Below are 56,744 nucleotides of genomic sequence, written 5' to 3' on the forward strand. Positions count from 1 at the left end.
CTCGTCCAGATGCGGCAGGATCGCCTCAAACTTCGCGACGAGCATCTCGTGGGTCTGCAGCATGACGCCTATAACACATCAACGGACCACATTCACGGAAGCTACGGGTTATTTCCCTGCGATCCCTAAGCGCCCGGCCGCGGCTCGCGGAGCCCGCGGCGCCGGAGCCACCGGACCCGGCCGGCTGCGCTATGGTGAGGGAGGCGAGCAGGGCGCCACCGGGTCCGCGGGAATGGGCGCAGTCCACCTGAAGCAACGCGACCGGCGGTCACCGACCTCCTTTCGGCCTGACGAAGCGGACCTCAGGCGGACGAGAGGAGGCCCACGTGCCGACCCTGCCCGAGCGCCCCGATCTCCAGCGCCTGCGCCGCCAGGCCCGAGACCTGCAGCGCGCCGTCCGCGCCGGCGACCCCGACGCCCTCGCGCGCGTCGCCGCGCACCATCCCGGCGCAACCGACCCCGAAACCGCGCCGCTCCCGCACGCCGAAACCGCGCCGGTCCGACCGGCCGCTGGGAATGCCGCATTCCCGCTCGCCGCAGCGCAGCTCGTCGTTGCGCGCGAGTACGGGTTCGCCAGCTGGCCGCGGCTGCGGCGCTACCTCGGCACCGTCGCGGAGCACGGCTGGGACAGCGCGAGCGCCGGCGTCGCCGACCCCGATCCGGCGGGTGAGTTCTGCCGGCTGGCCTGCCTGACGTACACCCGCGACGACGGACCCGAACGATGGGCCGCCGCACGCCGGCTCCTGGCCGAGCACCCAGGCCTCACCCGGGAGCACATCTGGGCCGCGGCCGCCGCCGCCCGGCCCGGCGACGTGCTGCGGCTGCTCGGCGAAGAACCGGCCCGGGCGTCGGCCCGCGGCGGGCCCCTGCGCTGGCGGCCGCTGTACTACCTGGCGTACTCGCGAGCCGGCGGCACCGAGGAAGACGTCCTCGCCGTCGCCGATGCGCTGCTCGCGGCCGGGGCGGCGGCGGACGACGGGTACTTGTTCGACGGGCTGCCGTATCCGTTCACGGCGCTGACCGGCGTCCTCGGCGAGGGCGAGCTCGGGCCGGCCCGCCAGCCGCGCCACCCGCACTGGCGGGCGCTCGCCGGGCGGCTCCTGGCCGCGGGCGCGGACCCGAACGATGCGCAAGGGCTGTACAACACCATGTTCTCCGGCAGTGTCGAGCACCTCGAGGTGCTCTTCGCGCACGGGCTCGGCCGGCCGCGCCGCGACGCGTGGCAGGCGCGCGTCGGCGACCTGATCCCCTCCCCCGCCGGGCTGCTGCGCATCCAGCTGCGCTGGGCCGTCGAGCACGACCAGCGGGAGCGGGTGCGGCTCCTCGCCGGGCACGGCGTCGACGTCCGGTCACCGTTCACCGGCGACGGGCCCGCGTGGGCCCCCGGCGACGGGCGGACGCCGGTCGAGCTCGCCCGGCTGTACGGCCACACGCAGATCGAGGCGGAGCTGCTCGCGCACGGCGCCCCGCCGCCACCGCCCGACCCGGTCGCCGAGCTCATCGCGGCCGCGTTCCGCGCCGACCGGCCCGCCGTCGAGGCGCTCGCCGCACGGCACCCGGGCGTCGTGGATCAGGCCCGCGCGCAGCGGCCCGGGCTCATCGTGTGGGCGGCCGCGCGGGCGCCGGCGCAGACCGTCGAGCTGCTTGCCGGGCTCGGCTTCGACGTCAATGCGCTCGGCCGCGCGGACGCGCCGGTCGAGCAGGAGTGGGAGACGGCGCTACACCACAGCGCGGGCGCCGGCGACGTCGAGCTGACCCGCCGGCTGCTCGCGCTCGGCGCCGACCCGGCGGCGCGCGACCGGCGCTTCGGTGCCACGCCCCTGGACTGGGCGCGGCATCTGGGCCAGCCGGCGACCGCCGAGCTGCTCGCGGAGCCGTAGCCGCTCAGCCGACGGCGTTGCGCGGCAGGTGGATCTTGTCGTCGGAGTTGATTTTGTGGTCGAAGGGCATGGCGGGGTCGTTGACCTCGCCGCCGAGGCCGTACGGGGTGTAGATGCCCCGGGCGGAGCCGTTGGGGCGATCCTCCTCGTCGATGATCGACGCCCCGTCGCCCCCGGGCGTGCCGGTCGTACCCATGGTGGCGTTCTCGTCCTTCATGACCTACCGGTTACCCAGCCGGCGGCCGGTTTCACCCCTTGCGCGCGACCGCGCCCCACACGGCGACCTCGTCGAACGTCGGGCGCGGGTCGGGCTCGCCCTCGGCACGCCACTCGGCGACGGAGACGATGCCCGGCTCCAGGATCTCCAGGCCGTCGAGGAACTGGGTGAACTCGGCCCGGTTGCGCAGCTTGCCCGGCCCGTGCCGGCCCGACTGGATCTGCGCGGCGAGTTCGGGGGCGAGGCCGTCGGTGGTGGCGTGCGACATGACCAGGAAGCTGCCGGGGGCGAGGGCGTCGAGGAGGGTCCGGACGATCTCGTAGGGCTCGTCGGAGTCGGGCAGGAAGTGCACGACGGCGACGAGGATCAGCGCGGTGGGCCGGCTCAGGTCGAGCGTGGCGCGCAGCGAGGGGTCGGCGAGGATCTCGGCGGGCCGGCGCAGGTCGGCGTCGACGTAGGCGGTGGCGCCCTGCGGGTCGCTGGTCAGCAGCGCGCGGGCGTGCGCGAGCACGATCGGGTCGTTGTCGACGTAGACGATCCGCGACTCCGGCGACACGCCCTGGACGATCTCGTGGACGTTGGGGCTGGTGGGGATGCCGGTGCCGATGTCGAGGTACTGCCGGATCCCGTGCTGCTCGGCGAGGACCCGCACGGCCCGGCGCATGAACGCCCGGTTCTCCACCACGGCGGTGCGGATCGCCGGGAACGCCGCGGCGATCGCGTCGCCGGACTCGCGGTCGGCGGCGAAGTTGTCCTTGCCGCCCAGCCAGTAGTCGTATCGCCGGGCGGGGTGCGCCACGGTCGTGTCGACCCGCTCCGTCCAGTCCGATGTACCGGTCACCGCAGTCTCCGTCCGTGTCGACCCGCAGGCACCGAATGATAGGCGATCACGGCAGCCGCGCGGCCATTCCGGTCAGCAACATGCGCAGGCCGTCGTCGAAGTCGGCGTCGGGGTCCGATCTGAAGAAGACCTCGGTCGCCGCGCGCGCCGCCAGGGGGTGGCGGGCCGCGTCGAACGACTCGGCGAGGCCCTCGGGCCGGTAAGGGTTGGTGTCGTACGCCTCGCCGCGGCGGGCCTGCTCCTCGATCGTGTACCCGACGGTGAAGTGCAGCAGCGTCGCGAAGCCGCGGGCCGCGTCGGGCAGGGTGAAGCCGGCGTCGACCAGGGTCCGCAGCGTCAGCTCCATCGCGCGGGGCAGGTCGGGCCCCGACAGGTTGGTGCCGGCGAAGACGCGGGCGCCGTCGCGGTAGCGCAGCAGGACCCGGCGCAGGTTCCGGGCGCGCCCGGCCACCCAGTCCTGCCACGGCTCGGCCCGCCGCGGCGCCTCGAGCCCGTCGACCGCCTCGGCGAACATCACCTCGGCCATCGCGTCGAGCAGGTGCTGTTTGTTCTTGACGTGCCAGTACAGCGTCGGGGCGCGCACCCCGAGCCGGTCGGCGACCAGGCGCATGGTGAGCCCGTCGAGCCCGGTCTCGGCGAGCAGCTCGAGCCCTGTGCGCGCGATCACGTCCGGATTGATCCCCACGGGTTGACACTCTAACAGAGTTAGAGACATCCTGAACCGCGTTAGAGTTCTCTAACAGCGTTAGAGACGCGAGGGATGGGGGACGACATGGAGCGCACCGAGGTGGTCATCGCCGGCGGCGGCCCGACCGGCCTAATGCTGGCCTGCGAGCTGCGCCTGGCCGGCATCGACGTGGTCGTGCTGGACCGGGCGCCCGGCCGCAGCGGCGAGTCGCGCGCCGGGGGCCTGCACGCGCGCAGCCTGGAGATCCTCGAGCACCGGGGCATCGTCGAGCGGTTCCTGGACGCCGGCCGCCGCGTGCCGGCCGCGCACTTCTCCGGGTTGTGGCTGGAGCTGTCGGGGCTCGACACGCGGTACCCCTTCGTGCTGGGACTCGTGCAGGCCCGCATCGAGGCGCTGCTGGAGCGGCGCGCGGCCGAGCTCGGCGCGCACGTGCGCTGGTCGTCCGGCGTGGCCGCCCTGACCCAGGCGGAGACTCAGGTCGAGGTCACCACCGAGGCGGGCGGGACGATCCGGGCGGACTACGTCGTCGGCTGCGACGGCGGCCGGAGCACGGTGCGCCGCCTGGCCGGCATCGGCTTCGAGGGCACCGACCCGACCGTGACGTCGATGCTCGCCGACGTCGAGCTGCGCGACCCGCCGTCCGGCCAGATCTTCCAGCACCGCACGCCGCTCGGCGACTACAGCGTGCTGCAGCTCGAGCCCGGCTGGCACCGACTGATGACCAACCAGTACGACCGTGTGGTTCCCCGCGACGCACCGTGTGACTTCGACGCGTTCCGGGCCGGGTTCGTCGCGATGAGCGGCGCCGACTTCGGCATGCACAGCCCGCGCTGGGTGTCGCGCTACAACGACGCCGCCCGCCTCGCCACGGCGTACCGGTCCGGCCGCGTCCTGCTGGCCGGCGACGCCGCGCACATCCACTGGCCGGCCGGCGGCCAGGGCCTCAACACCGGCCTGCAGGACGCGGCCAACCTGGGCTGGAAGCTCGCGCTGGCGGTGCGCGGCCAGGCCGGTGACGCGCTGCTGGACACCTACGAGGCCGAGCGACGCCCGGTCGCCGAGCGCGTCCTGGCCAACACGCGCGCGCAGACCGCCCTGTCCCGCCCCGGCGCACACGTCGACGCCCTGCGCGCCACCATGACCTCCCTGCTGGGCATCGACGACGCCAACCGCCGCCTGGCGACCATGGTCACCGGCCTGGACCAGGGCGAGCGAGCCACCGATGTCCCGCTTCCCGCCGCTCGCGCAGTCCTCTTCGGTACCGCGGAATCGCTGGCCTGCGCCGCACCCTGGTCCGACCGCGTCGACCTGGTGGAGTCCGACGACGCCGAGCGCCTCGTGCGCCCCGACGGTTATGTCGCCTGGTCCGGCGGCGCGGCGCTGCAGGAATCGCTGTCGACCTGGTTCGGCCCCGCCTCGAGCCGTGCGTAGCTGCCTGCACTGCGAGCGATTCCTCCCACGGCTGGCCGTCAGTCGGGGTGTCCCGTAGTACCACGGTGCCGTACCGGGCCACCAGGATCCTCCCGCGGTACCGCCTCTAACAAGATCAACATACGTAGCGTGGAGAGGTACACAACATCAACCTGTCCGCGAGGGGCGACCATGATCGAGGCACGACAGCTCACCAAACGCTACGGCGAGAAGACCGCGGTCGACGGGCTCGACTTCACCGTCCGGCCCGGAGCGGTCACCGGATTCCTCGGCCCCAACGGTGCCGGGAAGTCCACGACCATGCGGATGATCGTCGGCCTCGACGCGCCGACCAGCGGCACGGTCACCGTCGGCGGGCGCCGCTACGCCGAGCACACCTCGCCGCTGCAGGAAGTCGGCGCGCTGCTGGAGGCCAAGTCGATCCACCCCGGTCGGACCGCCTTCGACCACCTGATGGCCCTGGCCTACACCCACGGCATTCCCAAGCGACGCGTCCACGAGGTGATCGAGCAGACCGGACTGCAGTCAGTGGCCCGCAAGCGGTCCGGGGCATTCTCCCTCGGCATGGGGCAGCGCCTCGGCATCGCGGCCGCGCTGCTCGGCGATCCGGCCACCGTCATGCTCGACGAGCCGGTCAACGGGCTGGATCCCGAAGGCGTGCTGTGGATCCGCAACCTGCTCACCCAACTGGCGGCCGAAGGCCGCACGGTGTTCGTCTCCTCGCACCTGATGAGCGAGATGGCCCTGGTCGCGGAGCACCTGATCATCGTCGGGAGAGGGCGGCTGCTGGCCGACACCACCGTCGAAACGCTCGTACGCGACGCCGGCGGTGACACCGTCACGGTCGCCAGCGCCGACTCCGCCCGCCTGCGCGACCTGCTCAACGGGCCCGGCATCCTGATCACCGGCCAGCCGGGCAGCGAGCACCTGTCGGTCACCGGCCTGTCGGGCCGCCAGATCGGCACGGTCGCCGCCGAACACGGCATCGCCCTGTACGAGCTCACCCAGCACCGCGTGTCGCTGGAAGAGGCGTTCATGAGCCTCACCCGTGAATCCGTGGAGTACCACGCGTCCATCCAACCTGCCAGGAGCGCGGCATGACCACCATCTCCGACACCCGTCCGAGCGCGGCCGTCCCGACCGTTCCCCGTCCCGCCTACAAGGTCACCCACCGCCGGGTGCTGCGCTCGGAGTGGGCGAAGTTCTGGTCGGTCCGCTCGACCTGGATCACGGTGGCCCTGGCGCTGATCGCGTTGGTCGGCTTCGGCACCATCGCCGCGTTGCGCTACAAGTCGATGATCGGCGGCGATCGGCACATCGACCGTGACTTCCTGGATGCGACATCGGTCAGCCTGACGCAGTTCGGCGTCAACTTCGGCCAACTCGCCCTCGGCGTGCTCGGGGTCTTGTTCGCCGCCGGCGAATACACCACCGGCAGCATCCGCTCGACGCTGACCGCCGTCCCGAAACGGCTGCCTGTCCTGTGGTCCAAGGTGGCCGTCTACGGGGTCGTCGCGTTTGTCATCGGGACCGTGGGCGCGTTCGCCGGATTCCTGCTCACCAACGCGATCGTGTCCGGCACCGCCGCGCACCTGTCCCTGACCGATAACGGGGTGCTGCGGTCGCTGGTCGGAGCCGGCCTGTATCTCGGCCTGGTCGGCGTGATCGCGGCCGCGCTCGGCGCGATCCTGCGCTCAGTCGCCGGCGGCATCTCCGCGTTCATCGCCGTGATCATGCTCATCCCCGGCCTGCTGTCACTGCTGCCCACCTCATGGCAGAGCCACGTCGGCCCGTACCTGCCCAGCAACGCCGGCGACGCGATCTACACTCTGCACCAGCAATCCGACCTGCTCACACCAGGTCGGGGAGCGCTCGTTCTGCTCGGCTGGACCGTCCTGGCCGTCGCCGGGGCCGCCTGGCGCCTGGTCAGCCGCGACGCCTGAGCCCCACAGCCGATGGGGGGTGCGGCCACCTCCGCACTCCCCATCGGAACCCAGATGAGGAGGCCGGTCGTGACCTTCGAAGACGAGTTCGCGAGCCACCCGGTCGTCTCCCGTGTGGTACGTATCGGTCAGCGTCTACGCGGCCTCGACGCCGAGTATCCGTGGCTGCTCGACGTCTGCGTGGTCGTGTTCGTCATTCTCGCGTTCTGCGTACCGGAGCTGTTCGGTCACCGACGCCGCGAAGAACACCCCGACCTGTTCTGGACCGCTCCGGTAGCGCTGCGGATCGTCCTGCAGGCCGGGCTGGTGCTGCCGCTGTTGTGGCGGCGTCGCTCCCCGACCATCACGTTCTACCTCATCGCCGCGGTGTTCATCGTGCAATGGTCGCTCGGGATCTTCCTGCGGGCCGACGTCGCGCTGCTGATCGCCGGCTACAACATGGTTCTGCACGCCCATCCGAACAGGATCGCGTGGGCCGGGTTGACCGCGATCGGCGCCATGACCCTGGTGGCCGTCCGGGTATCCAGTGCCTTCGCTCTCGGCGATGCGATGTTTCTCGCGTTGAGCACCATTACCGCCGCCGCCGCCCTGGGCATCGCCGTGCGGTTGCGCCGCGCCCAGTTGCATACTCTGCGCGAACGAGCCGCTCAACTCGAACTCGAGCGCGACCAACGCAGCCGGCTGGCCGCCGCCACCGAACGCAACCGCATCGCCCGCGAGATGCACGACGTCGTCGGCCACAATCTCTCGGTGATCATCTCACTGGCCGACGGCGGCGCCGCCGCCTCCGCCGTCCAAGCCCAGCGCGGCATCCAGGCCCTCACCCTCATCGGCGAGGTCGGCCGGCGAGCGCTCGGCGACCTGCGACGGGTCCTGGGCATGCTGCGCGACGACGGCGAGGCCGCAGAACGCGCACCCCAACCCGACATCGCCGCCCTCGCCACACTGTGCGACCAGACCCGCGCTGCCGGCCCCCAGATCCGCTACAGCACCGAAGGCGTCCTCGACACGATCGACCCGGGAGTGCAGCTCGCCGCCTACCGCATCGTGCAGGAAGCCTTCACCAACAGCCTGCGCTACGCCGGCCCGCACACCGTCATCCACCTCGCCCTGACGGCGGACGAGCGCACCATGACCATCAATGTCCACGACACCGGCGCACCCGACCGTCCATATCCGCCATCGGCCGCCCCGCACGACGGGCAGGGCCTGATCGGCATGCGCGAACGTGCCGCCATCTACAACGGGACCGTCGACGCGCGACCCGACCCGCACGGTGGCTGGACCGTCACTGCCGTCCTGCACCATCCCGACCACGAGAAGACCGAACCCAGCCGATCATGATCACTGTTCTCATCGTCGACGACCAGCCGCTGCAACGACTCGGCTTCCGGATGCTGCTCGAAGCCAACCCCGACACCGAGGTCATCGGCGAGGCCGCCAACGGCGCCGAAGCCATCCGCCAAGCCGAAGTGCTACGCCCCGACGTCATCCTCATGGACATCCGGATGCCCGGCGTCGACGGCATCGAAGCCACCCGCCGCCTCACCGCCGCCACCGGCCGATCGCGCATCCTCATCCTCACGACGTTCGACCTCGACGAGTACGTGCACGCCGCACTGCGCGCCGGCGCCAGCGGCTTCCTGCTCAAGGACGCTCGCCCCGACGAACTCCTGGCCGGCATCCGGTCCGTCGCCGGCGGCGACGCAATCATCGCCCCAGCCCTGACCCGACGGCTGCTGGACGCGTTCGCCCCACATCTGAGCAGCCCCACCGACCGACCCGACGCCCGCCTGGCAGCGCTCACCGAACGCGAGCGGGAGATCCTGATCGCCATCGGCCAGGGCTGGACCAACGGGGAGATCGCCGAACGGCTCGTCCTGTCCGAGTCGACCGTGAAAACGCACGTCGGACGGGTCCTCGCCAAGATCGGTGCCCGTGACCGGGTACAGGCGGTCATCTTCGCCTACGACCACGGCCTGACCACGCCGAAAACGCGCTGAAGACCTCGGTACACAGCTGACGCTCAGAGGACTTCAGGCGTACCGCAGGTGCTGTACGGCGGCGGGTTGTGCAGCAGTTGCGGCAGGTGCGATGACCGCGTTGGGCCGACGACGGGCACGGGCCGCGGCGCGACAGTGGAGTCGTTCTTCTGCCACGGTCGCGACGAAAGGACCTCTCCCATGTCTGCTCTGGCCCGCTGGTGCGTCAAGCACCGCAGGACAGTTTTTGCCAGCTGGATCCTGATGGCTGTGGGTCTGATCGCCGCAGTCGTGCTGGGCGGCTCGGCGTTCAAGACGTCGGCCGACATGCCCGACAGCGAGTCGTCGAAGGCGTACGCGCTGCTGGCGCAGGTGCGGGGCAACGCCGAGGCGAACACCGTCGGCAAGGTCGTCTGGCATGCGACCTCGGGACTGGTCACCTCGGCAACGGTGAAGACCGAGGTCACAACCATGCTCGACCAGATCGCCGGGCAGCCGGGCGTCGTGTCGGTGGTGAGCCCCTACACCGATGCTGGGGCACAGCAGGTCGCCGCTCAGGCCAACACCGCCTACGCACAGGTGGTGCTGCAGAAGGGCGCCGACGTCGGCCCGGTCGAGAAGGTCGTCACCGACGCCCACATCGGCGGCGTCGAGTTCACCTACGGCGGCACGGCCTTCGACACACAACCGCAGTCCTCCCACGGTCCGGAGGTCATCGGCCTGATCGCCGCCCTGGCGCTGCTGATGCTGATGTTTCGGTCGTGGCGGGCGTCGTTGCTGCCACTGGTCACCGGCGTCGCCGGCGTGGTCGTGTCGCTGCTGCTGGTCGTGGTCGGCTCGCATCTGTTCTCACTGGACTCGACCTCCATCACGATGGCCTCGATGATGGGCCTGGCGGTCGGCATCGACTACGCCCTGTTCGTCGTCAACCGCACCCGCAAGGGCCTGCTCGCCGGTCAGACCGTGCCGGACGCGGTCGCCCGGGCGATCGACACGTCCGGCCGGGCGGTCATCTTCGCCGGTCTCACCGTCATCGTCGCCCTGCTCGGCATCCGCGTGGTCGGCATGGGCGTACTCACCGGCATGGGCGAAGCCGCTGCGGTCACTGTCGCGGTCACCGTCATCGCGGCCCTGACCCTGCTGCCGGCCCTGCTGGGCAGTTTCGGCCACAAAGTCCTGTCCAAGCGCCAACGCGCCCAGCTGGCGCGGGGCGTCGTCGAAAGCTCGACGGGCAAGCCGCGGGATCGCCGGCTCGCCGGCACATGGGCGCGGATCGTGCAGAGGGCGCCCTGGCTGATGGCTCCCCTCGCCCTGGTCGTGGTCGTTGTGCTGGCCGCTCCGGCCCTGAAGATGAGCGTCGGTGAGGCCGATGCCAGCAGCGACCCCGCGGCCTCCCAGACCCACCAGTACTACGCCATGACCTCGGCCGCGTTCGGCGACGGCTTCGACAACCCGCTGATGATCGCGGCGAACACCCCCGACCAGCAGTCCCAGCAGGCGTTCACCACGCTGGCCGGCAAGCTGGCATCTGTGCCCGACGTCGCTTCGGTCGCCCCGACCGCGGCCTCGGCCGACGGCACCATCCACTCACTGGTCATCATCCCGCGCAGCAGTGCACAGGCCCAGGACACCGCAGATCTGATCGAACGGCTGCGCAACGACGTCATTCCCGCCGCCCAAGCCGGCACGAACCTGCACGCCTACGTCGGCGGCGGCGCGGCCACCAGTCAGGACATGTCCGATGCGCTGCTCGGCAAGCTGCCGCTGTACCTCGGCATCATCGCCGTGCTCGGCTTCCTGCTCCTGGTTATCGCCTTCCGCAGCCTGCTCGTGCCGCTGGTCGGAGCGCTCAGTAACGTCACCAGCATTCTCGTCGGTCTCGGCGCAATCACCGCGGTGTTCCAGTTCGGGTGGGGCAGCCAGCTGATGGGGGTCGGCAGCGGCGCACCGATCACATACATCGTCCCGGTCATGATCGTCGGAATCGTGTTCGGTCTGTCGATGGACTACCAGGTCTTCCTCGTCAGCCGGATCCACGAGGAATGGGCCGCAGGCAAGGACAATCGGCGCGCAGTCCGCGTCGGGGTCACCGAAACCGGCCGGGTCATCGCCACCGCCGCCCTGATCATGCTCGGGGTGTTCGCCTCCTTTGCATTCGACGGAGAACGCATCGTCTCAGCCATCGGCCTCGGACTGGGCCTTGCGGTCCTCATCGACGCGTTCGTCGTACGTCTGACACTCATCCCCGCACTGATGACCATGATCGGCAAAGCCAACTGGTACTACCCCGGCTGGGCCGAGAAGATCACTCCGCATCTGGCCGTCGAGGGAACCGCCGAAGCGGCGCCGGCGGACGCCACGACTGCCGCAGACATCCCTGAGCCCGTCGGTGCACCTGTCGGCTGATCCCGGCGACACCGGAAGGAGATCCGCAGCGCCTGGGCATGCCCCGCCCCGGCGCTGCGGAAACGACGGAGAATGAGACCGAACCGGCAGGATCACAGAAGGCAGACCTCGTGACGATTCGCGTTTTGCTCGCCGACGACCAGGCGCTCCTTCGGGCCACCTTCCGGCTGCTGTTCGACGCCGAGCCGGACCTCGACGTGGTGGCAGAGGCATCGACCGGGGACGAGGCCGTCACCAAAGCTCTGCAGACCCACCCGGATGTGGTCGTGATGGACATCCGGATGCCGGGCAGCGACGGGATCGACGCCACCCGCCGCATCGCGGCAACACCGCGCCTGGCAGGCACCCGAGTGCTCATCCTGACCACCTTCGAGACCGACGAGCACGTCCTGGCCGCTCTGCGCGCCGGCGCCAGCGGTTTCCTCGGCAAGGGCGTCGATCCCGCCGACCTGCTCGACGCGGTCCGCACCGTCGCCGCCGGCGAGGCCCTCCTTTCGCCCGCCGCGACCACATCGCTCATCGAACGGTTCCTCCAAGTTCCTGCCTCGGTCGTCACCGCCATCGACGACAGGCTGAGCGAACTCACCCCCCGCGAGCAGGAAATCACCGCGCTGGCCGGCACCGGACTATCCAACGAGGAGATCGGGCGCCGGCTGACCATCAGCGCTGCCACCGCCAAGACCCACGTCAACCGCGCCATGGCCAAGATCGGCGCCCGAGACCGCGCCCAGCTCGTCGTGTTCGCCTACGAGACCGGCCTCGTCACACCCGGGCAGCGCTAGACATGCGCCAGATCCGCGCGGCCGGCCTGTCGCTGCTCGTCATCCTGATCGGCATGGCCGAGCTCGCGTTCAGCCATGGCCCCGACGAGGCCGCGGTCGAGAACCCGGCCCTTCACCCGCAGAACCCCCCGATCCCACAGGTCGCGCTCCTCCTGATCGGTGCGCTCGCGCTGCTGCTACGTCACCGCCATCCCCGGACCGTCGCGGTCGTGACCACGCTGTGCGGCGCCGCCCTGCCGTTCATTGCCCCGCATACGGTCGTGATCGACGTCGCCACCATCGTCGCGCTCTACACCGTCGCCGCAATCACCGACCGGCGAACCGCCGCGATCCTCGGCATCCTGGCCGCCGTCCTGCTCACCGCCAGTTCGATCCGCTGGCTGCCCAACCACTTCTCCGACCTCGGCAACCTCCTGCCGATCAACTACATCGCCGTCGCTGTCGCCGTCGGCGACGCGGTCCGCAACCAACACGCACTCCTGCTCCAGGAACGACGCCGCACCATCGAAGCCGAGCACAGCCGCGAGTCAGAAGCGCGCCGGCAAGTCCGCGAGGAACGCGTTCGCATCGCGCGGGAACTGCACGACGTGGTCGCCCACCACATCACCCTCGTCAACGCCCAAGCCGGCGTCGCCCACCACCTGCTACGCACCGATCCCGAACGGGCCTACCAAGCCCTCGCCGGCATCAAGGAAACCAGCCGGGCTGCCCTCGACGAACTACGCGCCACCGTCGGGCTGTTACGCGCCGACGACGAACCGGAATCCCTCCAGCCCGTACCGACCTTCGCCGAAATCGGCGGCCTGATCGAGTCGTTCCGCACCGCAGGTCTCCACATCCAGCTCACCCAGCACGGCACCCCACGGCCGATGACCGGCTCAGCAGACCTCGCCGCCTACCGCATCGTGCAAGAAGCTCTCACCAACGCCAGCAAACACAGCATCCGAGCGCACACGGACGTGGACCTCAAATACACCCAACACACCCTCACCATTACCGTCACCAACCCCGCCACGCACGGTCGCAGTGGCCCAGGAACCGGCCATGGCCTCATCGGCATGCGCGAGCGAGCCGAATCCGCCGGCGGCCACCTCACCGCAACCCTGCAAGCCAACACGAGCTTCGTCGTCACGGCCATCCTGCCCCTGACGGCCAACGATGGACCCGCCCTGTAACGCCGTCGTGGCGATCGCGACCACTGCGGGTGCGCCCCGCCGGGCACCCACTACTCAGACGCACCCAAGACGTCCCGGATCTCCATCTCCGCCACGAGATCGCCCTCGAAGCGGTAGAGATGCATGACCGTGTGATCCGAGATCACACCGCCCGACCTGTCGCGTACGACCTGATGCACGGTGACGGCGGTACGCCCGTCCGCCTCGGCCTCGTAGGCGGTCGGCACGACGGTGGGATCGATCTCGCCCCACTGCCGCCGCCAGTAGTCGGTCACCGCGTCCCGCCCGCGGATCGTGCCGCCCTCCCAGCCGTTGGGCCACAGCACGTCCGCGGTCATCGCCGCCATCAGCGCCGCAATGTCCCGCCGGTTGAAGGCCGCATAGACCTCGGCAAGCCTCTCGGATGTCCCCGTCCCCATATCGCCAGCCTCCGCGAAACCGTCGGGTGTGGCAAGGTGACGGCATGATCGGCACCGCCGCCGCCCTGGACGCCGTGGTCCGCCACGCCACGGACCTCGAGGACGACTACGACGACATCGCGCCCACCCTTACGGCCCTCGCGGAGTCCGGCGATGCCGCGCTGGTGCCGCGGCTGGAGGCGGCCATGTCGCAGTTCCTCGACGAGCAGAACTTCTACGGCCGCGACCTGATCGCCGCCGTCCTCGCCGGCATCCAGGGCACCGCGGCCCTGCCCACCCTGCTGCACGCCGCGGCCCGCGACCTCAACGACGACCAGGACTCCCTGTCGGTCGAGATCATCGAGCTGCTGGAGGCCGACCCCGAGGCCGCCCGCCCGATCGCCCAGTCCTTCGCCACCGCCGACGCCCCGGCACTGCGCCGCGTTGGCGTGTGGGCCTTGGGCTTCGTCCCCGGCACCGACGAGGTCGCCCTCCTGACGACGGCGGCGGCCGACCCCGACGTGGAGATCCGCTCCATGGCGATCGCCTCGCTGCCGGACCCCGCCGGCGACGACGACACCTTCGCCGTCATCGTGGCGGCGCTGCACGACTTCCAGGAGCAGGTCCGCGTCTCGGCGGTGAGTCGCCTCGGCTTCACCGCCCGCCCCGACGCCGTCGCGCCGGTGGCGTCCGTGACCACCGACCTGTCCCCGCGCGTGCGCTCGATGGCCGCGTACGCGCTCGGCCGCCTCCGCAGCCCCGAGGCCACCCCCGCGCTCCTGCGCCTGCTCGACGACCCCGACTCGAGCGTTCGCTCCCACGCCCGCCACGCCCTGGGCGAGATCGGCGACCGGCCGGCGGTCGACGCGTTGCTGTGCCTGGCCACTTCGCCGGACCCGGAGCTGCGCATCGACGCCGCCAAGGCCCTGGCACAGGCGGCCGAGGCCGATCCACGGGTACCACCGAAGCTCACCCAGCTGGCGACCGACCCCGAGCCGGAGGTCCGCGCCGCCACGCTAAGCGGCGTCGCCAGCACCTCCGGCGACAGGTCCCGCTGGTCGCCTCTCCTGCTGGCCCTGGCCGACGACCCGGACGCCTCGGTCCGCCAGCGCGTCGCGGTGCTGGCCCGCCACCTGTCCCCCGCCGCCGCCCGCGACCTGCTGCACCGTTACACCGCCGACCCCGACGCCAGGGTCCGCGACCTGGCCGCGACGGAGCTCACCCGACTACCCGACCCCGCCGGCTGACGAGTCACGAGTACGGATGCGTTCAGAGGTGGTAGGAGTGCGGGCCGCGCAGCCAATGGCTCAGGTACTCGGACTCGATCTCGCCCGCCAGCAGGCCGGCCAGTGTCGCGGCGAAGGGGGCGTCGAAACGCTCCCAGTACGTGCCCTCCTCCTTGAGGACCACGGGCCAGTCGTTCGGGGCGACGCCCGGCCGCACGTGCCAGAACAGCAGGTCGCCGTTGCCGGTGCTGCCCCACGAGAACAGGTCGTCGCCCGGCGTGAACCACGACGGGACGTCCTCGCGGTCCGCGGTCCAGTGTGACGCGTCGCCGACCGGCCAGTCGCCCTCGTAGTTGCCGGGGCCGGCGAAGTCCAGGCGGACGCACTCCTGCGCCCAGGCGTTGTGCGGCGCCAGGTCGGCCCAGTCGCGCGGTGCGCCCGGGGCGCACACGGTGAGATGGTCGTCGACCAGGCCGGCGCCGTAGGCGTCGACGAAGGCCCGGTAGTCGTCGGGCACGGGGCCGATCGAGGACCAGTCGGCGGCGGGGACGGTCGCGGTCGCCGGCAGGCCCAGCAGGGCGATCAAACGCTCGAGGTGCATCGCCGGATCAGTCCCAGAAGCATTCGAGGCGGCCGTCGAACGTGGTCTCGTCCGCGTCCGCGCAGAAGGGCTCGGCGTCCTTGCGCAGCGCCACGTCGATCGACGGCGATGAGATGTCCTCGAGCGAGGTGCGGTAGTCCGGGCGGTCGATGCTCACCACATACCCGGCCGCCCGGACGCCGGTGTGCCCGCACAGGAACTGGAAGATCTCCCAGGCGGACGGCGCGGCGTTCTGGGTCTCGTAGGGGTCGATGAAACGCTCGTCGATCAGCCAGGCGAGCTCGGCGGCCGAGAGGTCCTCGAAGGTCGCGATGCCGCCGGTGTACCCCGGGATGCCGCCGCCCCGTCCCGCGCCGATCGTCTGGTCGCGCAGTTTCGCGTCCTTGTTGAAGGGGAAGGGCTGCAGCCGCGCGGGCTGCGCCGTGTCGCACAGCGCCGGGCGGGTGCCCGCCGCCGTCGGCGCGGCGTTCGCGGCGTCACCCGGTTGCGCCGCACATCCGGCGAGCAGGACTGCCGCGGCCGCAACGTTGATCATCCTCAACACGCGACGGATCTTAGCGAACGGTCAGGCCGCTGCACGTGCATGATCTGAGCCCGCCGGCGGCGCCCGTCAGGCGCGGGTGAACAGGCGGCCGGCCAGGTCGACGCCGGTGACCGCGCCCGAGGCGTCGCGGGTGAAGAAGCCGCGCTGGCCCTTCAGCCCGCCGGCCGTGATGACGTAGTCGTCGCCGGACAGCAGCCCGATCGGGGCCGGCTCGTGGTCGGCCGGCAGCTCCGTCTTCGCTGCGGCGCGAATCTGCGGGCGGATGCGGACGTCGAGGGTGAGGCCGGCGCCGTCGGTGGCGATGGTGAGGGTCATGGCGTCGTTGCCGTACCCGCCGGAGACCTCCAGGGCCCGCGCCGGGTCGTAGGGCTCGGGCTGCGGGTCCCGCTCGACAACGCCCAGGTAGTGCTCCAGCGCCCACCGGATGGCGGCCTGGTTGCACGGGGTGCCGGTCGGGTTGGCGTTGGACACGGCGATGACGGCGAAGCCGCGCTCCGGCACGAGCAGCAGGTCGGCGAACTGGCCCATCGCCGAGCCGCCGTGGCCGATCGTGGCCACGCCGTCGATCTCGCGCAGGAACCAGCAGAGGCCCAGCGCGTCGCCGAGCGACGTGCCGCGCAGCGGTACCGTCGGGCGCCGCATGCCGTGCAGAGCCTCGCCCGGCAGCAGCCCGGCGCCGTCGCCGAGGTGGAAGGCGGCCCACCGCAGCTGGTCGGCGACCGACGACGCGAGGCCGCCGCCGGGGTTGTTGCCACGCCCGGCCGGGCGCCACGGGCGGGTCACCGAGGCGGTGCCGTCCTCGGCGAGGTTGTGCCCGACGGTGAAGCGGCGGGTCATCACGTCGTCCGGGGCGAAGAACGTGGAGCGCAGGCCGATCGGGTCGAGCAGCAGGTCGGCGACCGCCCGTTCGAAGGGCAGGCCGGTGACCTTCTCGATCACGCGGCCGGCGAGGTTGTAGCCGGCCTGGCTGTAGGAGGCGCGGGCGCCGGGCTCGGCGACGAGGTTGACGCCGGCGAGCCCGGCCACGAAGCGGGCCAGGGCGTCGTCGCCGTCGCCGTTGTCGGCGATGACGTTCCAGTCCAGGCCGGCAGTGTGGTTGAGCAGCTGCGCGACGGTGATGGCGGCGGCCGCCCGCTCGTCGGGCAGGGTCAGCTCGGGCACGTAGGCGCGCACCGGGGCCGCCAGGTCGACGCGGCCCTGCCCGGCCAGGCGCACCAGCGCGGTGGCGGTGAACGTCTTGGTCACCGAGCCGAGCTGGAACAGCGTGTCGCGGTCGACCGGCAGCGGGTTGTCGACGCTGGTGACGCCGTGCACCGCGTACTCCTCGGCGCCGCCGGCCAGCACGCCCACGGCCATGCCCGGCACGCCGTGCTCCCGCGCGTTCTGCGAAACGAACTCCTGCAGCCCCATGACCCGCTCCTCCGTTGACTTGCACTTTGTTCAAGTCCGACCGTACGCCGACACTTGAACAAAGTGCAAGTAGGATTCGGGGATGCCGCGGGACACGCTCAGCCGGGACCAGATCGTCCGCACCGCCGTCGAGCTGCTCGACGAGGAGGGCCTCGACGGGCTCAACATGCGGGCGCTGGGCAAGCGGCTCAACTCGGCGGCCACGGCCGTCTACTGGCACGTCGGCAGCAAGGAGAACCTCATCGCGCTGGCCGCCGACCGGCTCTGGAGCGACCTGCCGCTGCCCGACCCCGACGAGGTCGGCTGGCGGCCGGCGGCCACGGCGACGGCCACGGCCGTGCACGCGATGCTCACCGGGCACCCGTGGCTGGTGCAGGCGTTCGGCTCCTACGTGCTGTTCGGCGCCGGCAAGGCCCGCCACGACGATCACAGCCTGGCCGTGTTCGAGGCGGCCGGGTTCGTCGGCGCCGCTCCCGACCGGGCCTCGGCCGCGGTGTTCACATTCGTGCTGGGCAACGCCCTCGGCGTTGCCGCGGCGGCGTCGATGGCCAACAAGATGCGCCGCGAGGGCGGCGACGCGGCGGCGCAGATGGCCGAGGCGATGGCCCAGGCCCGCGCGGTGGCCGCGCAGTTCCCGCGCCTGCGCGCCCGGCTGGAGACTGCGTCGGCCGATTACGCCGCCGCACCGGACGACACCTTCGCGACGGGCCTCACCGCGCTGCTGGACGGCCTGGAGCAGAGTCGCACATGACGCCGATGAATCATGAAATATCCGACAAATTCGGCCACGGAGTGAAGGTCGTAGCTCAGGAAACGGCGTAGCCGGCCACCACGCCCTCCGACAAATTCGGCCACGGAGTGGAGGTCGTAGCTCAGGAAACGGCGTAGCGGGCCACCACGCCCGGCGGCAGGGCCCGGGCCAGCGCGGCCAGCGCGAGCACGACCTCGACGACCCGGTCCGGCGGCAGCGGGCCGTCGGCGGGGCGGGACACCCACAGCAGGTCCCGGCCGGCGATGCGCCAGCCGGTGAGCGCGTGCCGCCGGGTCAAGTCCAGGACCTCGCCGGTGACGATCTCCTCGGCGAAGCCGGGGTGCTCGGCCGGCGGCGCGCCGTCGAGCTCGGCGGGGCGCTGGAAGCCCAGCGGCGCCCACGGCGGCACCGGGCCGACGCGCCCCTCGGCCTCGGGCTCGCCGTTGTCGGGGTCGGGCACGACGGCGACCGGCGGCAGCGCGACCGGCAGGTGCACGACGCAGACCGTGCGCCGCGACGGCTCGCCCAGCACGGCGGCGTCGAAGACGGTGAAGGCCGGGCCGTCGTCGAGGGCGCCGGTCAATTCGTCGGCCGGGTCGAGGTCGTCGACGTCGTGCACGTGCGCGGCCCGCCAGCGCCGCTCGAGGGCGCCGAAGCCGTCGGCGCTGAAGGAGCGGGCGTAGTGCCAGCCGCGCTCGGCGGCCAGCACCGCCCTGGGCGGCAGGGCTCGGGGCGGGCGCATGAGGGCGGCAAGCAGCGCGGTCACGATCTCCCGCGCGCTCATCGATGCGTCCCCCGTGATCGATCCGCCTGCCACCAGCCTAATCGCCGGAGGGCGCGGGCGACACCCGCGGGATTTCGAACCAGACCTCCTTGCCGCCGCCGGCGACGGGGACGGTGCCCCACGCGGCGGCGAGCGACGCCACGATGAGCAGGCCGCGGCCGTTCTCGGCCTCGGCGCCGGCCCGGCGGGGGCTCGGCGGGCGCTCGCTGCGATCGGCAACGGAGACCCGCACCCGGGCCGGGCCGAGCTCGAGGCGCACGTGCACGGCGCCGACGGTGTGCTGGATGGCGTTGGTGACGACCTCGTCGAGCAGCAGCAGGACGTCGTCGGCGAGGCGGCGCTCGCCCCAGGCGGTGAGCACGTCGGCGGCGAAGCGGCGGGCGGCGGACGCGCTGACCGCGTCGCCGCGGAAGCGCCGCTGCGCGCTGGGCCGCTCGGTGCCAGCGGGCACCGGACGGGGCTCGACGGCGAGGCACACCAGGGCCACGTCGTCGGTGCGCGGGCGCGGGCCGACGCCGGCTTCGAGGATGTGGTCGAGCATGTCGTCGGGGTCGGACGAGGGTGCGGCGCGCACGGCGTCGCACAGGTCGGCGAGGCCGTCGTCGAAGTGGTAGCGGCGGTCCTCGACGAGGCCGTCGGTGTACAGCAGCAGGTTGGCGCCGCCGGGCACGAGGAAGGTGGACTCGGCGAAGCCGGCACTGGCGCTGACGCCGAGCGGCGGCCCGGTGCGCAGCTGCATGGTGCCGGCCCGGCCGGCGGCGCGCAGGACCGGCGGCGGGTGCCCGGCCAGGACCGCGGTCGCGGTGCCCTCGGCGAGGTGCAGCTCCAGGTAGCAGCAGGTGGCGACGGCGTCGGGGTGCAGGTCCAGCAGCAGCTGGTTGACCCGGTGCATGACCACGGACGGGCTGTGCCGCTCGGCGGCGTAGGCGCGCAGGGCGTTGCGGACCTGGCCCATCACCGCCGCGGCGGTGGCGTTGTGGCCGACGACGTCGCCGATGACGACCGCGACGACGTCGGCGCCGAGCGGGATGACGTCGTACCAGTCCCCGCCGACCTCGGCGCCGTGCGTCCACGGCAGGTATCGCGCGGCGTGGCGCAGCCCGGGCACCTCCGGCAGCTCGGCGGGCAGCAGGGCCCGCTGCAGCTCGCCGGCGATGGACAGCTGCGCCTCGAACAGCAGCGCCCGCTGCATCGCCTGCGCGCACAGTCCGGCGAAGGCGGCGAGGTTGGCCCGCTCGTGGTCGTCGAAGTCGCGCGGCGCGCCGTAGCCGACGACGAGCGTGCCGAGCACGTCGCCGCCGACGGCGAGGGGCAGGAACGCCCACGCCTGCCGCCCGCCGCTCGGTATCGGCTCGCCCGGCCCGGCCGCCTGCGCGTGCACGAACTCGGCGAGGCTGGTCAGGTAGCGGGCCCGGCCGGTGCGGGCCACGTCCGTCGCCGGATATGGATGCTCCAGGGGTACCTCCCGGAGCCGCTCGACGACCGGGGGCTCGTAGCCGGCGTGGTAGGCCAGCACCAGGTTCCCGCCGCGGCGCAGCAGCAGCGCGAGGCCCTGCCCGCCGGCCGAAGGGCGCAGCACCGACCCGATCGCGGCGTAGACGTCGGCGGAGGTGCTGGCCGCGACCAGCGCCGAGGTGACCGCCTGCAGCGCGGCGGTGCGGGCCGCCGACCGGCGCGCGGCGCCCATGCTGAGCTCGACCCGCTCCTGCTGGCGCACCTGCCGCGTGACGTCGCGGAACGACACGGCGACGGAGTCGTCGCCGGCCCGCGCGGCGCTGACCTCCCACACCCGCGCGGCCTCGGGGTAGCGCAGCTGCGAGCGCCACGGCCGGCCGGTCTGCACGACGCCGCGCCACCGCTCGGCCAGGTCGTGCCGGTCGACGGTCCCGGCCAGCTCGCTCCAGCGCCGGCCGATGCAGTCCTCCACCGAGCGGCCGGTCAGGGCGGCGCCGAGCCGGTTGACGTAGTCGCAGGCGAAGTCCAGCACTGCCCCGTCCGGCCCGCGGAGCGCGCGCAGCAGCGTGAAGCCGTCGAAGGCGGCGTCGAGCACCTCGTAGAGGCGGGTGCCGCCCTGCGACTGCGGCCCCAGCGTGACGGCGCGCAGGTCGACGAAGCGGACCGCGAAGCCGTCGCCGCTGGGGCCGATCCACAGCTCGAAATGCCCCGACACGCTCGGCCGGTCGTAGTAGACGGTGCGCGTGACCGCCTCGCGGGCCTCGACGACCTTGCGGTACAGCGGCATCGTCGCCCCGTTGACAGTGTCCGGCCACAGCTGCCGGTACCGCCCGCCGATCAGCTCGGCGCGGGGCCGGTCGAGGTAGCGGGCGCCGGCGTCGTTGAGGTACAGCAGCTCGAAGTCCTCGATCTCGCCGGTGCCCGCGGAGCGCACCGCCCTGGCGAACGCCCACCCCTGCGGGTCGGCGTCGAGGACGGCGAGCACGTCGGCGGACGGCAGTACGTCCATGCCGACATCATCTCGTCACGGGTACACCGGAGCCAAACACCTCGTAGTGGATGCGCTCGGCGGGCAGCCCGCGCTCGCGCAGTGCCGCCCGCACGGTGCGCATGAACGGGATGGGCCCACACAGATAGGCCTCGCTGTCCGGGCTGAGCGGGATGAGCTCCGGCTCGACCATGCCCGGCCGGACGTGCGCGCTCGCGGCGTGCTCGCCCGGCTCCTCGTACCAGACCAGGTGCCGGAACGAGCGCAGCCGCGCGCCGCTGCCGGCGACGTCGGCGCGCAGCGGGTGCCGGCCCGGTCCCCGCTCGGCGTGCACCGCGACGACCTCACGGTTGGGCTGGGTGCGGGCGACGTGGTCGAGGATCGCGGCCATCGGCGTGATGCCGACGCCGGCGCTGACGAGCACCAGCGGCGAGGCGCCCGGGCGCAGCGTGAGGTCGCCGTAGGGCGCGCTCAGCGTGAGCCGATCGCCCTCGCCGATGTTGTCGTGCAGAAAGCCCGACACCAGGCCGCCGGGCACCCGGCGCACGGTGACGCGCAGCGCGGCGCCGCCGGGCGCCTGGGACAGCGAGTACTGCCGCAGCTGCCGGCCGCCGTCGGGGAGCCGGACGGCGACGGTGACGTACTGCCCGGCGTCGAAGTGCGGCGCCGAGCCGCCGTCGGCGGGCACGAGGATGAGCGACACGGTGTCGTCGGCGTCGGCGTGGCGGCGGGCGACGGTGTACTCGCGCCAGGGCTCGTCCGCCTCGACGCCGGCGCGGGTGTACAGCCGCGACTCGAGCCCGATGAGCCGCACCGCGAAGAGCCAGTAGACCTCGTCCCAGGCCGCCGCCACGGCCGGGGTGACCGCCTCGCCGAGCACGGCGCCGACCGCGCCGAGCAGGTAGCGCCCGACCATGGTGTACTGCTGCGGCGTGATCCCGAGCGAGGCGTGCCGGTGCGCGATCCGCCCCACGAGAACGTCCACGTCGGCCTCGGCGGAGACGAGCGCGGTGGCGAACCCGGCGACCGCGGCGGCCAGGGCGCGGCGCTGCTCGCCGCTGGCCTGCGCGCTGCGGCTGAACAGGTCGCGCAGCTCCGGCCGCTCGGCCAGCATGGTGTCGTAGAACGTCGCGGTGATCGCGTCGAGGTGCTCCCCGACGACGGGCAGGGTGGCGCGGACGATCTCGGCGTTGGCTGCGGTGAGCACGGGTTCTCCTATCGGGTGGCGCTGAGCCGGGCCAGGCAGACGCCCGGCCGGGCGAACGGGGTGAGCGTCGCGTCGGCCGCGCCCTCGACGGTCGCGCGCAGCAGCCCGAGGTGGACGTTGCACACGACGCCGGGGTGGCGGCGGGCGACCGCGAGGAACGGGCAGGCGTGCAGCTCGATGCCGCCGTCGCCGGCGCGGCGCGGGTCGAAGCCGAGCTCGGTGAACAGCGCCATGGTGCGCGCCTCGGCGTCGTCGAACCCCTGCGCCGGCGCGCCCTCGGCCCAGGCCCGCCCGGCCGGCTCGGCACCGCCGCCGGCCTCGATGCCGGCCGCGAGGATCTCGGCCAGCAGCTCGTAGCCGCCGCCGGCGGCCGGGGTGGCGCTGGAGTAGGTGATCCGGGGCCGGCCGCGCCCGCCCACCGGCGCGGCCGACTCGGTGACGAACCCCGCCCGGGCCAGCACGTCGAGGTGGAACCGGACCGTGTTGGCGTGCAGCCCGGTCGCGGCGGCCAGCTCCCGGGCGTCGAGCGGCCCGGCGGCGGCGCGCAGTGCGTCCAGCACCCGCCGCCGGCTGGCCGAGGCCAGCGCCCCGTGGCTCGTCTCGTCCGTCACGCCCTCGAATTTACACGAGAATCTTCGTGAAAAACCGTGATCGCGCCCACGGTGCGGAAGCCGGCGTTGCCCATCGACGAGTCGGGGGTGTTCGAGGAGCGGGCGCTGTTGCGGTACCGGTTGCAGTACGAGTCGTGGCACAGGTAGGACCCGCCGCGCAGCACCCGGGCGTGACCCTCCGCCGGCCCGCGCGGGTCGTCCAGGGGCGATCGGGCGTAGTAGCCGGGGTCGAACCAGTCGGCGCACCACTCCCACACGTTGCCGACCGACTGCCACAGGCCGTAGGCGTTCGGGCGGTACGAGCGGACGGGCGCGGTCGCCGCAAAGCCGTCGGCCGCCGTGTTGCGGGCCGGGAACTCGCCCTGCCAGATGTTGCACGGCCACTCGCCGTCCGGCAGGTCGTCGCCCCACGGGTAGCGGGCGCCGGGCAGGCCGCCGCGGGCCGCGCACTCCCACTCGGCCTCGGTCGGCAGGCGGCGCCCGGCCCACGCACAGTAGGCGGCCGCGTCGTTCCACGAGACGTGCACGACCGGGTGGTCCTCGGCACCGTCCACGGTGGACAGCGGGCCGGACGGGTGCGCCCAGTCGGCGCCGCGCACCCCGAGCCACCACGGCGTCTGCGGCGACCGGCCCAGGACGTCACCGTCCTCCGCCGCGAGGAACAGGTGGAACACGGCGGAGTAGCCGAACGTCTCCGCCTCCGTGCGGTAGCCGGTCTCGGCGACGAACCGGGCGAAGTCGCGCACCGTCACCGCGGTCGCATCGATGGCGAACGCCTCGAGGCGCACGTCGTGCACCGGGCCCTCGCCGTCGGGGCGGGCGCCGTCGCCGTGTGCGTCGCCCATCGCGAACGTCTGCGCCGGCACCACGACCTGCTCGGCGTCGTGGCGCCCGCCGCCGGCCGGTGGCGGCGGCGGTGCGGGGCCGCGGGGCGGCTCCTGCGGGTGGCAGCACGACATCAGGCACCCGCCGGCCGCGGCTGGGCCGGGTGCGGCGCGTCGCCGAGGCGGGCCTGCTCGCGCCACATGGCCAGGGTCAGCTCGTCGCGCACGGCGGCGTACGCCGGGTCGTGGTACACGTTGCGGGTCTCGGCCGGGTCGGCGACGAGGTCGTAGAGCTCCCACTCCGGCGGGTAGGTGAACGCGCCGGTGCCGGGCAGGCCGAGCCCGTCGTTGTAGAAGTAGATGAGCTTGTGGGTCGCGGTGCGGTACCCGTAATGTGCCGGCGCCTTGTGGAAGACGTCGTCGTGCTCCCAGTAGCGGTAGTACATCCCTTCCGCGGCCGGCGCCTCGGGCGCGCCGAGCAGGTCCGGCCAGAAGCTGCGGCCCTGCATCCGCGGGTGGTGCCCGACGCCGGCCGCGTCGAGGATCGTCTGCGCCCAGTCGACGTTGGTGACGATGTCGGCGAAGACCCGCCCGGCCGGCAGCCGCGCCGGGTAGGAGAGCACGAGCGGCATGCGCAGCGACTCCTCGTACATGAACCGCTTGTCGAACCAGCCGTGCTCGCCGAGGAAGAACCCCTGGTCGGAGGCGTACATCAGCAGCGTGTCGGCGAACCGGCCGCGCTCGCGCAGCCAGTCGGTGACGCGGCCGACGTTGTCGTCGACGGAGGCGACGCACGCGAGGTAGTCGGTCATGAACCGCCGGTACTTCCACAGCGCCTCGTCCTCGTAGGACAGCCCCGGCGGCGGGTCGGCCTTGAGGTCCTCCCGGCCGAGGTGCTCGGCGATGCGCATCGCCGCCCGCCGCGCCGAGGAGCTGCGGGTGGCGTAGTCGTCGAAGAACGTGCCCGGCACCGGCACCGGCTCGTCCCGCACCGGCACGGGCGGCTCCCAGGGCCGGTGCGGGGCCTTGTGGTAGATGAGCGCGCAGAACGGCTCCGGCGCCGAGGCCATCCACGACAGCGCCAGGTCGGTGACGACGTCGGTGGCGTAGCCGGGCACCGTGCGCAGCCCGTCGCGGGACAGCAGCCGCGGGTCGCGGTACTCCCCCTGCTCGATGAACACGTCCCAGTAGTCGAAGTGCTGCGGGTCGTGGCCCGGCCCGTCGCCCATGTGCCACTTGCCGATCATCGCGGTGGCGTACCCGGCCCCCTTGAGCCGCGACACGAACGTCGGCTGGCTCGCGTCGATCGGCGTGACCAGGGTGGTGACGCCGTTGACGTGGCTGTAGGTGCCGGTGAGGATCGACGCCCGGCTCGGCGAGCACAGCGCGTTGGTGGCGAAGCAGTTGTCGAAGCGCCAGCCGAGCCGTGCAATCTCGTCGATGCGCGGCGTGCGGTTGACGACCGAGCCGTAGGCCGAGATGGCGTGCGCCCCGTGGTCGTCGGTGAGGATCATGACCACGTTCGGCCGGACCTTATCGGACATTTCCGCTATAGCTTGACTCGTCGAGGCCGCTCAGCGTCGGGTCGTGGTCGAGGTCGCCGACGTCGTACATGGAGGCCATCCAGTGATGGAAGTTGTCGCCCCGCTCGCGCAGCAGGGTGTACAGCCGCCCCATCAGCGTCGAACGCACGGGCGCCATCTCCGGCAGCTCGTAGAGGTTCAGCAGCTCGTCCGGGTCGAGCGCCAGGTCGTACAGCTCGTTGGTCGAGTCCGGGTTCACAACCAGCTTGTACCGCTCGGTGCGCAGCATCCGCTGCGGGTACGGGAAGTGGTGGCCGTGGAACTCGGCGACGACGTCCGGCTGCCACGCCGGCGCCTCGCCGCGCACCAGCGGCAGCAGGCTGCGCGAGTCGACCGGCTCGTCGGCGGCGACCCCCGCCAGCTGCAGGATCGTCGCGGTGCAGTCGGTGAGGCTCACGAACTCGTCGCGGACCTGCCCGGCCGGCGCGCCCGGCACCCGGATCAGCCCGGGCGTGCGGTAGATGTCCTCGTACATCGCCGGGCCCTTGTCGTGCAGCCGGTGCGCGCCGGTGAACTCGCCGTGGTCGCACGTGAAGAACACCGAGGTGTCGTCGGTGAGCCCCAGCTCGGCCAGGGCCGCCAGAACCCGGCCGAGCTGGGAGTCGATGAGCGCCACGTAGCCCCAGTACACGGCGATGAGCTTTCGCGACTGCTCGATCGGCATCGTGTCGAACGTCCAGTGCGCGCTGTAGTTGCGCTGCACCGGCGGCTTGCCGTGGAACGTCTCGGCGATCGAGCGCGGCAGCGGCACGCTCCCGGGGTCGACGAGGTCGAAGTACTCGTCGGGCACGATGTAGGGCAGGTGCGGGCCGAAGAAGTGCAGCGCCAGGAAGAACGGACGGCCCTCGTCGGCGTAGCGGTGCAGCATCTCGATCGTGCGGGTGGCGAGGTAGTACTCGAACGTGGCCTCGAGGGGCTGGTGCAGCCGGGCCGCGAGCAGGTTGCCGGGCCCGCCGTTGGGCAGGGTGCCGCGGATGCGGTCGCTGATCCGGTACGGCGGGAGCCCCCGCTCGGCGAGGTAGCGCAGGTAGTCGGGGTGATCGACCGGGTTGTGCCAGCCCGGCAGGTGCACCCCGTCGAGGCCGTAGTCGGCGGGCGTCTTGGCGGTGCCGGCGTGCCATTTGCCGATCAGGCCGCAGTTGTACCCCCGGTCGCGCAACGCCTGCGGGAACGTCCACGCCCCGTCGGGCAGGTCCTCGCTGTAGCCGACGTTGCGCTCCTGGTTGGCCAGCAGCTTGTGGCGGAACGGGGCCTGGCCGGTGAGCAGGCTCGCGCGGGCGGGGGTGCAGATGGCGGTCGGGGTGTACCAGCGGTCGAAGCGGGTGCCGGTGCGGGCGAGCTCGTCCAGCACCGGGGTCCGCGCGAGCGCGTTGCCGTACGCGCCGAGCGTGTCCACCCGGTGCTGGTCGGTCATGAGGAACAGGATGTTGCGGGGGGAACTCACTTGGCGGCCGCCCCGGTCCACAGGTCGCCGAGGTAGTACGACCCGGGGTCGGCCTTCTCCTTGAGCTTGCCGGCGCTGACGAAGAAGTCGCCCATCGCGGCGAGCCACTTCTCGACGGTGCCGTCCTTCGTGGCCTGGTCGAGCTCCTGGGTGGTCATCGCCTTGTTGAGGCCGGCGTCGGCCTTGACCGCGTCGAGGGGCTGCTTGGTGAGCTCGGCGACGGCGGCGATGGCCTCGTCGCCGTGCGCGGCGCGGTAGTCGGTGGCCTCGCGCAGCACCTGGATCACCTTCTTCGTCACGTCCGGCCGGTCGTTGACGGCCTTGTTGGCGGCCACGTAGGCGTTGGGGAACTGCACCTTGTCCTGGAACGTCTCGTCGGCGGCGATCTCGACGAGGTCGGGCACCGACTTCTTGATGCTGGCGATCGCCGGGTACCAGAACCCGGCGCCGTCGATCTGCTTGGCGCCGAACGCGGACGCGAGCGTGGCCGCGTCCATCGGCACCCGCTGGATGTCCTTGTTCGTCATGCCGGCCGCCTGCAGGGCGAGGGTCAGGATCATGTCGCCGGAGGTGCCCTCGGGCACGCCGACCTTCTTGCCGCGCAGCTGCTGCATCGAGGTAATGCCGGGCTGGGCGATGACCCGGTCGGCGCCGCCGAGGGTGTTGATGGCGACGATCTTCGCCTGGCCCGACGCCGGCAGCCAGAACGCGCCGGGGCCGATGTAGCCGAAGTCCAGGTCGCCGGTCTGCATCGCCTGGATCTGCACCGGGCCGGTGGTGAAGACCTTCAGGGTGGCGTCCAGGCCGTACTTCTGCCAGAGCTTCTGCTGCTGGGCGATCGCCGGCAGGCTGCTGCCGTTGTAGTCGCCGATGTACCCGAAGGTGATCTTCTGGGTACCGGATGATCCGCTCTTGTCTTTGTCATCGCTGCAGCCCGCGACCGCGGCGACGGCCGAGGCGGCGAACAGGCCCATGAATGCACGGCGGGTAGTCACGAGGGGTTCCCTTTCTGGTGGTGGACCGCGCTCCACACGCGGTTGCGCAGCGCGGCGAACTCCGGCCCGAGCCGGCCCTCCTCGGTGCGCGGATACGGCAGGCCGACGTCGACGACCTCGACGATGCGGCCCGGGTTCGCGGCCATGACGACGACGCGTCCGGCGAGGTAGACCGCCTCGTCGACGTCGTGGGTGACGAACACGACGGTGCGCTGGTCGCTGCTCCACGTCCGCAGCAGCTGCTCCTGCAGCCGCACCCGGGTGAGGGAGTCCAGCGCCCCGAAGGGCTCGTCCATGAGCAGGATCTTGGGGTCGACGGCGTACGCGCGGGCGATCGCGCAGCGCTGCTTCATGCCGCCGGACAGCGTCTTGGGCAGCGCGTCGGCGAACTGGCTCAGCCCGACGAGCTCGATGAAGTGCTCGGCGCGCCGTTTGCGCTCCGCCCGCGGCACCCCGGCGGTGCGCAGGCCGAACTCGACGTTCTTGCGCACGCTGAGCCACGGGAAGAGCGCGAACTGCTGGAAGATGACGCCCCGGTCGGGGCCCGGCCCGGTCACCGGCGCGCCGCCGACGAGGGCCTCGCCACTGGTCGGGAACTCCAGCCCGGCCACGATGTTCAGCAGCGTGCTCTTCCCGCAGCCGGAGGGCCCGACGATCGCCACGAACTCGCTGTCGGCGACGTCGAGGCTGACGTTGTCGAGCGCGGTGAACTCGCGATCCTTGAGCGGGAAGACCTTGCCGACGTTCCTGATCGCGATCCCGCTCACCGGCGCTCCTGCCAGGCCGTGGCGCGCCGCTCGACGAGCAGCAGCAGCCGGTCCATGATCAGCCCGAGCACGCCGATGCAGATGAGCGCGGCGAAGATGGTGGGCCGGTCGACGTAGATCTGGGCGTTCTGCATGCGGTACCCCAGCCCCTGCTGCGCCGCGACGAGCTCGGCGGCGACGAGGGTCCCCCACGCCGAGCCGAGCCCGACGCGCATGCCGACGAGGATGTACGGCGTGGACGCCGGCACGACCACGCGGGCGAAGATGACGCGGGTCGGCGCGCCGAGCACCCGGGCGGCGTTGAGCAGCGTCCGGTCGACGTCGACAACGCCCTGGAACGTGGCGATCACGCACGACAGGAACGCCGCGACGAAGATGACGAAGATCTTCGGGGTCTCGCCGATGCCCATCAGGACCACCACGAGCGGGATGAGCGCCAGCGGCGGCACGGTGCGGAAGAACTGCACCCACGGCTCGAAGACGGCCCGGGCCACGGCGTACCAGCCCATCAGGAACCCGACCGGGATCGCGACGGCGGTACCGAGGGCGAAGCCGGCCAGCACCCGCTGGAGGCTGGCCAGGATGTCGTCGGTCAGGGTGCCGTCGCCGAACAGCTCGCCCATCCGGCGGGCCACCTCCACCGGCGTTGGCACGTTGTCCGCGGTGGCCGACCACAGCCACCACAGGCCCAGGCCGGCCAGCGCGGAGGCCACGTTCAGCGTGACCAGCAGGCCGCGCCGGCGTGGCGGTGCGCCGCCGCGCTGCGGGCGCGGCGCGGCATCGACTGCGACTGCGCTCATCGAGCTCCTTGCAGGGTTGATCGCCGCCCCGGCGGGGCGGTTCGGGGGTACCGGGCTCAGCGGACCGGCTCGGGGTAGCCGTCCAGCAGCGGCGTCTGGCGGAACAGCGCGGCGATGGCGCCGAGGGCGCCGTCGTCGTCGCCGAGGCGGGCGGCCCGGATGGCCGGCCGGGCACCGCCGATGGGACACAGCTCGCCGGCGAGGATCTCGTCGACGCGCCGCACGAGCTCGGGCGCGCTGCGCGGCAGCCGCCCGCCGATCACGATCTGTGCGGGGTTGAGCACCAGCGCCGCCGCCCCGACGACCCGGCCGACGGCGGCGGCCGCCTCGTCGAGCACCGCGGCGGCGATCGGGTTGTGGTGCCGCAGCGCCGCCTCGAGCTCCTCGATGCTCGCCAGGGCCAGCCCCCGCCGGGCGCAGCCGGCCAGCACCGCCGGCACGGACGCCACCGTCTCCAGGCACCCGCGCTTGCCGCAGCGGCAGGGGTCCCCGTCCGGCTGCGCGGTCACGTGCCCGAACTCCCCCGCCATGCCGTCGGCGCCGGCGACGAGCCGCCCGCCGACCACCAGCCCGCCGCCGATGCCGTCGGACAGCCGCACGTACAGCACGTCGTGCACGTCCGGCCCGTCGGTGATCGCCTCGGCCAGCCCCGCGAACCGGGTGTTGTTGTCGACGATGACCGGCGCGCCGAACCGCGCCCCGAACGGCACGGCGATCTCCGGCGGCGCCGGCCGCGGCCCCGCCACGCCCACCCCGACCCCCTGCAGGGCCCGGAAGCTCACCCCGGTGCGGGCGGCGACGCGGTCGATGAGCGCGAACGCCACCTCGAGCTGCCGCGCCCGCTCGGTGTCGGCGTCATACGCGGCATGCCCCGCGGCGATGATGTCGTGCGCCGCGTCGGCGACGGCGATGCGCACGCGGGTGTGCCCGAGGTCGACCCCGAGGAACTGCCCCGACGAGGGATCGAGCGTGAGCAGCTCGGCGGGCCGCCCGCTCCCCAGGCGCCGTGCGGCGTCGGTGTCGACGACCACCACCGCCCCGCGCGAGAGCAGGTCGCCGGTGATCTCCGACAGGGTCGTGCGGGACAGCCCGACCTTGGTCGCGATCTGCCCGCGGCTCAGCGCGCCGTGCTCACGCAGGACGCGCAGGACGCGCGCCTCGTGCGTGCGCCTGACCAGCGCATGAACCCCCTGAACGGACACACCGACACGTTAGGCACCGCAGAATTTTTCCGTCAACGGTCCGACAGAATTATTGTCTACTGATGTGATCGGTTATACATGATTTACGCCCACGGCACCCGGCAGGGCCGCCTACAGGGCGCACTTCAGGCCGTCGGCAGCGTTTTCTCTCCACGGTGATGCGTTTCCGCCCCTCCTGCGGGCCGGTTTCGCACGATCATGGAGGGAAAATGTACCCATGTGTACGTTATGTCTCCACATTGCTGCAGAACCGGCCTCCAGTAGCCCGAAAGCGCATCACCGTGGAGAGAAGACGCCGCGCCGCGCGATCGACCAACAGCCGGGTACGTCCGTTTCGCCGCCCGTCGGGGTATAAATCCGACAAGTCGTGGCGCGCCAGCGCCCGACTTGTCGCAAAAGCCACGCCGCGCGAACGCAGGCGCGGGTGGGATTGACCGCTAATCCGATATGAATAGCATTGATGCGTGGTCGTGGCCGGGGTGCTGTTCGCCGGGGCGCTCGTCGCGCTCGCGTTCCGGTGGGAAGAGGCGTTCTGGGTGTTGTTCGGGCTCACCATCGTGTGGCAGCTGGTGAGCCTCGAGCGGCGCTCAGACGCGGAATGACAGGCGGGTCGTGCCGATCACGATCTCGTCGCCGGGGTTGAGGGTCACCGAGTCCACGCGGCGGCCGTTCACCGTCGAGCCGTTCGCCGAGCCGAGGTCGGTGAGGACGGCTCGGCTGCCGTCGTACTCGATCCGGGCGTGCTGGCGTGAGGCGCCCACGTCGGCCAGGCGGAACGACGCCTGCTCGCCGCGGCCGATGATCGTGGCGCCGCGGGCCAGGGGGAAGTTCTGGCCGTCCTCCGTGACCAGGCGGACGCCGGTGCCCTCCCCCGGCGCGATCTGGCCGCCCGTGTAGACCTGGGCGGAGACGCGGAACAGGCCGGTGTCGAGGTCGTCGCCGCGCGTGATCTCGACCACGATGTCGCCGTAGACGGCCCAGCCCTGCTCGCCGACGTACTCGGCCTGGGACTGGGCCAGCTCCTGCGCCAGGGCGGCGGCGAACGGGGCCAGGCGGGAGTGGTCGGCGGGCGCCAGGGCGATCATGTACCGGTTGGGCACCAGGATGCGGCCACCCGTCATCTGGGACTGGTTGGCGTTCGCCTCGCCCTGCATGGCGTTGAGGATCTCGACGGGGTGCACGACGCCCTTGAACACCTTCGCGAAGGTGCCCTCGACCATGCCTTCCAGCCGCTTCTCGAACCGCTGCAGAGCGCCCAACCCGTCCCCCTCAAGAACAACGCGACATACCGCACGGATTGTGTACCACGGTAACTACGCCGTCGCAGTCGTGAGCGCGACGCGCGGAGTAGCCGTGACCCAGGTCATGGCCGGACCGACGATCGCGGTCGCGAGCAGGAAGACGGCGGCGATCGCCAGCCAGCCCAGGCCGCCGCCGTGCATCGCCAGGAACGTCAGGGACGCGGGGCCGAACATGCCCTGGACCCCGTAGGACATGCGGGCCGCGCCGACGTACTCGCCGCGCGCCGCGGCCGGCGGCAGCTCCGTCGTCACGCCCCAGAACCCGGCGGACTGCCACAGCTCGCCCAGCGTCACGAGCGCGGAGCCGGCCAGCAGCAACGCGATCGTGGCCCAGCCGGTGCTGTGACCCGAGAGGTACAGCACGGCGCACGAGGCGGCGACCGCGAGACCGCCGCGGCGCAGGGCCCGGCCGATGCCGGCGGGCGTGTCCGCGCCGCGGCTGGCGAGGACCTGCAGGGCGACGCACATGATCGTGTTGCAGCCGAAGAGCACGGCGAGCATGACCCGCGGCGCGTCGGTGCGGGCCGTCAGCCACAGCGGGATCACCTCGGTCGTGAGCGAGGCGTGCCCGGCCAGCACGCTGCACAGCGCGACCAGCGCCAGGAACGGCCGGTCCCGCCACACCGCGCCGCGCCGGACCGGCCCCGCCGCGCGCTCGGCCCGCGCCGTATCGGGCGGCTCCGGCATCCGGGCCACGAGCACGGCATTGACCAGCAGGCCAAGGGCATTTCCCAGGACCATCATCCGGTACGCCCAGTCGCTGCCGATCGCCAGCGGCACCGCGGCCAGGGCGCCGCCGGCGAAGAAGCCGATGTTCATCGCCGAGCGCACGAACGCGAGGCTGCGCACACGGTCCTCGCGCGGCAGCACCTCGGCCTGGTAGACCGCCCGGCCGCTGCCGGCCAGGCCGTCGGCGAGGCCGGCGAGCGGCAGCAGGGCCAGGAACGCGGCGAAGCCGTGCGCCCAGGGGTACCACAGGAGGATGAACGCCTCGGCGAGCACGCCGGCCAGCCAGACGCGCCGGCCGCCGAAGCGGTCCGCCAGGCCGCCCAGCGGGACCGAGCACAGCAGCGACAGCGCGCCGGCGACGGAGAAGCCGATCCCGACCTGCACGGGCGACAGGCCCGCGACGTGCAGGAAGAACACGGCGCTACCCGTGGTGAACACGCCGTTGCCGATGGCGTAGACCAGCGATTGCACGCACAGTGACCGGGCGACGCCCGGCGGTGGCAGGAGGCTCATGGCGCTCAGTTCAGCGGATCGTGCGGTACCACTGCCAAGGTTTTAGCATTGGCGAAAAGGTCCTCAGTGGACGGACGGAGGTGCGCATGTCCGAGGTGCGCTTCGAGGTCTCCGACGTGGCGGAGATCCGCTTCTGCGTCTCGCCGCTGTGGGAGACGGTGGCCAGCCTGTGGGCGCTGCGCCAGCCCGCGCGGCACGCGATCCACCTGCCGTGGATCAAGGCGGCGCGGCCCCTGGCGCGGCGGCGCGACCTCGCCGGCGCGGTCGAGCTCATCGAGGCGTTCGTGCGGCCGCACGCGTGGCTGCCGGACTTCCTGACGCCGCCGCCGGCCTCGCCGCTGCAGGACATCGACGAGGAGCTCGCCACCGTGCTGGCCACCCCGCACGACGAGGTGCGCCGCGACATCCTCGTCACGGCCGAGTCGCGGCCGCTCGCGCCGCTCGCCCGGGCGGTCGCCGACGACCCGGCGGCGATGCTGCCGCGGCTGGCCGGCGCCGTGCGGGCGTGGCACGACGCGGCGATCCTGCCGCACTGGCCGCGCATGCGGGCGCTGCTGGAGGCCGACATCGCCTACCGGGCCCGGCAACTGGCCGGCGGCGGAGCCCGGCAGCTGTTCGACAACCTGCACCCGGCGGCGCGCTGGGACGGCGACCGGTTCGTGATCGCCGACCGGTGGTCGCAGTCGCTCACGGTGAGCGGCCGTGGCTTTCCGCTCATGCCGTCGGTCTTCGCGGACAAGGCGCCGCTGATCTCGTGCAGCAACGAAGCGGCGCCGGGCGCGGTGTACCCGGCCCGGGCCGTCGGCACGCTCTGGGAGGGCCTCGGCCGCCCGGTCGACGACGACCGCGCCGCGGCGCTGGGCGCCGTGCTCGGCCCGGCCCGCGCCCGGCTCCTCGAACTGCTGCGCGCACCCGGCACGACGTCGGATCTCGCGCACCGCACCGGGCTGTCGGCCGGCGCCGTCAGCCAGCAGCTCGGGATGCTCTACGACGCGCGGCTCGTGCAGCGTAACCGTCAGGGTCGGGCCGTGTACTACCTGTGCACGGCGCTCGGGCTGGCGCTGCTGGACGGCGAAATCTGAGAGGAGCCTGAACTGCAACCGATGGGTGTCTCAAATCCGTCTTCAGGGACGAAACGTGGCCGCACAGTTCGGGGGGATATTGTGGCCCGCCGAGGGACAGTTGGTGTCGGGGAGTGGTATGGCGAAGAAGCGTGGGAAGAAAGACCCGATGTGGGCGCGGTTGTCCCTGATTTTCGGGGCGTTACTGCTGCTCTTGAGCGGTGGCGGCCTCGTCGGTGGCAATCTGTTGCTGAACCACTACAGCGACCAGATCGTCCACGAGGGCGGCCTCGGCGAGGCGGCGGCCGAGGGCGCGACCATTGACGGGCCGATCAACCTGCTGCTCGTCGGGATCGACGAGCGTGTCAACAACGAGGCGATGGGCGCACGCTCCGACTCGATCATCCTCGCGCACGTGCCGGCGACGCACGACGCCATTTACCTGATGTCGATCCCCCGTGACACGCGGGTGCGCATCCCCGCGAGCAAGGTCTCGAAGTACAACGGCGGCACCGACAAGATCAACGCGGCGTTCCAGTTCGGCTACCAGAACGGCGGCGGCCGCGACAACGGCCTGAAGCTGCTCGCCGAGACCGTCAGCGGCCTGGCCGGCGGCATCCTGTTCAACGGCGCCGCGATCGTCAACTTCGACGGCTTCAGCGGCCTGGTCAAGGCCCTCGGCGGCGTGCACATGTGCGTCGACGAGGAGACGACGTCGATCCACGTCGGCTGGAACCAGAAGACCGGCCAGGAGGGCGTGCCGTACAACTTCAACGCCGACGGCATCCCGACGTCGCTCAAGCCGAACATGAAGGCGCAGGTGTACAAGGTCGGCTGCCGCGACTTCGCCGCGTGGGAGGCCCTGGACTACGTCCGCCAGCGCGACAAGCTCGCGAACAACGACGGCGACTACGGCCGCCAGCGCCACCAGCAGCAGTTCATCAAGGCCATGGCGAAGAAGGCCACCAGCGCCGGCGTGGTCTCCAACCCCATCAAGGTCAACGAGGTGCTGAGCTCGGTCGGCAAGGCGGTGTCGTTCTACAACAACAACGTCTCCCTGGCCGACTGGATCTTCACCCTCAAGGGCATCGACCCCGACCGCATGATCACGCTGCGCACGAACAACGGCAGGTTCAATTCCGAGACCATCAATGGCCAGTCGTTCGAGTCCCTCGACCAGACCGCGCTGGACCTGCTGAAGGCGTTCAAGGACGACTCGGTCGAGACCTTCGTCTCCGGCCACCCAGAGATGATCACCAACGACGCCTCGACCCCGGCCTCGTCCCCGTCGGGCAACTGACCGCGCTTCGGCAACGCGCCGACCTAACCGGTGGGGTCCCGCTCGATGCGGGGCCCCACCGCGCGTTGCGGGTCAGCAGGAGCGCAGCAGGCGGGTCAGGACGCGCTCACCGAACTCGAGGCCGTCCAGCGGCACGCGCTCGTCGACGCCGTGGAACAGCGACGTGAAGTCCAGGTCCGGCGGCAGGCGCAGCGGGGCGAAGCCGAAGTGGCGGATGCCGAGGCGCTGGAAGTTCTTCGCGTCGGTGCCCGCCGCCAGCATGTAGGGCAGCACGCGCGCGCCCGGGTCCTCGGCCTCGATCGCGGCCGCCATCGCGTCGACGAGCCGGCCGTCGAAGGTGGTCTGCACCGGCGGCAGCGTGTCCCACTCCATCTCCACGCCCGGGCCGAGCACCTCGGCGAGCTCGCGCTCGAACGCCGCCTCCCGGCCGGGCAGCATCCGCCCGTCGACGGTCGCCTCCGCCAGGCCCGGCACGACGTTCGCCTTGTACCCGGCCGAGAGCATCGTCGTGTTCGCGGTGTCGCGCAGCGTCGCGCCGATCATGCGCGCGAGCGAGCCCAGCCGCGCCACGGCGGTTTCCGGGTCGTCCGGGTCCAGCGGTACCCCCGTGAGCTCCGAAACCCCGATCAGGAACTCGCGCACCGGCTCCGTCAGCACGAGCGGGAAGCGGTGCGCGTCGAGCCGGGTCAGCGCGGCGGCGAGCTTGGCCGCGGCGTTGTCCGTGTGCAGCAGCGAGCCGTGCCCGGCGGTGCCGCGGACCTTGAGCCGCAGCCACATCACGCCCTTCTCCGCCGTCTCGACGAGGTAGGCACGCACGCCGTCACGCACCGTGTACGAGAACCCGCCGACCTCGCTGATCGCCTCGGTGACCCCTTCGAACAGCTCCGGACGGTGCTCGACCAGCCACCCAGCGCCGAGCCCGCCGCCGGCCTCCTCGTCGGCCAGGAACGCGAACACGATGTCACGCTCTGGCACGATCCCCTCACGCTTGAACTTCCGCGCGACGGCGAGGCTCATCGCCACCATGTGCTTCATGTCGATGGCGCCGCGGCCCCAGAGGTACCCCTGCCGGATCTCGCCCTCGAACGGCGGCACGCTCCAGTCCGACGCGTCGGCCGGCACCACGTCGAGATGCCCGTGCACGAGCAGCGCCCCGCGGGTGGGATCGGCACCTGGCAGCCGCACGATCACGTTCCCGCGCCGCGCCGCCGGCTCGACGTACACCGGTTCGAACCCGGCGTCCTCGAGCCGCTCGGCCACGAACTCGGCCGCCGCCCGCTCCCCTGTGGCCGTGGCAGGATCGTCGGTGTTGCTGGTGTCGAACCGGATCAGCTCGCGCGCCAGGTTGATGATCTCGCTCATCGCAGTACCGTAGCCGCCCGTCGATCACTCACAGCCACTTGGCAGGTTCACGGGATCGCAGCCACAGCTGCGGAGGGCACGGTCGTCGGGGACAGGTCCGATTCTTGAGGAGTACGCGCGATGAGCTCTGCTCATGAGGACGCACCGAACGTCACACCATCCCCACCGTCGGGTTCGGCTTCGACGGACGCGGCTGCGGGTGCGGGCACTCCGGACGCCGCGGCGACGGACGCGGGTGCGGCGGGGGCGGGCTCGGGTTCGACGGGCGCCGCGGCGCCGGACGCAGGCAGGCCGGGCTTGGACGCCGCCGCCGAGCCGGCTCCCGTCGCGTCCGGCTACGAGGCGACGCCGATCTGGGCCGCCGGTGCACCCGCCGTGCCGGTCGGCGGCACCCCGATGCCATCGGCCCCCGCGCCCCGCTCGTCACGCCTCAAGCTGGGCATCGTGGCCGCCGTCTCGGCGATCATCGTGATCGGCGGCGGCGTGGCGGTGGCCCAGGCCGCGAGCGACAGCGCCTCCACGCAGGACAATCGCGGCCCGGGCGGCAACGGCCAGGGCTTCCCGGGCGGCGGCCGGGGCGGCAACGGCGCCCAGGGCGGCGCGCCGGGCGCGAACGGCGCGCAGGGCTTCCCGGGCGGCGGCGCCTTCACCCGGGGTGGCGGCGTAAACGCCGTGGTGGGCGCCCTGCACGGCGACTTCGTCGTCAAGAACGGCAGCGGCCAGTACGTCACCGAGCGCCTCCAGTCCGGCACGGTGACAGCGGTGAGCGCCACGTCGATCACCGCGAAGAGCGAGGACGGCCACGCCACCACGTTCGTCGTGAGCGCCGACACCAAGGTCGACAACGGCGCAGCCAAGATCTCCGACGTCAAGCAGGGCGACTCGGTGACGGTCATCGGCCTGGTCTCGGGCGACACCGCGACGGCCACCGAGATCACCGACCTCGCCCTCATGCGCCAGGGCAACGGCGGCTTCGGTGGCAACGGCGGGCCCGGCGGCAACCGTCAGCGGCCCAGCGGCGCACCGCAGCCGACCCGGACGACCTGACCGCGGGGTCCGTCATGCAGCGCTACTGGGGCGGAACCGGGATCTGGCCGGGCGGGAGCTGCCGCGGGACCTGGCCGTACGGTAGCTGTGGGTGCATCGGCATCGGTGGGCGGCGGTACAAGGCGATCGTACGGCCGCCCAGCGCCCGCGTCGCGTTGCCGTTCGTGACGCCGCCGAGGATGATCGCGGCGCCGGGGATCAGCTTCGCGGCCATCTTCTTCACCGCGCGCACGCCCGCCATCTGGGCCAGCTTCAACGCCAGGCGCACGAGGACCTTGCGCATCTCCGGGCGATCCGCCGGCAGCAGCGCCTCGATCTGCTCCCGGCCGCGGGCCACCGCCAGCGCGGTGCGGGCGGTCTGGGTGTACTTGTGGATGCCCTGCAGCACCAGCAGGTCGACGGCGCGGTCGGGGTGCGTCGGGTCGGCGCCGTAGTTCGCGGCCAGCATCAGGACCATGCGGGCCTGGGTCCAGGCGAGGACGCCGACGTCGATGAGGGCGCCGGCTAGTGGGACGGCGCCCGACACCGCGCCCGACAGGCGGGACTGGTTGACGTAGCGGTAGACGATCATGTTGGCCAGGGCGTCCGGCGGGGCGCCGGGGTTCTGGCCCTTGAGCTTGTCGAGCTCGATCAGCATCTTCGGGCCCAGCCGGGCGACCGCCTCGAGAGCCAGGTGCTCTGGAGCGTACTCCGGGTCAGCCTTCATCTTGGCCCACAGACCCGCGGGAGGGCCGTCGTCCTCCGAAGGCGCGGGAACGGGCTCGGTCAACGGCTGCTCGGTCACGCAATCACGGTACGGAAAGCGTGCCACCGGCTGAAGTCTCGTGACGGATTGCCATCAACCCGTCATAAAATTCACCAGGGCATGGGGCCCTCGTCGCTGAAGAAGCCGCCGGTCGGGCCGTCGTCGGCGAGCGTGGCCAGGTGCACCACGACCTCGGCGCCCTGCGCGGCGGTGCGGGTGCCGGTGTTGGCGTTGATGTCGGTGGCGCAGAAGCCGGGTGCGGCGGCGTTGACGAGGAAGCCGTCCTTGGCCAGCTCGTTGGCGTACTGCACGGTCAGCGCGTTCAGCGCCGCCTTCGACGGCGCGTAGGCGGCCGACTGCGGCAGCGGCGCGGTGCGCCACTCGGGGGCGCTGGTGATCGTCATCGACGCGGCGTGGCTGCTGAGGTTGACGATCCGCGGCGCCGGCGAGCGGCGCAGCAGGGGCAGCATCGCGTTGGTGACCGCGATCACGGCGAACACGTTCGTCTCGAACACCGACCGGACCATGTCCAGTTCGACGGTGCTCGGGATCTGGTCGTACGCCTCCTGCGGCGGCACCTGCGCGGAGCCGGAGATGCCGGCGTTGTTGACGAGGACGTCGAGCCGCCCGAAGCGTTTGTCGACGTCGGTGGCCGCCGCGCGGATGCTGCCCGGGTCGTTGACGTCGAGCGCGACGAAGTGCGCCCCCAGCGCCGCCGCGGCCTCCTCGCCCTTGCGCGGGTCGCGGGCGGCGACCAGCACGGTGCAGCCGAGCGCGGCGAACCGCTCGGCGGCGGCGCGGCCGAGGCCCTTGTTCGCCCCGGTGACCAGCACGATCTTCTGAAGATTCATGCACACCAGATGCCGTCGGGGCGGCTCCCGTGACGTGACGCACGCCACGGTGATCCGTTGTCACAGGGCGGCGGGACGCGGCATCTTGTGAGGCATGCCAGCGATGAGCGAGCACAACGAAGCGACCGAGGCGTTCGTACAGCACCGCAACCTGCTGTTCACGGTCGCCTACGAGATGCTCGGCTCGGCCGCCGACGCCGAGGAGGTGCTGCAGGAGACGTGGCTGCGCTGGGCCGGCGTGGACGTCGACGCCGTGCAGGACCGGCGGGCGTACCTGGTGCGGGTCACCACCCGGCAGGCGCTCATGCGGCTGCGCACGATCCGCCGGCGCAAGGAGTCCTACGTCGGGCCGTGGCTGCCGGAGCCGCTGCTGACCGCGCCGGACGTCGCCGAGGACGTGGAGCTGGCCGACAGCGTGTCGATGGCGATGATGCTGGTGCTGGAGACGCTGACGCCGACCGAGCGGGCGGTGTTCGTGCTGCGCGAGGTGTTCGACCTGGAGTACGAGGAGATCGCCAAGGCCGTCGACAAGTCACAGGCCGCGGTGCGCCAGATCGCGCACCGCGCCCGCGAGCACGTGGCGGCCCGCCGGCCCCGCGGCGCCGTGTCCGCCGGACAGGCCCGCGACGCGATCGCCGCGTTCCAGCGGGCCGTCGAGACCGGCGACCTGCAGCACCTGCTCGACATCCTCGCGCCCGACGTCGTCTTCCTCGGCGACGGCGGCGGCGTCGTGCAGGCCGTCCTGGTCCCGGTCGTCGGCGCCGCCAAGGTGGCCCGGCTGCTGGCCGCCGGCCTGGACCACATCGCCAGCACGATGCAGTTGCAGCCGGCGCAGGTCAACGGCCACCCCGCGCTGATCTTCCGCCACGAGGGCGAGGTCGACACCGTCCTGGCGCTGCGCATCGACGACGGGCTCATCTCCGGGTTCTACGCCGTGCGCAACCCCGCGAAGCTCTCCCACGTCGAGCGGGAGACCGCCATGACCCGCTGATCCGGGCGCTCACCCGCCGCGGCGTTTCGTGGTAGGTGCGCCGGGTAACCGCACCGCCATCATGAACGAGATCATCGTGAACGCGACCATCAACGGCCGGCGCGAGCAGCTGCGGGTCGATGCCTCCGTGACCCTGCTGGATGCGCTGCGCGACCGGCTCGGGCTCACCGGCACGAAGAAGGGGTGCGACCAGGGCGCGTGCGGCGCGTGCACGGTCCATCTCGACGGGCGGCGGGTGGTGTCCTGCCTGACCCTCGCCGTGCAGGCCGACGGGCGGGAGGTGCTCACCGTCGAGGGGCTCGGCGGCGGGCACCCGGTGCAGGAGGCGTTCGTGCGCCACGACGCGTTCCAGTGCGGGTACTGCACGCCGGGGCAGGTCCTCTCCGCGGTCGCGCTGCTCGACGAGGGCCGCGCCGGCACCGACGAGGAGATCCGGGAGTTCATGAGCGGCAACCTGTGCCGCTGCGGCGCCTACCCGAACATCGTGGCCGCGATCCGGGAGGTGGCCGGGCGATGACGTTCACGTACACCCGCGCGACCAGCCAGGCGGCCGCGATCGCCGAGGTGAGCGCCGACCCGCGGGCGGCGTTCCTGGCCGGCGGCACGACGCAGGTGGACCTCGCGCTCAAGGACGGCGTCATCGACCCGCGGCGGCTCGTCGACATCAGCCGGCTGCCGATGGCGGGCATCACCGTCGACGGCGACGCGCTGCGGGTCGGCGCGACCACCACCATGGCGGAGATGGCGGCCGACGAGCGGGTCGGGCGGCTGCTGCCGTTCGTGCGCGAGGCGCTGCTGCTGGGAGCGTCGCCGCAGCTGCGCAACATGGCCACGATCGGCGGGAACCTGCTGCAGCGCACCCGCTGCCGGTACTTCCGCGACCTGGCGGAGGCGCGCTGCAACAAGCGCACCCCGGGCACCGGCTGCGCCGCCGTGGAGGGCGTGGCCCGCATGCACGCGATCCTCGGAGCGTCGCCGTCGTGTATCGCGCTGCATGCGTCCGATCTCGCGGTACCACTGACGGCCCTCGGATCCATCGTGCACCTGCGCTCCGGCGGCGGTCCGCGCACCGTGCCGCTGACCGAGTTCTACCGGCTGCCGGGCGAGGCGCCGGACCGCGAGAACGTCCTGTGGCACGGCGAGCTGATCACCGACGTCGAGATACCGCTGCCGCCCGCGCGGGCCCGCACGACCTACATCAAGGTCCGCGACCGCGCCTCCTACGAGTTCGCGCTCACCTCGGCCGCGGTGGCCACGGTCGTGGATGCCGGGTTCGTGGTCTCGGCCCGCATCGCGCTCGGCGGCGTCGGCACCATCCCGTGGCGGGCCTGGGAGGCCGAGGACGTGCTGCGCGACGCGCCGGTCTCCGACGAGTCGTTCCGCGCCGCCGCGAACGCCGCCATCCACCGGCCGTTCACGGTGCCGGGCACCGAGTTCAAGGTGGAGCTGGCCAAGCGGACCCTGGTGCGGGCGCTGCGCATCACCACCGGCCTCGTCGCGGAGCCGACGTCGTGACCACCGTCGAGCGCACCGTCCTCGGCGTTGGCATCGACCGGGTCGACGGCGGGCAGAAGGCCTCCGGCAGCGCACCGTACTCCGGCGACGTCACCTACCCGGGCCTGGTGCACGCGGTCCTTGTGCGCAGCACCATCGCCGCGGGGCGCATCGCCGCCATCGACGCCTCCGGCGCCGAGGAGGTGCCCGGCGTCCTCGCCGTCGTCACGCACGAGAACGCGCCGCGGGTGCAGCGCAGCCCGGCGACGCCGCTGTGGCGCCAGCCGCCCGCACCGTTGCAGCGCACCGACATCGTCCACCACGGGCAGTACGTCGCGATGGTCGTCGCCGACACCGTCGAGCAGGCCACCGAGGCGGCCCGGCTGGTCGAGGTCGCCTACGAGCCCGCCGAGGCCGTGGTGCGCCTCGACGACCCGCGCGCCGTCGACGTCGAGGACCCCTACGGCTCCGACCAGACCCGCGGCGACTCCGCGGCCGGGCTCGCCGACGCCGACGTGGTCATCGACGCGCAGTACACGACGCCGGACGAGACGAACAACCCGATGGGCCTGTTCGCGACCGTCGCGGCGTGGGACGGTGACCGGCTCACCGTGCACGACACGACGCAGTGGCCCGACTCGACCCGCAACGCCCTCGCCGGCGCGTTCGGCGTGCCGGAGAGCGGCGTGCGGGTCCTCGCCCCGTTCGTCGGCGGCGGCTTCGGCGCCGGCCTGCGCGTCTGGCCGCACGTCATCCTCGCCGCGATGGCGGCCCGGGTCGTCGGCCGGCCGGTCAAGCTGATGCTGACCCGCCCGCAGATGTTCACCGGCATCGGTCATCGTCCGGCGACGATACAGCGGATCCGCCTCGGCGCCCGCCGCGACGGCACGCTGACCGCGATCGAGCACGAGTCGGTGCAGCCCTCCGCCATCGACGACGACAACATCGTCGAGTCCGTCACCACCGTGTCCTCGGTCGGGTACGCCTGCCCGAACGTCACCACCCGCGACCGGCTGCGCCGCCTCAACGTGCCCGTCCCGACGTCGATGCGCGGCCCCGGCGACGCGCAGGGCCACTTCGGCCTCGAGTGCGCGCTGGACGAGCTGGCGTACGAGCTCGGCATCGACCCGCTCGAGCTGCGCATGCGCAACTACGCCGAGGAGCACCCGCAGCTGCGCCTGCCGTGGTCGAGCAAGGCGCTGCGCCGCTGCTACGAGCTCGGCGCGGAGCGCTTCGGCTGGTGGGAGCGCGACCCGCAACCGCGCTCGATGCGCCGGGGCGACACGCTCATCGGGTACGGCATGGCCGGGGTCACCTTCTTCTGGTTCCAGCAGCCGTGCGAGGCCCGCGCCACGATCGACCGGGAGGGGCGCGCCTTCGTGCGCAGCGCCGCCACGGACATCGGCACCGGGACGTACACGGTGATGACCCAGCTCTCGGCGGACCGCCTCGGCCTGCGGGTGGACCAGGTCCGCATGGGCCTCGGCGACACCGAGCTGCCGTCCGCACCGATGCAGGGCGGCTCCGGGATGACCGCGTCGCTGGGCAGCGCCATCCACGACGCCGCCGGCAACCTCATCGCCGCCTTCCTCGACCTCGTCGCCGACGACATCGCGTCCCCGCTGCGTGGCCTCACGGCCGCCGACGTGGTCGCCGTCGACGGCAGGCTGCAGCGCCGCGACGATCCCGCTGCCGGGGAGTCGTACCGCGAGATGCTCGACCGCCACGACCTGCCCGACCTCACCGCCGACGGCTCGGCGGTGCCCGCCAAGCCCGAGGAGCTCGGCCTGGCGCCGGCCGGCCCGTTCGCGGCCCGCTTCGCCGAGGTCCACGTCGACGCCGACCTCGGCCGCATCAGCGTGGCCCGCCTCGTGACGGTCGTCGACGCCGGGCGCATCCTCAACCCCAAGACGGCCCGCAGCCAGATCATCGGCGGCGCCGTCGGCGGCATCGGGATGGCCCTGCTCGAGGAGACCGTCACCGACCCCGGCACCGGCCGGATCGTCAACGCCACCTTCGGCGACTACCTGATCGCGGTCAACGCCGACGTACCCGACCTCGACGTCTCCTTCGTCGGCGACCCGGACCGGTTCAACCCGGTCGGCGTCAAGGGCGTCGGCGAGATCGGCCTGGTCGGCGTCGCACCCGCGATCGCCAACGCGGTGTTCCACGCCACCGGCAGGCGCATCCGCACCCTCCCGCTCACCCTGGACAAGCTGCTGTAGCTTGCCCAGGGTGGCGACCGACTACGCGACCCTGTTCCACGCCTACGGCCGGGCCGTCGACACGCCCGCCCACCTCGAAGCGCTCACGAGCGACGACCACGAGGCCCGCACCGCGGCCTTCCGTCACCTGTGGTCGGCGGTGATCCACCAGGGCACACCGTGGACGGCGACCCCGCCGGCCGCCGAACGGGTCGCGGCCCTGGTGGGCGACCCGCGCCTGGACGCCTCGGACCGCGCGAGCCTGCTGCGGTTCCTGGCCGCCGTCGCCGAGGCCACCCAGCCCGGCTACGACGCCGGGGAGCTCGCCGCCATGGCGTATCCGCCGGGCCGCGACCTGGAGGCCGAGTTCGCCGCGGCGGACGAGGACGAGGCGTACGGCGACGAGGTGCTCGCCAACGCGATGTACTCCCGCGCCATCCTCGGCTGCCGCGCGGTCGTCCCCGCCGCCCTCGCCGCCGCTGCTCCCCTGCTCGCCGACCCCGACGCGGAGGTCCGCTCGGCCGCCGCCTACGCCGCCGGCGCCTGCGCGAAGGCCCTCGGCCCGGCCGCCGACCCCGCCCCGCTGGCGGCCCGCCTCGACGCCCTGGCCGCCGAGGCCGGCCCGGACGAGCGCGCGGCCCTGGTCCTGTCGATGGGCGAGCTCGGCCTGGCACCGCGGGCGTACCTGGACGACCCCCACCCCGGCGTCCGCGCCTGCGCCGCCCTGGCACCCGCCCTCGCCGACGACCCGGCCGCGACGGCGGCGATCCTCGAGGCGCTCGCCGACCCGGCCGCGACCGAGCGCTGGTTCACCCACCGCCCGCCCCAGCTGCACACGCACATCCGCTTCCGGCTCACGCACGCTGCGATCGAGCGCGTCGACGACCCGGAGCGCCTCCTGCCGGCCGCCCTGGCGCTGGCCCCGATCGCCGGCCCTTGGAACGCCAACTCCGACTGGGGCCCGCTGCTCCTGGCCATCCTGGGCCCGCGGCGCGACGGCCCCCTGACCGACCCCCAGCGCCGCTACCTCGCCGCCTTGGTCGACAACGAGGCGCTGTGGGACCCGCGCAACGGCAACGCGAGCCTGGCGATGCGCGAGGCCGGCCTCCCACACGACCGCGCGGCCTGCCGCGCCCTGACGTCATGATTCGGTTGCCAGGCGTGATGAACGCAGCAGTGGCGTGCCGATGGGGGCGTGGCGTGGCTACGCTCGGGCGATGGGGAGTGAGCAGGGGGACGCCTGGGCGCCGCAGTCCCGGGTAGGCGCAGTGGTGGTGGCGCTGGTCCAGGGCGACCAGGCCGCGGCGGAACGGGCGGCCGGGCTGCCACCGGACGAGCGCGATCCGTCGGTGCTGCAAGCGGCCATCCGCCTGGCCGTCCGCAGCCTCTTCGACGAGGACACCGGCCCGGACCAGATCGCGGAGTTCGTCGCCGCGATGCGCGAGGACGTCGAGGTCGACCCGGCGGTCGCCGAGGCCCTGATCCGCGCCCAGCTGGGCGAGCCCCAGCTGCTGGAGGCCTTCGCACCCCAGTCGGTCGACGACACCACGTGGTCGACCTTGGGCTACCTCTGCGAGCGCCGCCTGGGGCCGGAGGACTCGCTGCAGCTGGTGGAGTACGCCGAACAACAGGCCCTCCACGCCGCCTGACCCTCGCCCCCACAGAGGCCGCTACAGTCCGTGCGGACACATGTGCCAGTCCTGCGCCCTACGGGGGCGATCTTGCGGTAATGTTCGTGCCGAGCGTTTCGCCCCTTAGGCCCTAATTGCCGGGGGCGTTTGCGCGTCGGTGACGGCATTCATTGAGGAGTCCGGTGAACCGTTCTGCGTGGCGCCGCGCCTGCGTCAGCGAGCACACCTGCGTGGAAGTGTCTGATCGCGGGGCGCTGGTCGCCGTGCGGGACTCCGTTCAACCGACCGTCGCTCTGACATTCGCGGCCGGCGATTGGCGCTCGTTCGTCGCGGCGGTCAAGGACGGCACGATCGACGCTCACCGTTCGCTCGGCGCGACCGGCAGCGGCGTTTCGGGCATCGGTTCGTAGGACCGTGCCGGCTGGCCATTCTTGATGGCGCGCAGGTACTCCTCGTTGACGAAACGCACAGTGCGGTCGAGATCGATCTGTTTTGCGGGCAGACATGCCATCCCCCTCGCGCATGCACCTCCTTGAATTATGACCTCACGTACGCGACTTTCGTCAATTCATTCACGTAACGGCGGAATAGTGCCACATCGCTACTCGCGAGAGGGCCGACCGTCGTATCACAGAAGCCCCGCGAACATTTAGTCCGTGCAATTTGCAATTCCCGATTGCGCGGCGCTGCCGGCCCGTCACCGGCGGGGTTGTTCTACGATCGGGCACGTCCGCGCGGGAAGACGGAGGGAGCCGGCGTGACGAGCCCTCTCGTCGAGACGAAGCTGTTCGTGCCGCGGCCCCGGCGGGAGCTGGTCGACCGGCCGCGGCTGGGCGAGCGGCTCGCGCGCGGCCTGCGCGGGCGGGTCACGCTCGTGTCGGCGCCGGCCGGGTTCGGCAAGACGACGCTGCTCAGTGGGTGGCTCGACCGCAACCACGCGCGGCGGGGCGTGGCGTGGGTGTCGCTCGACGAAAGTGACGCGCGGCCCGAGGTGTTCTGGGCGTACGTCATCGCGGCGCTGCAACGGGTCGTGCCGCAGCTCGGGGCCGGCGTGGTGCCGCTGCTGCAAGGGGCCGCGCCGCCGATCGAGACCGTGCTGGCCACGGTGGTCAATGAGCTTTCCGTGGTACCGCACGACGTCGACCTCGTCCTCGATGACTACCACCTCGTCGACGGGGCGGGGGTGCAGGCGGGGATGGGGTTCCTCGTCGAGCATCTGCCGCCGCAGGTGCATCTCGTGATCAGCACGCGGGCCGACCCCGGGTTGCCGCTGGCGCGGCTGCGGGCGCGAGGTGACCTCGTCGAGGTGCGGGCGGCCGACCTGCGGTTCACCGGCGACGAAGCCGCGGCCTACCTCGGCGACGTCGCGGGGCTGGAGCTGTCGGCCGGGGACGTCGCGGCGCTGGCGGGGCGTACCGAAGGGTGGATCGCCGCGCTGCAGCTCGCCGCGCTGTCGATGCAGGGGCGAAGCGACGTCGCCGGGTTCATCGCGGGGTTTGCCGGCGACGACCGGTACATCGTCGACTACCTCGTCGAAGAGGTGCTCGGGCGGCAGAGCGACGAGGTCCGGCAGTTTCTGATGCGCACCTCCGTCCTCGACCGGCTTTGCGGGGCGCTGTGCGACGCCGTGACCGGCGAGCGCGGGTGCAAGGGCGTGCTGGAGGCGCTCGACCGGGCGAATCTCTTCGTGGTACCGCTGGACGACAACCGCCAGTGGTACCGCTACCACCACCTCTTCGCCGACCTGCTGCGGGCCCGGCTGCTCGACGAACGACCCGCGGAGGTCGCCGAGCTGCACCGGCGCGCGAGCGCGTGGTACGACGAGCACGGCGAGGCGGGCGCGGCGGTGCGCCACGCCCTCGCTGCGGGGGACGTGGAGCGGGCCGCGGAGCTGGTGGAGCTGGCGATCCGGGCGATGCGGCAGGCCCGGCAGGAGGCGACGATCCGCGGCTGGGGCGACGCGCTGCCCGACGCCGTCGTGCAACGGCGGCCCGTGCTGGCGGCGGGGCTCGCGGGGGCGATGATGGCCGGCGGCGACTTCGAGGGCGTCGAGGAGCGCCTCGGCGACGTCGAGCGGCTGCTCGCGGCGCCGGGCGCGGAGGCGATGGTCGTCGCCGACGCCGAAGGGCTGGACCGGCTGCCGGGCGCGATCGCGATGTACCGGGCGGCGCTCGCCCTCGCCCGCGGCGACCTCGGCGCCACCCTCGGCAACGCGCGGCTGGCGATCGAGCGCGCGGCCGCCGGCGACGACCTCGTGCGCTCCGGGGCGTCGGGGCTCGCGGGCCTCGCCCGGTGGGCCGGCGGCGACCTCGACGGTGCGCACGAGGCCTACCTGGTGTGCGTCGACGGGCTGCAGCGCATCGGGTACGTCCCGGACGTCCTCGGCTGCTCCATCACCCTCGCCGACATCCGCGCCACGCAGGGGCGGCTCGGCGAGGCGCGGCGCACCTACGAGCGGGCGCTGCGGCTGGCCGAGAGCGCCGGCGGGCCGCTGCCGCGGGGCGCCGCCGACATGCATGCCGGCCTGGCGCACCTCGCCGTCGAGCGCGACGACCTCGAGGCCGCGGCCGCGCACCTGCGCCGGTGCGAGGAGCTCGGCGAGCATGCGGGGCTGCCGCAGCACCCGTACCGCTGGCGGGTCGCGACGGCGCTGCTGCGCGCCGCACAGGGAGCGACCGACGAGGCGCTCGGGCTGCTCGACGACGCCCAGCGGGTGTACACCGGCGACTTCTCCCCCAACGTCCGGCCGATCCCTGCCCTGCGGGCGCGGGTCCTCGCCGCCGCCGGGCGGGCCGGCGAGGCGGCGCGGTGGGCGGATGAGCACCGCCTGTCCGACGGCGACGAGCTGTCGTACCTGCGCGAGTTCGAGCACGTGACCCTCGCCCGGGTGCGGCTGGCGCAGCACGCCGACCCGCGGCCGCTGCTGGAACGGCTCCTCGACGCGGCGGACGCGGGCGGGCGGGGCGGCACCGTCATCGAGGTCCTGGCGCTGCTCGCCCTGGCTCGTCAGGCGGCCGGCGACGCCGACGGGGCACTGGAGGCCCTCGAGCGGGCGTTGCGGGCGGCCGAGCCCGAAGGCTACGCGCGGGTCTTCACCGCCGAGGGCGACGCGATGGCCGCGCTGCTGCGGGCGCTCGGCAAGCGGCACCCCGGGTGGGCGTACCCGCGGCGCCTGCACGAGGCCGCCGCGCCAGGACCGGCGCCGGCGCTGGCCGAGCCGCTCAGCGAGCGGGAGCTGGACGTGCTGCGGCTGCTCGCCACCGACCTCGACGGGCCAGACATCGCCCGCCGGCTCAGCGTGTCGCTGAACACGCTGCGCACCCACACGAAGAACATCTACGCCAAGCTCGGCGTCAACAGCCGCCGCGCCGCCGTGCGCCAGGCCGCCGAGCTGCGACTGCTCAAGCGCTGAGGGGCGCTCACCAGGTGTGGTGATGTCCGCTCACCACATCGATTCCTACCGTGCTGCCCATGCGGTACGAAATCCGGGTCCTGGGGCGCCTCGAGCCCCGCTGGGCTGCGTGGTTCGACGGGATGACCCTGACCACCGGCGACGGCGTCACCGTCGTCGAGGGCCCCGTCGAGGACCAGGCCGCCCTGTACGGACTGCTGCACAAGCTGCGCGACACCGGACTGCCTCTGCTGTCCGTCAACCCCTCTTCGGCGCAAGGAGCCTGAGTTGAACCCGCGAAAGACCGCCCTGCTGGGCGGCGTCTTCTACCTGATCACGTTCGCCGCCTCCTTCCCCGCCCTGTTCCTCATCGGGCCGGTCCTGGACGATCCTCGGTACATCGTCGGCGCCGGCAACGACACTGCCGCCCGCGTGACCCTCGGCTGCCTGCTCGACATCGTCAACGCCCTGGCCTGCGTCGGCACCGCCGTCGCGCTGTTCCCGGTCGTCCGCCGCCAGGACGAGACCACGGCGCTGGGGTTCGTCACCAGCCGCCTGCTCGAGGCGGGCACGATCATGATCGGCGTCGTGAGCCTCCTGGCCGTCCTCACGCTGCGGCGGGATCTGCACGGCACGGCAGACACCGAGGCCCTCGTCGACACCGGCCGCGCGCTCGTCGCCGTGCGCGACTGGACGTTCCTGCTCGGGCCGAGCCTCATGGCGTCGCTGAACGCGCTGCTGCTGGGCTCGCTCATGTGGCGCTCGCGGCTCGTGCCGCGCGTCATCCCGGCGATGGGCCTCGTCGGCGGCCCCCTGCTGCTGGCCGCCACGGTAGCGGTCATGTTCGGCGCGTTCGACCAGGTGTCCCCGATCACGGCCGTGGCGACCCTCCCGGTCGCGGCGTGGGAGCTCTCGGTCGGCGTCTACCTGACCGTGAAGGGCTTCCGCCCGTCGGCGCCGATCCTCGCGACGGCCTGACGGCTCACACCAGGGCCAGCTGCCCCGGCAGCGGCTCGTCGTCGAGGCGGCCGTCCAGCTGCCACAGCCGCAGCACGTCGTCGTCCTGGGTGAGCCACCGCCCGGGCGCTGGCGCGGAGTGGACGCTGCCGGCGCGCATCAGGTGCGGGTAGCGCACCAGCGACCGGCACCGCAGGCCGCCGGCCGACAGCAGCAGATGGTCCTCGGCGTCGCCGGGCAGCTCGTCCGGGCACACGGCGACGAGGACCAACTCGTCGGTGACGAACACCGCCCGGTTCAGGTCGAGGAAGTCGAGCGCGTCCAGGTACGGCGGCCGGGCGGGCACATCGGCGAGGTGCCGCCGCGCGAGCAGCGCCCCGTCGGCGGCGTCCCACACGGTCAGCCACCCGTTGGTCTCCGCGGTCAGCAGGCGGCCCCCTTCCGGGCTGTTCTCGGGCCGGTCGTCCTCATCGTCGTCGTCCCCGAGTCGCGCCGGGAGGCGGTCGAACTCCGCGCCCGTCGCGGCGTCCACCAGGACGATCTCCGCGGGCCAGCCGAGCCGCACCCACAGCACCCCGTCGGCGTCGAGGTCGAAGGCGGCGCCCCCGGTCTGGCGGCCGGCGTATGCCTCCCAGCTGTTGCGCCACCACACGCGCCCGTCCAGGCCCACGGCGGCGACGTCGTGCTCGTCGCCGGCGACGATGAGCCCGCCGCCGGCCCGCGCGGAGTCCGGGGCCTGTTCGAGGGGCACCGCGACGCTCGCCACGGGGCGCAGCTGCGCGTCGAACAGGTGCACCGTCGTGCCGCGGCTCTCGGTGACGGTCCAGCCCCCACCGAGAGCCGGCGAGACGTGCCAGGCGCGGGGCACTCGCGCCTCGTTGATCAGCCGTGGTCGCACCGCAGCAGGATAGGCGCTGCGGCGCAGGCGGGCGCGCGCTCAGGCCTCCAGTGGCAGGCGGGCGGCGCGGGCGAGGAAGGCGATCGCGTGGTACCAGCCGCAGATGAGGATCGCGTCGATGGCGCCCTCCTCCCCCGTCGCGGCGACCAGGCCGGCCCACTCGTCGTCGGTCAGGTCGTGGCGCGTGTGCAGGGCGTCGACGGCACGCAGCAGGGCCGCGTCGGCGGGGTCGGTCCAGCACGCGTCGGACGGGTCGCCGGCGGTCAGGGAGCGCACCTGGGCGTCGCTGAGGCCGGCCTTGGCGGCGAAGGCGTCGACGTGGATGCGCCACTCGTACTCGGCGCCGCACAGCGCGCTCACCCGGTCGATGACCAGCTCGCGGTGGCGCAGGGTCAGGGCGCAGCGGCGCGACAGGTAGTACGAGCCCCCGCCGTGCACCGCGCGCGCCCGCTCGGGGCGGCGGGCCAGCAGGCGGAACAGCGCGATCGGCGGGCCCAGGGCGGACAGCGCGTCGGCGGTCTCCGTGTCGTAGGGCGGCTCGACGGGCGCCGGCCGCGCGTGATTCGGATTCCGAAGCATGCGTCATACGGTACCGTAGCTGCTTTGAAAAGCGAAGCAGAGGAGGTGGGCGTGTGACGGGGACGCCGCTGCCCGGACGGGCGGTGCGGGGCTCGCGCAGCGGGCGGCCGATCATGGCGCTGCTGGACCTGCTCGGGCGGCGCTGGGCGCTGCGCATCCTGTGGGAGCTGCGTGAGGAGCCGGTGCCGACGTTCCGCGACCTGCAGCGCCGCTGCGACGGCCTGTCCTCCAGCGTCCTGGCCGACCGGCTCGCCGAGCTGCGCGACGCGGCGATCGTGGAGCGCGGCGGCCTCGCGCTCACGGCGCAAGGGCGGGAGCTCCTGGCGGCGCTCGGGCCGCTGCAGGAGTGGTCGCACCGCTGGGAGCCGGAGAAATCGCGTTGACGGGCGCGGCGATCTTGACGAGTGTTGGCGCGTGCCAACGGACTCCATCGCGGTGACCGGCGCCACGGGCGCCCTCGGGCGGCTCGTGCTGCGCCGCCTGATCGACCTCGTCCCGGCCGGCCGGATCGTCGCCGTCGCGCGCGACCCGGGCCGCGCCACCGGCCTCGACGCGCTCGGCGTGGCCGTCCGCCAGGGCGACTACGACGAGCCCGCGGGCCTGGCGGCGGCGTTCGCGGGCGCCGGTCGGCTGCTGCTCATCTCCTCGCCGGAGCTCGACGACGCCCGGCGCGCCGCGCAGCACCGCAACGCGATCGAAGCCGCCGCAAAGGCCGGGGTCGGACGCATCGCCTACACGAGCTTCCTCGGCGCCGAGCGCACGCCGGGCGCCCATCAGGAGACGGAGGCGGCGATCCGGGACAGCGGCCTGGCGTACACCTTCCTGCGCAACCCCTTCTACACCGACGCGTTCGTGCACCCGGGCCTGCGCGCCGCCGCGGAGACCGGCGAGCTGACCGGCGGCACCGGCGGGCGCGGCCTCAACACCGCATCGCGCGCCGACCTCGCCGACGCGGCCGCCGCGGTGCTCACCGGCGACGGGCACGACGGCCGCGCCTACGACCTCACCGGTCCGCTGTGGACGTTCCCGGAGCTCGCCGCGGTGCTGCAGGAGCATTTCGGGACTCCCATCCAGCATCGCGAGGAGCCGCCGCCGGGCGCCATGGGCTACCTGCACGGCCTCGTCCGCGCCGGGCTGCTCGAGCGCCGGAGCGAGGACCTGCCGCGGCTGCTCGGGCGGCCCGCGACGACGCTGCGCGAGGCCGTCGCGGCCGCCCTGGCCTGAGTCAGGCGACGGCCGGCGTCAGCGGCTTGACGAGGGTCTCGAAGGCCAGGTCGGCCCGGCGGGGCCGGCCGAAGCGCTCGTCGCCGTACGGGAACGGGCTGAGCTCGCCCGTGCGCCGGTAGCCGCGGCGCACGTACCAGGCGATGAGGTCCTCGCGCTGCACGATGACGGTCATGCGCATCTCGCCCGTGCCCCACTCGTCGCGGGCGTGCCGCTCCGCCTCCGCCAGCATCGCGGCGCCGAGCCCGCCCCGCTGCCGCTGGGGGTCGACGGCGAACATGCCGAAGTAGGCGTACCCGTCGTGGCGCTCCACCTGGCAGCAGGCGATCGGCTCGCCGGCGGACTCGGCGACGAGGACCGCGCCGGTCGGGGCCTCGATCGCGGCCGCCACCATCTGCGGGTCGGTGCGCTGCCCGTCGAGCAGGTCGGCCTCGGTGGTCCAGCCGGCGCGGCTGCGTTCGCCGCGGTAGGCGGACTGGACGAGGTCGACGAGGGCGGGCACGTCGCCGGGCGCCGCGGCGCGGAAGGTGATCGGTTGCATCGGCCTATGATGACGCGCGACCCCGAACGGCCGGGAACCCGTACGGGGGGCAGCCCTACCCCCGGCCGGGCGGTTGGCGGGATGGCCCGAGGGTCGGCGTTCGCCGAGGCTTGAGGGATGCAGGAGCGAATCGCAACGAGCCGGGGCAACGGCCGCCGGATGCTGCTCAAGGCCAGCGCGGCCGCGGCCGCCGCGACGGTGCTCGCCCCGGCGGGCCGGGCCTTCGCCGCCCCCGCGACCGGTGCCGCGGCGCCCGCGCGCGACCGGCTGCGGGAGGAGCTGCAGGGCACGCTCGAGCACATGCGCGGCCTAGGCGTCATCGGCGCACAGGGTCAGATCGCCACCCTTCACCGCGACGTGGCCGCCCGCACGGGCACCGCCGACGCGGCCGGCACGACCGCGATGCCTTCCGGCGGGCGGTTCCGCATCGGCAGCAATACGAAGACGTTCGTGTCCGTGGTGGTACTGCAGCTGGCCGGCGAGGGCAAACTCTCCCTCGACGACACGGTGGAGCGCTGGCTGCCCGGTGTGGTCACCGGCAACGGCAACGACGGCCGCCGCATCACCGTCCGGCAGCTGCTGCAGCACACCAGCGGCCTGTACAACTACATCAACGACATCCCCGCGGTTCTCTCGCCGGAGGAGTACCAGCGCCACCGCTACGACCACTACGACCCGGCCGACCTCGTCGCGCTCGCGATGCGCCACGAGCCGAACTTCGCGCCCGGCACCCACTGGGACTACTCCAACACCAACTACGTGCTCGCCGGCATGATCATCCGCCGGGTCACCGGCCGCTCGTGGGCCGAGCAGGTCCGCGACCGCATCGCCCGCCCGCTGCACCTGCGCGACACCTACTTCCCGTACGACCACCCGTCCCTGCCCGCCTCCTCGGCGCACGCCTACCAGCAGTTCGCCCCCGGTGCCGCGCTGGTCGACGTCACCGAGTTCAACCCGACCGCCGCCGACGCGGCCGGCGGCCTGGTCAGCACCACCGGGGACCTGACCCGCTTCTGGCTCGCCCTGCAGCGCGGCGCTCTGCTGCGCCCCGCGCAGATGACCGACCTGCACCGCACCGTCCTCGCCGAGACCTACCAGGACGTGCGCGAGGGCATGCGCTACGGCCTGGGCATCTTCTGGGTCCCGACCCGCTGCGGCGGCTTCTGGGCTCACCCGGGCGATGTGCCCGGCACCACGACCTTCAACGGCGTGAGCTCCTCCGGCGACCGGGCCGTGGTCCTGTACCGCACGACGGCGCTCGCGGACCCGGCGATCGGCGGCGCCCTGGACGGCCTGGCCCTGGGCCTGGTCGAGGACGTGATGTGCGCCTGACGCTTCGCTCATGCGCAGGCGCCCTGCTTCGGACCGGGCGGGGCCGCGGGTGCCTCGTCGGCGACCGTGACCGAGAGCTGCGCGGTCGCGCCGAGCACGGTGCCCACCGGCGCCTGGGCCTTGGCGGCATCGACGACGACGTCGCGGGAGCCGATGAACCGGAACGTCACCGGGTCGAAGATCAACTCACGTCGCAGGCCGAACCGGGTGTCGACGTAGCCGATCGCGGTGCCGGTGCGGCCCGCCACGTCCTGCGCGTCGCCGACCAGCGCGGCTCCGGGGATGAGCTTCAACGCCTGGAACACCGCGGTGTGCTGGGCCGCGGGCATCGCGGCACCGGCGAGCTCGCCGCCGGCCTTCCACAGGTAGAAGTTCTTGTCGCCGCCACCGCCGGAGAATCGCCCGAAGTACGCCAACATGCCCTTCGGGTCCGCCGGGAGGGTCGCGTAGTAGGCGTAGTCCTGCCGGGCGGCGCCGCCCTTCACCGGGCAGACCAGTTGCAGGTTGACGGTGCCCGCGCGGGGCGCCTGCGGCGGGATGGGCAGGCCCGGATAGGCCAGCGGCTCCAGCTGCTCCGACCGGGACGCGCCGGGACGGGTGTTGTCCGCGGAGACCCAGTTGGTGAGTTTCGCGCGGTACAGGTAGCGACCACCGTCACCGAACTCCGCCGTGGCCATCACGACCGACTCGGTGACGACGAACTGCCCGGGTCCCGGTGCGACCCCGTCGCCGGCGGCGGCAGCCAGGTCGAGCACCTCGGCGACCGAGACCGGCTTGAGCACGACCGGTGCCGGCGAGCCGGTCGAGGTGGGTGGGGTCCCCGTCCCGGTCCGGCCGCCCGGCGAGCCGGCCTGGCCGCCCGGCGAGCCCGGCAGGGTCAGCGCCACGGCGAGCGCGGCGGCCGCGGCCGTCGTCAGGCCCGCGGCCGTGACGACGAGCGGCCGGCGGGACCGGGCCGGAGCCCGGCTGCCCGCGCCCTCCGCGCGGAGCATCGACACGAAGGACCGTTCGGCCTCCGTCAGTACCGCGCCGGACATCTCCGGCACTTCGCCGCGCAGCTCGCGCAGCCGTCGCATGTCGTTCACAGGTCCTCCTGGATAGATGTCGGGTCCGCCCCGCCGAGTGCCGCACGCATCCTGCTTCGAGCCCGGTTCACCCGGGACCGCACCGTCCCCACGGGCACACCGAGTGCGACCGCGATCTCCTCGTACGTGAGGTCACCCCACGCCACCAGCAGCAACGCGTCGCGGTAGCCGGGGCGCAGATCCGCCAGGGCGGCGGCGAGGCGCCGGTTGACGGCGTCGGCTCCGAGCCGGGCGTCGCTGCGCACCTCGAACCCCTCCGTCACCGGGTCGATGCCGGTGCGTTCGAGTGCGCGCAGCGCCCTGACCTCGGCGCGGCGCTGCCGGCCGATGAGGTTGGTGGCGATGCCGAACAGCCACGGCCCGGCGTCGCCCCGGTCGGGTGCGTAGCGGTGCCGCTGCCGGAACGCGGCGAGGAACACGTCGGCGCAGACGTCCTCCGCGACGCCCGGGCCGAGGCGGCGGGTCACGTACCGCTGGATGCTCGGCGCGTGCCGCCGGAAGATCAGCGCGAAGAGCTCGGGCTCGTCCAAGGACCGCACGATGATCGCGGCGTCGCCCCCGGGTTCGGCGGCC

Annotated in this window: 56 protein-coding genes (1 of these 56 running past the window's edge); 28 read left to right on the top strand and 28 right to left on the bottom strand. The window is 72.8% G+C overall.

Annotated features, from left to right (window positions below; translation table 11 throughout):
* The first annotated feature begins 326 nt into the window (after positions 1–326).
* A complete protein-coding gene (locus ABD901_RS35080; protein WP_345133605.1) occupies positions 327–1,880 on the top strand; it encodes an ankyrin repeat domain-containing protein in 1,554 nt (517 codons plus the stop codon).
* 4 nt (positions 1,881–1,884) lie between these two features.
* On the opposite strand, the gene ABD901_RS35085 is transcribed toward ABD901_RS35080, so the two are convergent.
* Genes ABD901_RS35085 through ABD901_RS35095 form a run of 3 tightly spaced genes read right to left on the bottom strand, consistent with a single transcriptional unit; the run spans position 1,885 to position 3,623 of the window.
* The gene (locus ABD901_RS35085) at positions 1,885–2,097 is read right to left on the bottom strand and encodes a hypothetical protein (RefSeq protein WP_345133607.1); all 213 of its coding nucleotides are present in this window, start codon (positions 2,095–2,097) and stop codon (positions 1,885–1,887) included.
* Positions 2,098–2,128: 31 nt separating this feature from the next.
* Positions 2,129–2,938 carry an SAM-dependent methyltransferase gene (locus ABD901_RS35090; RefSeq protein WP_345133609.1) on the bottom strand — a complete coding sequence of 270 codons (810 nt, stop codon included), beginning with the start codon at positions 2,936–2,938 and terminating at the stop codon, positions 2,129–2,131.
* A gap of 46 nt (positions 2,939–2,984) precedes the next feature.
* Positions 2,985–3,623, bottom strand: a complete 639-nt coding sequence (locus ABD901_RS35095; RefSeq protein ID WP_345133611.1) for a TetR/AcrR family transcriptional regulator C-terminal domain-containing protein — start codon at positions 3,621–3,623, stop codon at positions 2,985–2,987.
* Positions 3,624–3,710: 87 nt separating this feature from the next.
* On the opposite strand from ABD901_RS35095, the gene ABD901_RS35100 reads away from it, so the two are divergent.
* From ABD901_RS35100 to ABD901_RS35135, 8 genes are all read left to right on the top strand, one after another.
* Positions 3,711–5,057, top strand: a complete 1,347-nt coding sequence (locus ABD901_RS35100; RefSeq protein WP_345133613.1) for an FAD-dependent monooxygenase — start codon at positions 3,711–3,713, stop codon at positions 5,055–5,057.
* Positions 5,058–5,228: 171 nt separating this feature from the next.
* Positions 5,229–6,158 carry an ABC transporter ATP-binding protein gene (locus ABD901_RS35105; protein WP_345133615.1) on the top strand — a complete coding sequence of 310 codons (930 nt, stop codon included), beginning with the start codon at positions 5,229–5,231 and terminating at the stop codon, positions 6,156–6,158.
* The gene (locus tag ABD901_RS35110) at positions 6,155–7,000 is read left to right on the top strand and encodes an ABC transporter permease (RefSeq protein ID WP_345133616.1); all 846 of its coding nucleotides are present in this window, start codon (positions 6,155–6,157) and stop codon (positions 6,998–7,000) included. Before ABD901_RS35105 ends, ABD901_RS35110 begins: the two co-directional genes overlap by 4 nt.
* Positions 7,001–7,069: 69 nt before the next feature.
* Positions 7,070–8,344: a sensor histidine kinase gene (locus tag ABD901_RS35115; RefSeq protein ID WP_345133618.1), complete on the top strand. Its 1,275-nt coding sequence runs from the start codon at positions 7,070–7,072 to the stop codon at positions 8,342–8,344.
* Positions 8,341–9,003 carry a response regulator gene (locus ABD901_RS35120; protein WP_345133620.1) on the top strand — a complete coding sequence of 221 codons (663 nt, stop codon included), beginning with the start codon at positions 8,341–8,343 and terminating at the stop codon, positions 9,001–9,003. The genes ABD901_RS35115 and ABD901_RS35120 overlap by 4 nt, the downstream gene beginning before the upstream one ends.
* Positions 9,004–9,246: 243 nt before the next feature.
* Positions 9,247–11,388 carry an MMPL family transporter gene (locus tag ABD901_RS35125; RefSeq protein WP_345133622.1) on the top strand — a complete coding sequence of 714 codons (2,142 nt, stop codon included), beginning with the start codon at positions 9,247–9,249 and terminating at the stop codon, positions 11,386–11,388.
* Positions 11,389–11,498: 110 nt separating this feature from the next.
* Positions 11,499–12,170 (top strand): response regulator, encoded by a 672-nt coding sequence (locus ABD901_RS35130; RefSeq protein ID WP_345133905.1) that lies wholly within the window; start codon positions 11,499–11,501, stop codon positions 12,168–12,170.
* A gap of 2 nt (positions 12,171–12,172) precedes the next feature.
* Positions 12,173–13,345: a sensor histidine kinase gene (locus ABD901_RS35135; protein ID WP_345133623.1), complete on the top strand. Its 1,173-nt coding sequence runs from the start codon at positions 12,173–12,175 to the stop codon at positions 13,343–13,345.
* 50 nt (positions 13,346–13,395) lie between these two features.
* Here ABD901_RS35135 and ABD901_RS35140 read toward each other — a convergent pair whose 3' ends face one another.
* Entirely contained in the window at positions 13,396–13,764 is a 369-nt protein-coding gene (locus tag ABD901_RS35140) for a nuclear transport factor 2 family protein (protein ID WP_345133624.1), read from the bottom strand.
* 44 nt (positions 13,765–13,808) lie between these two features.
* Between ABD901_RS35140 and ABD901_RS35145 the strand changes: the two genes are divergently transcribed.
* On the top strand, positions 13,809–14,990 hold the full coding sequence (locus ABD901_RS35145) for a HEAT repeat domain-containing protein (protein WP_345133625.1): 1,182 nt from the start codon (positions 13,809–13,811) through the stop codon (positions 14,988–14,990).
* A gap of 22 nt (positions 14,991–15,012) precedes the next feature.
* On the opposite strand, the gene ABD901_RS35150 is transcribed toward ABD901_RS35145, so the two are convergent.
* The 3 genes from ABD901_RS35150 to ABD901_RS35160 form a co-directional block, all read right to left on the bottom strand.
* Complete coding sequence (locus tag ABD901_RS35150; RefSeq protein ID WP_345133626.1) at positions 15,013–15,570, bottom strand: hypothetical protein; 558 nt, start codon at positions 15,568–15,570, stop codon at positions 15,013–15,015.
* 7 nt (positions 15,571–15,577) lie between these two features.
* On the bottom strand, positions 15,578–16,114 hold the full coding sequence (locus ABD901_RS35155; RefSeq protein WP_345133627.1) for a hypothetical protein: 537 nt from the start codon (positions 16,112–16,114) through the stop codon (positions 15,578–15,580).
* 66 nt (positions 16,115–16,180) lie between these two features.
* Entirely contained in the window at positions 16,181–17,524 is a 1,344-nt protein-coding gene (locus ABD901_RS35160) for a serine hydrolase domain-containing protein (protein ID WP_345133629.1), read from the bottom strand.
* A gap of 82 nt (positions 17,525–17,606) precedes the next feature.
* On the opposite strand from ABD901_RS35160, the gene ABD901_RS35165 reads away from it, so the two are divergent.
* A complete protein-coding gene (locus ABD901_RS35165) occupies positions 17,607–18,275 on the top strand; it encodes a TetR/AcrR family transcriptional regulator (protein ID WP_345133631.1) in 669 nt (222 codons plus the stop codon).
* A gap of 121 nt (positions 18,276–18,396) precedes the next feature.
* On the opposite strand, the gene ABD901_RS35170 is transcribed toward ABD901_RS35165, so the two are convergent.
* Genes ABD901_RS35170 through ABD901_RS35220 form a run of 11 tightly spaced genes read right to left on the bottom strand, consistent with a single transcriptional unit; the run spans position 18,397 to position 30,935 of the window.
* Complete coding sequence (locus tag ABD901_RS35170) at positions 18,397–19,059, bottom strand: hypothetical protein (RefSeq protein ID WP_345133633.1); 663 nt, start codon at positions 19,057–19,059, stop codon at positions 18,397–18,399.
* A 37-nt stretch (positions 19,060–19,096) separates the two neighbouring features.
* A complete protein-coding gene (locus tag ABD901_RS35175; RefSeq protein ID WP_345133635.1) occupies positions 19,097–21,523 on the bottom strand; it encodes a SpoIIE family protein phosphatase in 2,427 nt (808 codons plus the stop codon).
* A 7-nt stretch (positions 21,524–21,530) separates the two neighbouring features.
* A complete protein-coding gene (locus ABD901_RS35180; protein ID WP_345133637.1) occupies positions 21,531–22,709 on the bottom strand; it encodes a globin domain-containing protein in 1,179 nt (392 codons plus the stop codon).
* Positions 22,710–22,717: 8 nt separating this feature from the next.
* On the bottom strand, positions 22,718–23,320 hold the full coding sequence (locus ABD901_RS35185; protein WP_345133639.1) for a helix-turn-helix transcriptional regulator: 603 nt from the start codon (positions 23,318–23,320) through the stop codon (positions 22,718–22,720).
* Positions 23,317–24,279, bottom strand: a complete 963-nt coding sequence (locus ABD901_RS35190) for a formylglycine-generating enzyme family protein (RefSeq protein WP_345133641.1) — start codon at positions 24,277–24,279, stop codon at positions 23,317–23,319. Before ABD901_RS35190 ends, ABD901_RS35185 begins: the two co-directional genes overlap by 4 nt.
* Complete coding sequence (locus ABD901_RS35195; RefSeq protein WP_345133643.1) at positions 24,279–25,688, bottom strand: sulfatase family protein; 1,410 nt, start codon at positions 25,686–25,688, stop codon at positions 24,279–24,281. Before ABD901_RS35195 ends, ABD901_RS35190 begins: the two co-directional genes overlap by 1 nt.
* Complete coding sequence (locus ABD901_RS35200) at positions 25,678–27,279, bottom strand: sulfatase family protein (RefSeq protein WP_425556754.1); 1,602 nt, start codon at positions 27,277–27,279, stop codon at positions 25,678–25,680. The genes ABD901_RS35195 and ABD901_RS35200 overlap by 11 nt, the downstream gene beginning before the upstream one ends.
* Positions 27,168–28,166, bottom strand: a complete 999-nt coding sequence (locus ABD901_RS35205) for an aliphatic sulfonate ABC transporter substrate-binding protein (RefSeq protein ID WP_345133647.1) — start codon at positions 28,164–28,166, stop codon at positions 27,168–27,170. Before ABD901_RS35205 ends, ABD901_RS35200 begins: the two co-directional genes overlap by 112 nt.
* Entirely contained in the window at positions 28,163–28,933 is a 771-nt protein-coding gene (locus ABD901_RS35210) for an ABC transporter ATP-binding protein (protein WP_345133648.1), read from the bottom strand. The genes ABD901_RS35205 and ABD901_RS35210 overlap by 4 nt, the downstream gene beginning before the upstream one ends.
* A complete protein-coding gene (locus tag ABD901_RS35215) occupies positions 28,930–29,733 on the bottom strand; it encodes an ABC transporter permease (RefSeq protein ID WP_345133649.1) in 804 nt (267 codons plus the stop codon). The genes ABD901_RS35210 and ABD901_RS35215 overlap by 4 nt, the downstream gene beginning before the upstream one ends.
* A 56-nt stretch (positions 29,734–29,789) precedes the next feature.
* Positions 29,790–30,935: an ROK family transcriptional regulator gene (locus tag ABD901_RS35220; RefSeq protein ID WP_345133650.1), complete on the bottom strand. Its 1,146-nt coding sequence runs from the start codon at positions 30,933–30,935 to the stop codon at positions 29,790–29,792.
* A gap of 464 nt (positions 30,936–31,399) precedes the next feature.
* On the opposite strand from ABD901_RS35220, the gene ABD901_RS35225 reads away from it, so the two are divergent.
* A complete protein-coding gene (locus ABD901_RS35225; protein ID WP_345133652.1) occupies positions 31,400–31,537 on the top strand; it encodes a hypothetical protein in 138 nt (45 codons plus the stop codon).
* On the opposite strand, the gene ABD901_RS35230 is transcribed toward ABD901_RS35225, so the two are convergent.
* Together ABD901_RS35230 and ABD901_RS35235 are read right to left on the bottom strand one after the other, a co-directional pair.
* Positions 31,523–32,194, bottom strand: coding sequence for an FHA domain-containing protein (locus ABD901_RS35230; protein ID WP_345133654.1), 672 nt, complete (start codon positions 32,192–32,194; stop codon positions 31,523–31,525). The two genes, ABD901_RS35225 and ABD901_RS35230, sit on opposite strands and share 15 nt — an antisense overlap.
* Positions 32,195–32,248: 54 nt before the next feature.
* Complete coding sequence (locus ABD901_RS35235; protein WP_345133656.1) at positions 32,249–33,478, bottom strand: MFS transporter; 1,230 nt, start codon at positions 33,476–33,478, stop codon at positions 32,249–32,251.
* Positions 33,479–33,564: 86 nt separating this feature from the next.
* Between ABD901_RS35235 and ABD901_RS35240 the strand changes: the two genes are divergently transcribed.
* On the top strand, positions 33,565–34,560 hold the full coding sequence (locus ABD901_RS35240; RefSeq protein ID WP_345133658.1) for an ArsR/SmtB family transcription factor: 996 nt from the start codon (positions 33,565–33,567) through the stop codon (positions 34,558–34,560).
* Positions 34,561–34,678: 118 nt separating this feature from the next.
* Complete coding sequence (locus ABD901_RS35245; protein WP_345133660.1) at positions 34,679–35,839, top strand: LCP family protein; 1,161 nt, start codon at positions 34,679–34,681, stop codon at positions 35,837–35,839.
* Positions 35,840–35,911: 72 nt separating this feature from the next.
* On the opposite strand, the gene ABD901_RS35250 is transcribed toward ABD901_RS35245, so the two are convergent.
* Positions 35,912–37,201, bottom strand: coding sequence for a M20/M25/M40 family metallo-hydrolase (locus ABD901_RS35250; protein WP_345133662.1), 1,290 nt, complete (start codon positions 37,199–37,201; stop codon positions 35,912–35,914).
* A gap of 297 nt (positions 37,202–37,498) precedes the next feature.
* Between ABD901_RS35250 and ABD901_RS35255 the strand changes: the two genes are divergently transcribed.
* Positions 37,499–38,248 carry a hypothetical protein gene (locus ABD901_RS35255; protein ID WP_345133663.1) on the top strand — a complete coding sequence of 250 codons (750 nt, stop codon included), beginning with the start codon at positions 37,499–37,501 and terminating at the stop codon, positions 38,246–38,248.
* A 22-nt stretch (positions 38,249–38,270) separates the two neighbouring features.
* Here ABD901_RS35255 and ABD901_RS35260 read toward each other — a convergent pair whose 3' ends face one another.
* Positions 38,271–39,032, bottom strand: a complete 762-nt coding sequence (locus ABD901_RS35260; protein WP_345133665.1) for an EcsC family protein — start codon at positions 39,030–39,032, stop codon at positions 38,271–38,273.
* Positions 39,033–39,103: 71 nt separating this feature from the next.
* Entirely contained in the window at positions 39,104–39,844 is a 741-nt protein-coding gene (locus ABD901_RS35265; protein ID WP_345133667.1) for an SDR family NAD(P)-dependent oxidoreductase, read from the bottom strand.
* A gap of 103 nt (positions 39,845–39,947) precedes the next feature.
* Here ABD901_RS35265 and ABD901_RS35270 point away from each other — a divergent pair, with 103 nt between their 5' ends.
* The 10 genes from ABD901_RS35270 to ABD901_RS35315 all read left to right on the top strand — a co-directional run bounded on the left by ABD901_RS35270 (position 39,948) and on the right by ABD901_RS35315 (position 50,533).
* Positions 39,948–40,835, top strand: a complete 888-nt coding sequence (locus ABD901_RS35270) for an RNA polymerase sigma-70 factor (protein WP_345133669.1) — start codon at positions 39,948–39,950, stop codon at positions 40,833–40,835.
* Positions 40,836–40,896: 61 nt separating this feature from the next.
* Complete coding sequence (locus ABD901_RS35275) at positions 40,897–41,352, top strand: (2Fe-2S)-binding protein (protein WP_345133670.1); 456 nt, start codon at positions 40,897–40,899, stop codon at positions 41,350–41,352.
* On the top strand, positions 41,349–42,350 hold the full coding sequence (locus ABD901_RS35280; protein ID WP_345133672.1) for an FAD binding domain-containing protein: 1,002 nt from the start codon (positions 41,349–41,351) through the stop codon (positions 42,348–42,350). The genes ABD901_RS35275 and ABD901_RS35280 overlap by 4 nt, the downstream gene beginning before the upstream one ends.
* Positions 42,347–44,554: a xanthine dehydrogenase family protein molybdopterin-binding subunit gene (locus ABD901_RS35285; protein ID WP_345133674.1), complete on the top strand. Its 2,208-nt coding sequence runs from the start codon at positions 42,347–42,349 to the stop codon at positions 44,552–44,554. Before ABD901_RS35280 ends, ABD901_RS35285 begins: the two co-directional genes overlap by 4 nt.
* A 10-nt stretch (positions 44,555–44,564) precedes the next feature.
* Positions 44,565–45,680: a hypothetical protein gene (locus tag ABD901_RS35290; protein WP_345133676.1), complete on the top strand. Its 1,116-nt coding sequence runs from the start codon at positions 44,565–44,567 to the stop codon at positions 45,678–45,680.
* Between the two features lie 70 nt (positions 45,681–45,750).
* Positions 45,751–46,182: a hypothetical protein gene (locus ABD901_RS35295; RefSeq protein WP_345133677.1), complete on the top strand. Its 432-nt coding sequence runs from the start codon at positions 45,751–45,753 to the stop codon at positions 46,180–46,182.
* A gap of 164 nt (positions 46,183–46,346) precedes the next feature.
* Positions 46,347–46,574: a DUF397 domain-containing protein gene (locus ABD901_RS35300; RefSeq protein WP_345133679.1), complete on the top strand. Its 228-nt coding sequence runs from the start codon at positions 46,347–46,349 to the stop codon at positions 46,572–46,574.
* A 347-nt stretch (positions 46,575–46,921) separates the two neighbouring features.
* Positions 46,922–49,576, top strand: a complete 2,655-nt coding sequence (locus tag ABD901_RS35305) for a winged helix-turn-helix domain-containing protein (protein WP_345133681.1) — start codon at positions 46,922–46,924, stop codon at positions 49,574–49,576.
* A gap of 59 nt (positions 49,577–49,635) precedes the next feature.
* Positions 49,636–49,842 carry a hypothetical protein gene (locus tag ABD901_RS35310; RefSeq protein ID WP_345133683.1) on the top strand — a complete coding sequence of 69 codons (207 nt, stop codon included), beginning with the start codon at positions 49,636–49,638 and terminating at the stop codon, positions 49,840–49,842.
* 1 nt (position 49,843) lies between these two features.
* Positions 49,844–50,533 carry a DUF4386 domain-containing protein gene (locus ABD901_RS35315; RefSeq protein ID WP_345133685.1) on the top strand — a complete coding sequence of 230 codons (690 nt, stop codon included), beginning with the start codon at positions 49,844–49,846 and terminating at the stop codon, positions 50,531–50,533.
* 4 nt (positions 50,534–50,537) lie between these two features.
* Here ABD901_RS35315 and ABD901_RS35320 read toward each other — a convergent pair whose 3' ends face one another.
* Both ABD901_RS35320 and ABD901_RS35325 read right to left on the bottom strand, forming a co-directional pair.
* Entirely contained in the window at positions 50,538–51,410 is an 873-nt protein-coding gene (locus ABD901_RS35320; protein WP_345133687.1) for a hypothetical protein, read from the bottom strand.
* 39 nt (positions 51,411–51,449) lie between these two features.
* Positions 51,450–51,989, bottom strand: a complete 540-nt coding sequence (locus ABD901_RS35325) for a carboxymuconolactone decarboxylase family protein (RefSeq protein ID WP_345133689.1) — start codon at positions 51,987–51,989, stop codon at positions 51,450–51,452.
* Positions 51,990–52,042: 53 nt separating this feature from the next.
* Here ABD901_RS35325 and ABD901_RS35330 point away from each other — a divergent pair, with 53 nt between their 5' ends.
* Together ABD901_RS35330 and ABD901_RS35335 are read left to right on the top strand one after the other, a co-directional pair.
* Positions 52,043–52,372 (top strand): winged helix-turn-helix transcriptional regulator, encoded by a 330-nt coding sequence (locus ABD901_RS35330; protein WP_345133691.1) that lies wholly within the window; start codon positions 52,043–52,045, stop codon positions 52,370–52,372.
* Positions 52,373–52,403: 31 nt separating this feature from the next.
* Positions 52,404–53,213, top strand: a complete 810-nt coding sequence (locus ABD901_RS35335; protein WP_345133693.1) for an NAD(P)H-binding protein — start codon at positions 52,404–52,406, stop codon at positions 53,211–53,213.
* Between the two features lies 1 nt (position 53,214).
* Here the strand turns inward: ABD901_RS35335 and ABD901_RS35340 are convergent, their stop codons facing one another.
* Positions 53,215–53,754: a GNAT family N-acetyltransferase gene (locus tag ABD901_RS35340; RefSeq protein ID WP_345133695.1), complete on the bottom strand. Its 540-nt coding sequence runs from the start codon at positions 53,752–53,754 to the stop codon at positions 53,215–53,217.
* A gap of 117 nt (positions 53,755–53,871) precedes the next feature.
* Between ABD901_RS35340 and ABD901_RS35345 the strand changes: the two genes are divergently transcribed.
* Positions 53,872–55,086, top strand: a complete 1,215-nt coding sequence (locus tag ABD901_RS35345) for a serine hydrolase domain-containing protein (protein ID WP_345133697.1) — start codon at positions 53,872–53,874, stop codon at positions 55,084–55,086.
* Positions 55,087–55,094: 8 nt separating this feature from the next.
* Here ABD901_RS35345 and ABD901_RS35350 read toward each other — a convergent pair whose 3' ends face one another.
* Positions 55,095–56,162, bottom strand: coding sequence for a CU044_5270 family protein (locus ABD901_RS35350; protein ID WP_345133906.1), 1,068 nt, complete (start codon positions 56,160–56,162; stop codon positions 55,095–55,097).
* A 5-nt stretch (positions 56,163–56,167) separates the two neighbouring features.
* Positions 56,168–56,744: the 3' portion of an RNA polymerase sigma factor gene (locus ABD901_RS35355; protein ID WP_345133699.1), read on the bottom strand. It continues 26 nt past the right edge of the window; the window shows 577 of its 603 coding nt (coding positions 27–603); its start codon lies off the right edge, out of view; it ends in the stop codon at positions 56,168–56,170.

Source organism: Dactylosporangium darangshiense (assembly GCF_039537565.1).
GTDB classification, from domain to species: Bacteria; Actinomycetota; Actinomycetes; order Mycobacteriales; family Micromonosporaceae; genus Dactylosporangium; species Dactylosporangium darangshiense.

Excerpts from the sequence above, each read along its gene's own strand:
- ABD901_RS35085 (WP_345133607.1), bottom strand. The coding sequence starts at position 2,097 with ATGAAGGACGAGAACGCCACCATGGGTACGACCGGCACGCCCGGGGGC.
- ABD901_RS35100 (WP_345133613.1), top strand. The coding sequence starts at position 3,711 with ATGGAGCGCACCGAGGTGGTCATCGCCGGCGGCGGCCCGACCGGCCTA.
- ABD901_RS35105 (WP_345133615.1), top strand. The coding sequence starts at position 5,229 with ATGATCGAGGCACGACAGCTCACCAAACGCTACGGCGAGAAGACCGCG.
- ABD901_RS35110 (WP_345133616.1), top strand. The coding sequence starts at position 6,155 with ATGACCACCATCTCCGACACCCGTCCGAGCGCGGCCGTCCCGACCGTT.
- ABD901_RS35120 (WP_345133620.1), top strand. The coding sequence starts at position 8,341 with ATGATCACTGTTCTCATCGTCGACGACCAGCCGCTGCAACGACTCGGC.
- ABD901_RS35125 (WP_345133622.1), top strand. The coding sequence starts at position 9,247 with ATGGCTGTGGGTCTGATCGCCGCAGTCGTGCTGGGCGGCTCGGCGTTC.
- ABD901_RS35135 (WP_345133623.1), top strand. The coding sequence starts at position 12,173 with ATGCGCCAGATCCGCGCGGCCGGCCTGTCGCTGCTCGTCATCCTGATC.
- ABD901_RS35140 (WP_345133624.1), bottom strand. The coding sequence starts at position 13,764 with ATGGGGACGGGGACATCCGAGAGGCTTGCCGAGGTCTATGCGGCCTTC.
- ABD901_RS35145 (WP_345133625.1), top strand. The coding sequence starts at position 13,809 with ATGATCGGCACCGCCGCCGCCCTGGACGCCGTGGTCCGCCACGCCACG.
- ABD901_RS35150 (WP_345133626.1), bottom strand. The coding sequence starts at position 15,570 with ATGCACCTCGAGCGTTTGATCGCCCTGCTGGGCCTGCCGGCGACCGCG.
- ABD901_RS35160 (WP_345133629.1), bottom strand. The coding sequence starts at position 17,524 with ATGGGGCTGCAGGAGTTCGTTTCGCAGAACGCGCGGGAGCACGGCGTG.
- ABD901_RS35165 (WP_345133631.1), top strand. The coding sequence starts at position 17,607 with ATGCCGCGGGACACGCTCAGCCGGGACCAGATCGTCCGCACCGCCGTC.
- ABD901_RS35170 (WP_345133633.1), bottom strand. The coding sequence starts at position 19,059 with ATGAGCGCGCGGGAGATCGTGACCGCGCTGCTTGCCGCCCTCATGCGC.
- ABD901_RS35175 (WP_345133635.1), bottom strand. The coding sequence starts at position 21,523 with ATGGACGTACTGCCGTCCGCCGACGTGCTCGCCGTCCTCGACGCCGAC.
- ABD901_RS35190 (WP_345133641.1), bottom strand. The coding sequence starts at position 24,279 with ATGTCGTGCTGCCACCCGCAGGAGCCGCCCCGCGGCCCCGCACCGCCG.
- ABD901_RS35195 (WP_345133643.1), bottom strand. The coding sequence starts at position 25,688 with ATGTCCGATAAGGTCCGGCCGAACGTGGTCATGATCCTCACCGACGAC.
- ABD901_RS35215 (WP_345133649.1), bottom strand. The coding sequence starts at position 29,733 with ATGAGCGCAGTCGCAGTCGATGCCGCGCCGCGCCCGCAGCGCGGCGGC.
- ABD901_RS35235 (WP_345133656.1), bottom strand. The coding sequence starts at position 33,478 with ATGAGCCTCCTGCCACCGCCGGGCGTCGCCCGGTCACTGTGCGTGCAA.
- ABD901_RS35240 (WP_345133658.1), top strand. The coding sequence starts at position 33,565 with ATGTCCGAGGTGCGCTTCGAGGTCTCCGACGTGGCGGAGATCCGCTTC.
- ABD901_RS35245 (WP_345133660.1), top strand. The coding sequence starts at position 34,679 with ATGGCGAAGAAGCGTGGGAAGAAAGACCCGATGTGGGCGCGGTTGTCC.
- ABD901_RS35250 (WP_345133662.1), bottom strand. The coding sequence starts at position 37,201 with ATGAGCGAGATCATCAACCTGGCGCGCGAGCTGATCCGGTTCGACACC.
- ABD901_RS35265 (WP_345133667.1), bottom strand. The coding sequence starts at position 39,844 with ATGAATCTTCAGAAGATCGTGCTGGTCACCGGGGCGAACAAGGGCCTC.
- ABD901_RS35270 (WP_345133669.1), top strand. The coding sequence starts at position 39,948 with ATGAGCGAGCACAACGAAGCGACCGAGGCGTTCGTACAGCACCGCAAC.
- ABD901_RS35275 (WP_345133670.1), top strand. The coding sequence starts at position 40,897 with ATGAACGAGATCATCGTGAACGCGACCATCAACGGCCGGCGCGAGCAG.
- ABD901_RS35280 (WP_345133672.1), top strand. The coding sequence starts at position 41,349 with ATGACGTTCACGTACACCCGCGCGACCAGCCAGGCGGCCGCGATCGCC.
- ABD901_RS35295 (WP_345133677.1), top strand. The coding sequence starts at position 45,751 with ATGGGGAGTGAGCAGGGGGACGCCTGGGCGCCGCAGTCCCGGGTAGGC.
- ABD901_RS35310 (WP_345133683.1), top strand. The coding sequence starts at position 49,636 with ATGCGGTACGAAATCCGGGTCCTGGGGCGCCTCGAGCCCCGCTGGGCT.
- ABD901_RS35325 (WP_345133689.1), bottom strand. The coding sequence starts at position 51,989 with ATGCTTCGGAATCCGAATCACGCGCGGCCGGCGCCCGTCGAGCCGCCC.
- ABD901_RS35340 (WP_345133695.1), bottom strand. The coding sequence starts at position 53,754 with ATGCAACCGATCACCTTCCGCGCCGCGGCGCCCGGCGACGTGCCCGCC.
- ABD901_RS35345 (WP_345133697.1), top strand. The coding sequence starts at position 53,872 with ATGCAGGAGCGAATCGCAACGAGCCGGGGCAACGGCCGCCGGATGCTG.
- ABD901_RS35350 (WP_345133906.1), bottom strand. The coding sequence starts at position 56,162 with ATGCGACGGCTGCGCGAGCTGCGCGGCGAAGTGCCGGAGATGTCCGGC.